General features: G+C 73.9%; 45 protein-coding genes, 1 other RNA gene and 1 riboswitch (2 of these 47 only partly in view). Of the genes, 21 read left to right on the top strand and 25 right to left on the bottom strand.

All coding sequences use genetic code 11. From position 1 onward, the window contains the following. Positions 1-1,702 carry the 3' portion of an MFS transporter gene (locus AB0C76_RS07965; RefSeq protein WP_359961363.1) on the top strand. The gene continues 380 nt to the left of window position 1, outside the view, so only the last 1,702 of its 2,082 coding nucleotides appear in the window; its start codon lies off the left edge, out of view; the stop codon is at positions 1,700-1,702. Between the two features lie 7 nt (positions 1,703-1,709). On the opposite strand, the gene AB0C76_RS07970 is transcribed toward AB0C76_RS07965, so the two are convergent. After that, on the bottom strand, positions 1,710-2,186 hold the full coding sequence (locus AB0C76_RS07970) for a MarR family winged helix-turn-helix transcriptional regulator (protein ID WP_359961366.1): 477 nt from the start codon (positions 2,184-2,186) through the stop codon (positions 1,710-1,712). A gap of 161 nt (positions 2,187-2,347) precedes the next feature. Here AB0C76_RS07970 and AB0C76_RS07975 point away from each other — a divergent pair, with 161 nt between their 5' ends. Continuing rightward, positions 2,348-2,659 (top strand): cupin domain-containing protein, encoded by a 312-nt coding sequence (locus tag AB0C76_RS07975; RefSeq protein ID WP_359961369.1) that lies wholly within the window; start codon positions 2,348-2,350, stop codon positions 2,657-2,659. A gap of 43 nt (positions 2,660-2,702) precedes the next feature. Further along, complete coding sequence (locus AB0C76_RS07980; RefSeq protein WP_188303748.1) at positions 2,703-3,029, top strand: antibiotic biosynthesis monooxygenase; 327 nt, start codon at positions 2,703-2,705, stop codon at positions 3,027-3,029. A 357-nt stretch (positions 3,030-3,386) separates the two neighbouring features. On the opposite strand, the gene AB0C76_RS07985 is transcribed toward AB0C76_RS07980, so the two are convergent. From AB0C76_RS07985 to AB0C76_RS08010, 6 genes are all read right to left on the bottom strand, one after another. Beyond that, positions 3,387-4,220, bottom strand: a complete 834-nt coding sequence (locus AB0C76_RS07985; protein WP_359961372.1) for an ECF transporter S component — start codon at positions 4,218-4,220, stop codon at positions 3,387-3,389. Next, positions 4,217-5,818: an ATP-binding cassette domain-containing protein gene (locus AB0C76_RS07990; protein WP_359961375.1), complete on the bottom strand. Its 1,602-nt coding sequence runs from the start codon at positions 5,816-5,818 to the stop codon at positions 4,217-4,219. Before AB0C76_RS07990 ends, AB0C76_RS07985 begins: the two co-directional genes overlap by 4 nt. Continuing rightward, entirely contained in the window at positions 5,815-6,891 is a 1,077-nt protein-coding gene (locus AB0C76_RS07995; protein ID WP_359961378.1) for an energy-coupling factor transporter transmembrane protein EcfT, read from the bottom strand. Before AB0C76_RS07995 ends, AB0C76_RS07990 begins: the two co-directional genes overlap by 4 nt. Before the next feature lie 36 nt (positions 6,892-6,927). After that, positions 6,928-7,560 carry an SCO2322 family protein gene (locus AB0C76_RS08000; protein WP_359961667.1) on the bottom strand — a complete coding sequence of 211 codons (633 nt, stop codon included), beginning with the start codon at positions 7,558-7,560 and terminating at the stop codon, positions 6,928-6,930. A gap of 152 nt (positions 7,561-7,712) precedes the next feature. After that, complete coding sequence (locus tag AB0C76_RS08005; RefSeq protein ID WP_359961381.1) at positions 7,713-8,963, bottom strand: prenyltransferase/squalene oxidase repeat-containing protein; 1,251 nt, start codon at positions 8,961-8,963, stop codon at positions 7,713-7,715. Positions 8,964-9,068: 105 nt separating this feature from the next. Beyond that, positions 9,069-9,148, bottom strand: a riboswitch (cobalamin riboswitch). A gap of 111 nt (positions 9,149-9,259) precedes the next feature. After that, complete coding sequence (locus AB0C76_RS08010) at positions 9,260-9,880, bottom strand: TetR family transcriptional regulator (protein WP_359961384.1); 621 nt, start codon at positions 9,878-9,880, stop codon at positions 9,260-9,262. A gap of 242 nt (positions 9,881-10,122) precedes the next feature. Here AB0C76_RS08010 and AB0C76_RS08015 point away from each other — a divergent pair, with 242 nt between their 5' ends. The 3 genes from AB0C76_RS08015 (at position 10,123) to AB0C76_RS08025 (ending at position 13,331) form a co-directional block, all read left to right on the top strand. Beyond that, positions 10,123-11,433: a glycosyltransferase family 4 protein gene (locus AB0C76_RS08015; RefSeq protein WP_359961387.1), complete on the top strand. Its 1,311-nt coding sequence runs from the start codon at positions 10,123-10,125 to the stop codon at positions 11,431-11,433. A 105-nt stretch (positions 11,434-11,538) separates the two neighbouring features. Beyond that, positions 11,539-12,273 (top strand): class I SAM-dependent methyltransferase, encoded by a 735-nt coding sequence (locus AB0C76_RS08020; protein ID WP_359961390.1) that lies wholly within the window; start codon positions 11,539-11,541, stop codon positions 12,271-12,273. Next, entirely contained in the window at positions 12,270-13,331 is a 1,062-nt protein-coding gene (locus AB0C76_RS08025) for a prenyltransferase (protein ID WP_359961393.1), read from the top strand. Before AB0C76_RS08020 ends, AB0C76_RS08025 begins: the two co-directional genes overlap by 4 nt. A 72-nt stretch (positions 13,332-13,403) precedes the next feature. On the opposite strand, the gene AB0C76_RS08030 is transcribed toward AB0C76_RS08025, so the two are convergent. The 4 genes from AB0C76_RS08030 to AB0C76_RS08045 form a co-directional block, all read right to left on the bottom strand. Then, positions 13,404-14,306: a hypothetical protein gene (locus AB0C76_RS08030; protein WP_359961396.1), complete on the bottom strand. Its 903-nt coding sequence runs from the start codon at positions 14,304-14,306 to the stop codon at positions 13,404-13,406. Positions 14,307-14,475: 169 nt separating this feature from the next. Further along, a complete protein-coding gene (locus tag AB0C76_RS08035; RefSeq protein ID WP_359961398.1) occupies positions 14,476-15,474 on the bottom strand; it encodes an N-acetylmuramoyl-L-alanine amidase in 999 nt (332 codons plus the stop codon). 7 nt (positions 15,475-15,481) lie between these two features. Next, entirely contained in the window at positions 15,482-16,675 is a 1,194-nt protein-coding gene (locus AB0C76_RS08040; RefSeq protein ID WP_359961400.1) for a hypothetical protein, read from the bottom strand. A gap of 127 nt (positions 16,676-16,802) precedes the next feature. After that, positions 16,803-17,462, bottom strand: a complete 660-nt coding sequence (locus tag AB0C76_RS08045; RefSeq protein ID WP_329930973.1) for a class I SAM-dependent methyltransferase — start codon at positions 17,460-17,462, stop codon at positions 16,803-16,805. Between the two features lie 193 nt (positions 17,463-17,655). Between AB0C76_RS08045 and AB0C76_RS08050 the strand changes: the two genes are divergently transcribed. Beyond that, positions 17,656-18,744, top strand: a complete 1,089-nt coding sequence (locus AB0C76_RS08050) for an alcohol dehydrogenase catalytic domain-containing protein (protein WP_359961403.1) — start codon at positions 17,656-17,658, stop codon at positions 18,742-18,744. Positions 18,745-18,819: 75 nt separating this feature from the next. Here the strand turns inward: AB0C76_RS08050 and AB0C76_RS08055 are convergent, their stop codons facing one another. The 6 genes from AB0C76_RS08055 to lanL form a co-directional block, all read right to left on the bottom strand. After that, positions 18,820-18,996: a hypothetical protein gene (locus tag AB0C76_RS08055; RefSeq protein WP_359961406.1), complete on the bottom strand. Its 177-nt coding sequence runs from the start codon at positions 18,994-18,996 to the stop codon at positions 18,820-18,822. Between the two features lie 522 nt (positions 18,997-19,518). Continuing rightward, the gene (locus tag AB0C76_RS08060) at positions 19,519-21,171 is read right to left on the bottom strand and encodes an ABC transporter ATP-binding protein (RefSeq protein WP_359961409.1); all 1,653 of its coding nucleotides are present in this window, start codon (positions 21,169-21,171) and stop codon (positions 19,519-19,521) included. Between the two features lie 746 nt (positions 21,172-21,917). Further along, positions 21,918-23,576: an ABC transporter ATP-binding protein gene (locus tag AB0C76_RS08065; protein WP_359961412.1), complete on the bottom strand. Its 1,659-nt coding sequence runs from the start codon at positions 23,574-23,576 to the stop codon at positions 21,918-21,920. A 108-nt stretch (positions 23,577-23,684) separates the two neighbouring features. Continuing rightward, positions 23,685-23,828, bottom strand: a complete 144-nt coding sequence (locus AB0C76_RS08070; RefSeq protein ID WP_329930970.1) for a VenA family class IV lanthipeptide — start codon at positions 23,826-23,828, stop codon at positions 23,685-23,687. Positions 23,829-23,977: 149 nt separating this feature from the next. Continuing rightward, entirely contained in the window at positions 23,978-25,975 is a 1,998-nt protein-coding gene (locus tag AB0C76_RS08075) for an alpha/beta fold hydrolase (protein WP_359961415.1), read from the bottom strand. After that, a complete protein-coding gene (gene lanL / locus AB0C76_RS08080; protein WP_359961418.1) occupies positions 25,972-29,073 on the bottom strand; it encodes a class IV lanthionine synthetase LanL in 3,102 nt (1,033 codons plus the stop codon). The genes AB0C76_RS08075 and lanL overlap by 4 nt, the downstream gene beginning before the upstream one ends. Positions 29,074-29,588: 515 nt before the next feature. On the opposite strand from lanL, the gene AB0C76_RS08085 reads away from it, so the two are divergent. From AB0C76_RS08085 to AB0C76_RS08095, 3 genes are read left to right on the top strand one after another with little or no spacing between them, the layout of a single operon-like run. Then, complete coding sequence (locus AB0C76_RS08085) at positions 29,589-30,425, top strand: Nif3-like dinuclear metal center hexameric protein (protein WP_359961421.1); 837 nt, start codon at positions 29,589-29,591, stop codon at positions 30,423-30,425. Positions 30,426-30,448: 23 nt separating this feature from the next. Further along, positions 30,449-31,192 (top strand): C4-type zinc ribbon domain-containing protein, encoded by a 744-nt coding sequence (locus tag AB0C76_RS08090; RefSeq protein ID WP_359961424.1) that lies wholly within the window; start codon positions 30,449-30,451, stop codon positions 31,190-31,192. A gap of 4 nt (positions 31,193-31,196) precedes the next feature. Next, the gene (locus AB0C76_RS08095) at positions 31,197-32,336 is read left to right on the top strand and encodes a bifunctional RNase H/acid phosphatase (protein WP_359961427.1); all 1,140 of its coding nucleotides are present in this window, start codon (positions 31,197-31,199) and stop codon (positions 32,334-32,336) included. A gap of 45 nt (positions 32,337-32,381) precedes the next feature. On the opposite strand, the gene yaaA is transcribed toward AB0C76_RS08095, so the two are convergent. Then, positions 32,382-33,167 carry a peroxide stress protein YaaA gene (gene yaaA / locus AB0C76_RS08100; protein ID WP_359961430.1) on the bottom strand — a complete coding sequence of 262 codons (786 nt, stop codon included), beginning with the start codon at positions 33,165-33,167 and terminating at the stop codon, positions 32,382-32,384. Between the two features lie 241 nt (positions 33,168-33,408). Between yaaA and AB0C76_RS08105 the strand changes: the two genes are divergently transcribed. The 10 genes from AB0C76_RS08105 (at position 33,409) to AB0C76_RS08150 (ending at position 42,937) form a co-directional block, all read left to right on the top strand. Beyond that, positions 33,409-33,741: a hypothetical protein gene (locus AB0C76_RS08105; RefSeq protein WP_359961433.1), complete on the top strand. Its 333-nt coding sequence runs from the start codon at positions 33,409-33,411 to the stop codon at positions 33,739-33,741. Continuing rightward, positions 33,738-34,127, top strand: a complete 390-nt coding sequence (locus AB0C76_RS08110) for a type II toxin-antitoxin system death-on-curing family toxin (protein ID WP_359961436.1) — start codon at positions 33,738-33,740, stop codon at positions 34,125-34,127. The genes AB0C76_RS08105 and AB0C76_RS08110 overlap by 4 nt, the downstream gene beginning before the upstream one ends. Before the next feature lie 96 nt (positions 34,128-34,223). Further along, complete coding sequence (locus AB0C76_RS08115) at positions 34,224-35,711, top strand: RNB domain-containing ribonuclease (protein ID WP_359961439.1); 1,488 nt, start codon at positions 34,224-34,226, stop codon at positions 35,709-35,711. Between the two features lie 37 nt (positions 35,712-35,748). Further along, positions 35,749-37,236 (top strand): MFS transporter, encoded by a 1,488-nt coding sequence (locus AB0C76_RS08120; protein WP_359961442.1) that lies wholly within the window; start codon positions 35,749-35,751, stop codon positions 37,234-37,236. Positions 37,237-37,249: 13 nt separating this feature from the next. Continuing rightward, positions 37,250-37,645: RNase P RNA component class A (rnpB, locus tag AB0C76_RS08125), an RNA gene on the top strand. Between the two features lie 543 nt (positions 37,646-38,188). Then, positions 38,189-38,689 (top strand): VOC family protein, encoded by a 501-nt coding sequence (locus tag AB0C76_RS08130; RefSeq protein WP_359961445.1) that lies wholly within the window; start codon positions 38,189-38,191, stop codon positions 38,687-38,689. After that, positions 38,686-39,657, top strand: coding sequence for a hypothetical protein (locus AB0C76_RS08135; protein WP_359961448.1), 972 nt, complete (start codon positions 38,686-38,688; stop codon positions 39,655-39,657). The genes AB0C76_RS08130 and AB0C76_RS08135 overlap by 4 nt, the downstream gene beginning before the upstream one ends. Then, positions 39,654-41,459, top strand: a complete 1,806-nt coding sequence (locus tag AB0C76_RS08140; protein WP_359961451.1) for a gamma-glutamyltransferase family protein — start codon at positions 39,654-39,656, stop codon at positions 41,457-41,459. The genes AB0C76_RS08135 and AB0C76_RS08140 overlap by 4 nt, the downstream gene beginning before the upstream one ends. A gap of 26 nt (positions 41,460-41,485) precedes the next feature. Continuing rightward, the gene (locus tag AB0C76_RS08145) at positions 41,486-42,187 is read left to right on the top strand and encodes an FMN-binding negative transcriptional regulator (RefSeq protein WP_359961454.1); all 702 of its coding nucleotides are present in this window, start codon (positions 41,486-41,488) and stop codon (positions 42,185-42,187) included. A 63-nt stretch (positions 42,188-42,250) separates the two neighbouring features. Next, positions 42,251-42,937 carry a hypothetical protein gene (locus AB0C76_RS08150; protein ID WP_359961457.1) on the top strand — a complete coding sequence of 229 codons (687 nt, stop codon included), beginning with the start codon at positions 42,251-42,253 and terminating at the stop codon, positions 42,935-42,937. Here AB0C76_RS08150 and AB0C76_RS08155 read toward each other — a convergent pair. The 4 genes from AB0C76_RS08155 to AB0C76_RS08170 form a co-directional block, all read right to left on the bottom strand. Continuing rightward, positions 42,922-46,740, bottom strand: a complete 3,819-nt coding sequence (locus AB0C76_RS08155) for a condensation domain-containing protein (RefSeq protein ID WP_359961460.1) — start codon at positions 46,738-46,740, stop codon at positions 42,922-42,924. The two genes, AB0C76_RS08150 and AB0C76_RS08155, sit on opposite strands and share 16 nt — an antisense overlap. A 4-nt stretch (positions 46,741-46,744) precedes the next feature. Further along, a complete protein-coding gene (locus AB0C76_RS08160; RefSeq protein ID WP_359961463.1) occupies positions 46,745-51,682 on the bottom strand; it encodes an amino acid adenylation domain-containing protein in 4,938 nt (1,645 codons plus the stop codon). A 405-nt stretch (positions 51,683-52,087) separates the two neighbouring features. Continuing rightward, positions 52,088-53,911, bottom strand: a complete 1,824-nt coding sequence (locus tag AB0C76_RS08165; RefSeq protein WP_359961466.1) for a CocE/NonD family hydrolase — start codon at positions 53,909-53,911, stop codon at positions 52,088-52,090. A gap of 83 nt (positions 53,912-53,994) precedes the next feature. Further along, the gene (locus AB0C76_RS08170; protein WP_359961469.1) at positions 53,995-54,414 is read right to left on the bottom strand and encodes an MmcQ/YjbR family DNA-binding protein; all 420 of its coding nucleotides are present in this window, start codon (positions 54,412-54,414) and stop codon (positions 53,995-53,997) included. Between the two features lie 175 nt (positions 54,415-54,589). On the opposite strand from AB0C76_RS08170, the gene AB0C76_RS08175 reads away from it, so the two are divergent. After that, complete coding sequence (locus tag AB0C76_RS08175; protein ID WP_359961472.1) at positions 54,590-54,952, top strand: VOC family protein; 363 nt, start codon at positions 54,590-54,592, stop codon at positions 54,950-54,952. An 81-nt stretch (positions 54,953-55,033) separates the two neighbouring features. Here AB0C76_RS08175 and AB0C76_RS08180 read toward each other — a convergent pair whose 3' ends face one another. The 3 genes in view from AB0C76_RS08180 to AB0C76_RS08190 are tightly spaced (at most 46 nt apart) and all read right to left on the bottom strand, a layout consistent with a single transcriptional unit that may run on beyond the window. Further along, positions 55,034-56,836 carry a PA domain-containing protein gene (locus AB0C76_RS08180; protein WP_359961475.1) on the bottom strand — a complete coding sequence of 601 codons (1,803 nt, stop codon included), beginning with the start codon at positions 56,834-56,836 and terminating at the stop codon, positions 55,034-55,036. Between the two features lie 46 nt (positions 56,837-56,882). Beyond that, on the bottom strand, positions 56,883-57,290 hold the full coding sequence (locus tag AB0C76_RS08185; RefSeq protein ID WP_359961478.1) for a nuclear transport factor 2 family protein: 408 nt from the start codon (positions 57,288-57,290) through the stop codon (positions 56,883-56,885). 34 nt (positions 57,291-57,324) lie between these two features. Next, positions 57,325-57,671, bottom strand: the 3' portion of a protein-coding gene (locus tag AB0C76_RS08190) for a response regulator transcription factor (protein ID WP_359961481.1). The gene runs 295 nt beyond the window's last position; the window shows 347 of its 642 coding nt (coding positions 296-642); its start codon lies off the right edge, out of view; the stop codon is at positions 57,325-57,327.

Raw genomic sequence — 57,671 nt, forward strand, 5'->3', positions numbered from 1 at the left:
CCAGGGCCTCGGCGGCGGCGGGTTGATGGTGCTCTCGCAGGCGATCGTCGGCGACCTCGTCTCGCCCCGCGACCGCGGCAAGTACCAGGGCCTGTTCGGCGCCGTGTTCGGCGTGACGAGCGTGCTCGGGCCGCTGCTGGGCGGCCTGTTCGTCGACAACCTCAGCTGGCGCTGGGTCTTCTACATCAACCTGCCGATCGGCGTGGTCGCCCTGGTCGTCATCGCGGCGGTGCTGCACGGCCTCGAGGTCAAGCGCGAGCACCGGATCGACTACCTCGGCACCGTGCTGATCGCCGCCGTCGCGACCTGCCTGGTGCTGATGACCTCGCTCGGCGGCACCACGTGGGCGTGGAGCTCCTGGCAGATCGTCGGGCTCGGCGTGCTGGGGCTCGTCCTGCTCGTCGCCTTCGTGCAGGTCGAGCGCACGGCGGAGGAACCCGTCCTGCCGCTGCGGCTGTTCCGCTCGCGGACCTTCAGTCTGGTCGCGGTGATCTCCTTCGTCGTCGGCTTCGCGATGTTCGGCGCGCTCACCTACCTGCCGACCTTCCTCCAGGTCGTCATGCAGGTCTCGCCGACCATGTCCGGCATCCACATGCTGCCGATGGTGCTCGGCATGCTGGCCACCTCGATCGGCTCCGGCCAGATCGTCGCCCGCACCGGGCACTACCGGATCTTCCCGATCGCCGGGACGGCCGTCACCACCGTCGGCCTGCTGCTCCTCTCCCGGCTCGACGAGAACACCGGCACGGGGGAGATGAGCCTCTACTTCCTCGTCTTCGGCCTCGGGCTGGGTCTGGTGATGCAGGTGCTGGTGCTGATCGTGCAGAACTCGGTCGGCTACCAGGACCTCGGCGTCGCCACCGCGGGCGCGACCTTCTTCCGTTCCATCGGTGCCTCGTTCGGCGTCTCCGTCTTCGGGACGATCTTCGCGAGCGGCCTGCGGTCCCGGCTCGCGGACGCGCTGCAAGGCGTGCCGCTGCCGCCCGGCTTCCGACCCGACGCGATCAGCTCCGACCCGCGCGTCGTCAGCAGCCTGCCGGCCGCCGTCCAGACGGCCGTCCACCACGCGTACGCCGAGTCGATCACGCGCGTGTTCCTGTACGCGGTGCCCGTCACGGTGGTCGCCTTCGTGCTGTCGCTGTTCCTGCGCGAGCAGACGCTGCGCACCACCGTGACGGCGCCGGACCTGAGCGAGTCCATCGGCCTCAACCCGGTGGAACGCTCCTCGCTGGACGAAATCGCCCGCGCCCTCTCGGTGCTGAGCACCCGCGAGGCCCGGCACGACCTGTTCCGGCGGATCACCGCCACCGCCGGCCTGGACCTGCTGCCCGCCTCCAGCTGGCTGCTCCTCCAGATGCACCAGCACGGCTCCGCCGAGCCGGCCGAGCTGGCCGAACGGCGGGTCGTGCCGATCGCCGTCATCGAGGAGGCGGCCCGCGAGGTCGAGGACCGCGGGCTGGCGGCACGCCACGGCGGGCTGCCGCTGCGGCTCACCGAGCAGGGGGAGCAGGTCGCGCTGAAACTCGTCGCGGCCCGGCGCACCCAGCTGTCCGAGCTGCTGGGCGACTGGGACGAGAAGCAGTACGCCGACCTCGCCGACCTGCTCACCCGGCTCAGTTCCGGTCTCTGCGCCGACCCGCGTGACCGCCCCGACCCGGTGGGCCACGAGCCGCCGCACCGCGGCGAGGGGCGGTCGCTCTGACGCTCTTCTACGGCGCGCCGAACCAGCGCGGCGTGTCGAGCCGGAACGGGTCGCCGGGCGCGAGCAGCCGGAGGCTTCGCTCCAGTTGCCGGAGGTGCTCCTCGCCGAGGGTGGCGGACCACTGGGTGCGCAGCTCGTCGAAGATCCGGGCCGAGCGGGCGAGGCAGTCGACCCCGCGCGGGGTGAGGCGGACGACCTTGCGGCGCGCGTCGGCCGGATCACTGCCGCGCTCGACGTAGCCGAGCTGCTCCAGGCCCTCGACGGTCTTCCCGGCGGCCTGCTTGGACACGCCGAGGCGTCGGCCGAGCTCGACGGCGGTGGTGCCGTGCGGCCCGATCGCCTGGAACACGAAGCCGTGCATCGGCCGCAGGTCGGGGTGTCCCTCGTCCGCCAGGCGCTCGTGCAGCTCGTCGATGATCGTCCGGAAGGCGAGCAGGAGGCGTAGCGGCAGCTCGAAGCCGGGCGGGGCGGGTTCGCTTGACACGATAGACAACCTCATTGACCATATAGACAACTTCGTTGTCCATTCTAGGGGGTTCCTTCGCCATGCCTGTGATCCGTCGCGCCGACGCACGCCGCACCGAGACACCGAACGCCGTCATGACCACCTGTGCCTCGCCGACGCAGGGGTCAACTTCCCTTGCGATGTGGCACGTTGACATGGGCGCCGGGAAGCAGGGCCCGCTGCACGCCATGGACGTCGAGCAGGTCTGGACGCTCCTGAGCGGCTCGGCGTCCGTGGCTCTGGCGGGCGAGGAGCTTGCTGTCTCCGCCGGCGACACCGTCGTCCTCCCGGCTGATGTGGCCCGCCAGATCTCGACCGCGAACGGCTTCACCGCCATCGTGGCGGGTTTGTCGCCCGCTCACGCCTACAACCCCGACGCCGTCACCCCGGAGGGCGCCTGCGGCATGGCGCCGAAGGACGACGAGCGGGTGCTCCCGCCGTGGATCGCGTGAGGTGTAGGAGACTGCTCGGAGCACCCGAGAGAGAAGGAGCGGCATGTCCGTCGTCAAGATCAACGTCCTGACCGTCCCCGCCGAGCAGCGGGAGGTGCTGGAGCAGCGCTTCGCCTCCCGCGCCGGCGCGGTGGAGAACTCCGACGGCTTCGAGTGGTTCGAGCTCCTGCGGCCGGTCGAGGGCACCGACCAGTACCTGGTCTACACCCGCTGGCGCAGCGAGGAGGACTTCAAGGCCTGGATGGAGGGCCCCATGCAGGCCGCCCACCGCGGCGGCGGAGAGGGCGGCGAGGCCCCGAAGCGCCCGGCGGCGTCCGGCTCCACCCTGTGGTCCTTCGAGGTCGTCCAGTCGGCCGGCCCGAAGGCCTGAGTGGTCGTTGAACGAACGGCGCGCCCCGAGCTCTCGGGGCGCGCCGTTCGTGGTTCGGGGTCCTGTTGTCGGTCGTCGGGCCATTCGATGCCGTCGGGGCCGGGCGACAGGCCGGCCTTGACCGGGTTGCCGACTCAGGCGTTGATGGGGGCGGACTCGCCGTTGCCGGCCGTGGCCGGCGTGGTGAGCAGGAGCGGCCCGAGAGCTGCCAGTGCGGCGGATGCGAGCACCCTGCCGATCATCCGGGTCATGCTGGTTCCCCTTCCCCCGCAGGACGGCCGGTTCGTGACGCAAGGCTGCCCGATCCTGTCCGCCAGTGTGCAATGTGATTGCGGGGAAAGGCAATTGAGTAGGCAGTCACTCGGCCGGCGGGTGGAAGGCGACGGGCGCCGCGAAGGCCGCGCGGCGGGTGGTGCGGCGCAGGGCGCGCAGGACGGGGGCGCCGAGGGTGAGGCACAGGACGACGGTGAGGGCGGCGCGGGGGAGGTCCCAGCCGAGGGACGTCGTCAGGCAGTAGGCGGCGAAGCGGACCAGGTTGGCGGGGAGCGGGTCGCCCGGGACGAAGGAGATGGAGCTGGAGAGGCCGCCGATGTACGGCCAGCCCTGCAAGTTCATGATCGTGCCGTAGAGGACGGCGGAGAGCGCACCGTAGGCCGCGAGCAGGACGAGTTCACGCCGGCCGCGCAGGCTCGCGGTGCCCGGGAGGAGGCCGGCGCCCAGGCAGACCCAGCCCATCGCGAGCATCTGGAACGGCAGCCACGGGCCGACGCCGCCGGTCAGCAGGGCGGAGGCGAACATCGACAGCGAGCCGAGGACGAAGCCGAAGCCCGGGCCGAGGACGCGGCCGGAGAGCACCATCAGGAAGAACATCGGCTCCAGGCCGGCCGTGCCCGCACCGAGCGGGCGCAGCGCGGCGCCCGCCGCGGCGAGGACGCCCAGCAGAGCGACGGATTTCGCGTCCAGGCCCGGAGCGCCGCCGCCCGCCGACCGGCCCTCGCTGATCTGCGCGATGACGACGGCGAGGAGGAGGGGGAGGAGGAGGGCGAACAGCCAAGGGGCGTCGACGGAGTGGCCGACCAGGGCGGACTCGGTCGAGGCGAGCAGCGGCCAGCCGAAGGCCGTCACCCCGACGAGGGACGTCAGGGAGAGAGCCGTGACGGAGCGGCAACCGAGGGGGACGGGGCGGGTCATGCTTCCAGCGCCTCCGCCACCTGGTGGACGGTGAGCCACGGGCCCGGGGCCAGCACCTTGGCGACCTGCGGGGCGAACGCGGGGGAGGAGACCACGACCTCGGCCGTCGGGCCGTCCGCGACGATCTCGCCCTCGGCCAGGATGGCCGTGCGGTGGGCGAGTTCGGCGGCCAGCTCGACGTCGTGGGTGGCCAGCAGCACGGCGTGGCCCTCGGCGGCGAGGCCGCGCAGGATCTCCACCAGCCGGGTCTTGGCCGCGTAGTCGAGGCCGCGGGTGGGCTCGTCGAGCAGGAGCAGCGGGGGCCGGGCGGTGAGGACGACGGCCAGGGCGAGCGTGAGCCGCTGGCCCTCGGACAGGTCGCGCGGGTGGGCGGTGTCGGCGATGCCGGGCAGCAGGCGTTCGACCAGCGCGCGGCACGTGCCCGGAGGAGCGCCCGCGTCGGTGTCGGCCGCCGCGCACTCGGCGGTGACGCTCTCGCCGTAGAGCAGGTCGCGCGGGTCCTGCGGGACGAGGCCGACCCGGCGGATCAGGTCGGCGGGCCGGGTGCGGTGCGGGGTGCGGTCGCCCACCCGGACGGTGCCGGAGGCGGGGGCGTGCAGGCCGACGAGGCTGCCCAGCAGTGTCGACTTGCCCGCGCCGTTGCGGCCCATCAGCGCGGTGATCTCACCGGGGCGGAGGGCGAGGTCCACGCCGCGCAGGGCGTGGACGGGTCCGCGTCGGACGGCGAGGCGGTCGGCGACCGCCAGAGGGGAGCCGGCGGGGGAGGGCGCGGTGGCCGGGTGTCGGCCGTCGAGGCGCTCGCGCAGTCCGGCGGCCTTGCGGCGGGCGTCGCGCACGGACAGCGGCAGCGGCCGCCAGCCCGCGAGGCGACCGAGGCCGACCACCGGCGGGTGCACCGGCGAGTGCGCCATCACCTCGGCCGGTTCGCCGAGGGCGGGTGCGGCGCCCGGGGTGAGCAGCAGTACCTGGTCGGCGTACTGGACGACGCGCTCCAGTCGGTGCTCGGCCATCAGGACGGTGGTGCCGAGGTCGTGCACGAGCCGCTGCAGCACGGCCAGCACCTCCTCGGCCGCGCCCGGGTCGAGCGCCGAGGTCGGCTCGTCCAGGACCAGCACGCGCGGGTGGACGGCGAGCACCGAGCCGATCGCGACGCGCTGCTGCTGGCCGCCGGAGAGCGAGCCGAGGGCGCGGTCGCGCAGGTCGGCGAGGCCGAGCAGGTCGAGCGTCTCCTCGACGCGGCGGCGCATGACGTCGGCCGGCAGGCCCAGGGACTCCATGCCGTAGGCGAGTTCGTCCTCGACGGTGTCGGTGACGAAGTGCGCGACCGGGTCCTGACCCACCGTGCCCACCAGGTCCGCCAGGTCGCGCGGGCGGTGGGTGCGGGTGTCCCGGCCGCCGACGGTGACCCGGCCGTGCAGGGTGCCGCCGGTGAAGTGCGGGACGAGCCCGCTGACGGTGCCCAGGAGGGTGGACTTGCCGGAGCCCGACGGGCCCACCAGCAGGCAGAGTTCACCCTCGGGGACGGTCAGGTCGAGGCCGTTCAACACCGGCGTGGGAGCGTCCGCGTACTGGACGGAGACCTGCTCGAAGGTGATCACGAAGCCCTCCGGGGCGGGGTCGGGGTGGCGAACGCCGGTACCAGGCCCAGCAGTGCGGCGAGGACGGCGGCCGCCGGCAGCACGGGGACGCTCGGCGGCACGACGGTGGGCGCGAAGGCGGCGGGATCGCGGGTGGAGAGGTAGACGGTGAGTGCGGCGACGGCGGCGCCCGAACCGGCGGTGAGCCACTCGGGAAGCGCCCAGGGGTCCGGCCGGTAGCGCGTCCTGACGGACCGCCGGTTGCCGAGGAGCAGTCCGGCGAACGCGGCGGCCAGGCCGATCAGCAGGACGGGCGGCGCCCAGCCGGCGCCCCCGGCGGTCAGCAGGCCGTACGCGGCCAGGCAGATGCCCAGCAGGCCGGCCAGGGTGAGCGCGGCAGTCGCCCGTGCGAGGCGCCGCGGGACGTCGGCGGTGCGGCCGAAGCCGCGGGTGTCCATCGCGGCGGCCAGCGCCACCGAACGCTCCAGCGCGCCCTCCAGGACGGGCAGTCCGACGCTCAGTACGGCGGCGATGCCCTTGTCCGTCCGGCCGCGCAGGCGGCGGGCGGCGCGCAGCCGCCGGACGTCGGCGACCAGGTTCGGCGCGAACGTCATCGCCACGACGACGGCCACCCCGGCCTCGTACAGCGCGCCGGGCAGGGCGCGCAGGAGGCGGGCCGGGCTGGCGAGCGCGTTCGCGGCGCCGACGCACACCAGGAGCGTGGCCAGGCGCAGCCCGTCGTAGAGCGCGGCCAGCAGGCCTTCGAGGGTCACCCGGCCGCCGATCCGCACTCCCTGTGCCCAGGCGGGCAGGGGCACTTCGGGCAGCGTGAACAGCACGTGCGTCCCGGGGACCGGCGAGCCCAGCAGCACGGCGAACAGCAGCCGGATGCCGAGGACGAACAGTGCGAGCCGCAGGAACGCGCCGTACGACCGCGACCAGGGCGCGTCACCGCGCCGGGCCGCGACGACGTAGCCGGCGACGGCGGCGAGCAGCAGCAGGATCGCCGGGTTGGTGGTGCGGGTGGCCGCGGCGCCCAGGCCGAGCGCCCACAACCACCAGGCGCCGGGGTGCAGTTGACGGGATACGCGCATGGCGGGCGCTTTCATCGGTGGCGGCTCATCGGTGGCTCATCGGGGACGGCGGCGGCGCGACTGCCAGACGGCACCGGCCGCGAGGGCGGCGACGAGGACGCCGCCGGCGATCAGGCCGAGGTCCGGGCCGCTGCCGTCGTCCTTGGCCGTTGTGCCGTCGGCCGCGGTCCCGCCGGTCGCTGTGCCGCTGCCCGCCTTGCCGCCGGCGCCGACCTGGTCGGCGCAACCGGCCTTCGGGTAGCCGGCGATCGCGCAGAGCAGGCCGTTGGTGTCGTACCGCAGCGGCGGCGCGACGGCGGCGAGCACCTCGGCGGACGTGGCGTTCGCGGGGACGGCGGCGCAGGCGGTGCGCTGCTCGGGCGGCTGTTCGGCGGAGGCGCCGTCGTCGGCCGTACCGAAGTCGAGGACGACGCCCACGCGCTTGCGGCCCTGCTGCGGGGGCGTGCTCGCGCAGAGGGCGGCGAAGTCGGTGCCGGCGCGGGGCTGCGCGGCGTTCTGCCCGCCGTCCGGGCTGACGGCGAACCGCCACCCGTCGACGCTCCCGTCCGCCGGCAGGTGGACCGACGGGCCCTGCTGCTGGTAGGCCCAGCCGCCGTCGGCTCCCTTCCAGAACGACCAGTACCGGTACCCGGCCGCCTCGGCGGGCACGGCGGAACCGGCGACGAGCAGTACGGCGAGGAGGCCGGTGAGGAGCGCGGTGAGCCGCCCGGCGGGGACGGTACGGCCTTCGGTGGTGGGGGCGTTGGCGGGCCCGGCAGAGCGGCCGGGCCCGCCCGCCGCCCGGAGCCCCGGGCTCCCGGCGGCGTGGCGGGGGGTGGACGTCACAGCTTCGGGGCGCGCTTGCGCTGGAGGCTCAGGACGAGGCCGCCGCCGATGCCGATGAGCAGGCCGACGCCGATCAGCCAGTACTGGGAGATGCCGCCGTCCTTCTTCTTCTCGGCGGCGGGAGCGGCGGAAGCGGCCGCGGCGGCCGGAGCCGTGGCCTTCGGCGCCGGGCCGAGCGCGGTGAGCTGCTGCACCAGCGCGGCCGTGTCCCGCTGGGCGGCCTGGGTGACCAGGAGCAGCGTCGCGGCGGCGCCCGCGTCGGTGCCGCCCTTCGTCCAGGCGGCGCCGTTCTGGGTCAGCCAGTCCACCGCGCCGGCGGCCTGCTGCGGGTGGCCGCTCTGGGTGAGGCCGAGGGCGGCCCAGGCGGTGGCGGTGTAGTCGGGGGTGGGCGTGGCGCCCGGCATGGTGAGGGTGAGGTGGTTGCCGCCCGCGCCGAGCTGCGCGGTGAGGTACGCCCCCGCGGCCTCCGCCGAGTCGGCGTGCGCGACGGGGGTGGCGGCGGCGCCGTCCTGGCAGGTCAGCGGCTTGGGCGCGGCGTCGGAGCGGACGCCGGCGGTGACCGGGAGCCGGCCGCCGGCCGCGGCGAGCGAGGCCTGGGCGGCGGCGAGCGCGTTGGGCGCGAGGGCGCCGGAGGCGGCGTCGGGCTGGAAGGCGAAGGCGCCGCGCTGGTCGGCGGGGGCTGCGCAGCCGAGCTGGAAGCGGGCGAGCCCGTCGAAGGCGTTCTTGCCGTCCTTGGCGACGCCCGCCGGGTCGGTCTTCGCGGCGAACAGGGCGTTGACGGCGAGGCCGGTGGAGTTGGCGTCGCCCGGGTTGCCGGGGTTGTAGGCCCAGCTGCCGTCGGCGTTCTGGACGGTCCTGAGCCACTGGACGCCCTTGTCGACGGCGTCCTGGTGCCCGCCGAGTGCGACGAGGGCCTGGACGGCGACGGCAGTGGCGTTGCTGTCCTCGGTCTTGGCGTCGCAGGCCGCGCCGGCGGCCCGGTAGGACGGCCAGCCGCCGTCCTCGCACTGCTGTCCGGTGAGCCAGGCGACCGCCTGGTCGGCCGGGGTCACCTTGGCCGCCGCGAGCGCGGTGAGCGCGAGGGACTGGCGCCACACCCCGTCGTACGTCGGGTCGCCCTTGCCGTACAGGCCCTCGGGGGCAGCGGCGGCCGACGGGGAGGGGGTGTCGGCGAGGGCCGGCGCGGCGGCGCCGGTGAGCAGTGCGGCGGACAGTGCGGCGGCGCCCAGACGGGCGGCGGTGAGCATGGTGGAGGTGTGCCTTTCGGTGAGCGGTGCGGGCCCGGCGGGGCCCTGCCGTAGTCCTCGACGGTGCCGGACGGGTGCGTCCGGACTGGCCGCTCGCCCCTCCCCGGGCGCTCCGACTCGGCCGGCCCGTCACAGGGCCGTCCACACGGTTGCGGGGTCAGCGCCGGACTCGCACCGGCTTCCCCCGGGAGAAGGACGGGATGAAGTTCTGCTGCCCGTCGACTCTAGCCGCCGATGCCGGGCACCGGGCCGCCCGGATCAGGAACACGTTCCAGTAAGAGGGGCCCGCGGAGGCCTCACGGCAGTGTGAGCAGCCGCGCCGCCGTGTGGAGGTCGGCCCGGACCTCGGCGATCGAGGAGCGGCCGGAGAGCCAGGAGACCAGTGCCGAGTGCCAGGTGTGCTCGATCACCCGGACGGCCGCGCGCTGGCTCTCGCTCGGTGGCCCGGACTGGCCGATCGCGTCCAGGATGAGCTGTCCGGTCGCGGAGCTCACCTGGTCCACCTCGGCCCCGACCGAACGGTCCGCGAAGGACAGCGCCCGCACCATGGCCTCCGCCAGGAGCGGTTCACGCTGGAGCGCGTGGAACGCCCTGGTGAGCGTGTCGGCCACCCGCAGCGCCGGTTCGTCGTCGGTCGGCGGGTGGCGCCGGATGTGCTCCTGGAGGCCCTGCAACTGTTCGAGCATGACCGCGACCAGCAGGTGGACCTTGGACGGGAAGTACCGGTAGAGCGTGCCGAGGGCGACCTGGGCGCTCTCCGCGACCTCCCGCATCTGCACCGCCTCGTACCCGCCGCGCGCGGCCAGGGCGGTGGCGGCCCGCAGGATCCGCCGCCGGCGCTCGGCCTGGCGGGCGGTCAGCGGCGGCTCGCCGGCCGGTGGGGCGGCGGGGCTCGCGGACGTGCTCGGCGACGACAAGGGGTGCTCCCGGGGGCGCGTGGGTGGCGGTGCGCCGCACGGGGGCGGCGCACCGTCGACCCGGCGTCGGCCGGGTCGGCGTGGCGGGAATCACCAGCCCTGGCTCCAGAGGGAAAGCTACGGGCCGGTATCTTCGAGGTCTCTCATTGTTCACATGGCCGATGACGAGTTCCACAGCCACTGAAACCTGATCTACTTTAGCGACCGGCAGCACAGATAGCAGCTAGAGAAGAGGGCCCAGGATGACCGCGCAGCCGCTGCGGATTGCCCTGCTGTCGTACCGCGGCGACCCGTTCTGCGGTGGCCAGGGCGTCTACGTGCGTCACCTGTCCCGTGAGCTGGCCAGGCTCGGCCACCACGTGGACGTGATCGGCGCCCAGCCGTACGCCGTCCTGGACGAGGTCGAGGGGCCGGGTTCGGTGCGCCTCGTCGAGCTGCCCAGCCTGGACCTGTACCGCGCGGACGACCCGTTCCGCACGCCCGGGCGCGGCGAGTTCCGCGGGCCGGTGGACGTGCTGGAGTTCGCCACGATGCGCACCGGCGGCTTCCCCGAGCCGCTGACGTTCTCGCTGCGCGCCCGGCAGTACCTGGCCCGGCACAAGGGCCGCTACGACGTCGTGCACGACAACCAGACCCTCGGCTACGGCCTGCTCGGGCTGGCCCGGCACGGCTTCCCGCTGGTCACCACGATCCACCACCCGATCACCGTCGACCGGCGGCTGGAGCTGGACGCGGCCACCACCTGGATGCGCCGGCTGTCGCTGCGCCGCTGGTACGCCTTCACCCGGATGCAGCGCCGCGTCGCCACCCGGCTGGAGCACGTGATCACCGTCTCCGGCAGCTCGAAGCGGGAGATCACCGAGCACCTGGGCGCCGCGCCCGGCGCCGTCTCGGTGGTGCCGATCGGCGCCGACACCCGGCTGTGGTCCCCGTCGGCGGAGGTCGCGCGGGTGCCCGGGCGGATCGTCACGACCTCCAGCGCGGACGTCCCGCTCAAGGGCCTGGTGTACCTGGTCGAGGCGCTGGCCAAGGTCCGCACCGAGCGGCCCGCGCACCTGGTCGTGGTCGGCAAGCCGCAGAAGGAGGACGGCCCGGTCGCCGAGGCGGTCCGCCGCTTCGGGCTGGAGGAGCACATCGAGTTCCGCAGCGGGCTGACCGACCCGGAGCTGGTCGACCTGTACCGCTCGGCCGAGGTGGCCTGCGTGCCGTCGCTGTACGAGGGCTTCTCGCTGCCCGCCGCCGAGGCGATGGCCACCGGCACGCCACTGGTGGCGACCACCGGCGGCGCGATCCCCGAGGTGGCCGGGCCGGACGGGGAGACCTGCCTCGCCGTGCCGCCGGGGGACGCGGGCGCGCTGGCCGCGGCGCTCGGCCGGCTGCTGGACGACCCGGCGCTGCGCGAGCGGCTCGGGGCCGCCGGCCGCGAGCGGGTGCTGGCCCGGTTCACCTGGGAGCGGGCCGCCGAACTGACCGCCGACGCCTACCGCGCGGCGATCGCCACCGGGGTCGGCGCGCGGGCCCGCTCCGGGCCGGGCTGGCGGTACGTGCCCTGAGTCCGGGCCGGTCCGCGGCGCCGACCGGCGTGCGTGAGATCTGATGAAGCGTCAAACGCGCTTGATGGCAAGACGCTTGGTAGCAAAAGGAATGGGAGCCCTGCAGTGCTGACCGTCGATTTCTCGCGCTTCCCGCTCGCCCCCGGCGACCGGGTGCTCGACCTGGGCTGTGGCGGGGGCCGGCACGCGTTCGAGTGCTACCGCCGCGGCGCCAACGTGATCGCCCTCGACCAGAACGCCGAGGAGATCGCCGAGGTCAAGAAGTGGTTCGCCGCGATGGAGCAGGCCGGCGAGGCCCCCGAGGGCGCGTCGGCGACCGCGATGGAGGGCAACGCGCTGGCGCTGCCGTTCGAGGACGAGTACTTCGACAAGATCATCATCTCCGAGGTGATGGAGCACATACCCGATGACAAGGGCGTGCTCAACGAGATGTTCCGGGTCCTCAAGCCCGGCGGCCTGCTCGCCGTCACCGTGCCGCGCTGGCTGCCCGAGAAGATCTGCTGGGCGCTGTCCGACGAGTACCACGAGGTCGAGGGCGGCCACATCCGCATCTACCGCGGCGACGAACTGCTCGGCAAGCTCAAGGACGTCGGCCTGGAGCCCTACGGCACCCACCACGCGCACGCGCTGCACTCGCCGTACTGGTGGATCAAGTGCGCCGTGGGCGTGGACAACGACAAGGCGCTGCCCGTCAAGGCCTACCACCAGCTGCTGGTCTGGGACATCGTCGGCACCCCGGTGATCAGCACGCTCACCAAGGCCGCCGAGAAGGCCCTCAACCCGGTCATCGGTAAGAGCTTCGTCGCCTACGCCTCCAAGCCGCGGCGGGCCGGCGCATGACGGCCGCCGTCCCCGAGGTGCTGTTGCTCGACGGGGTGCTCGACGCCGAGCAGGCCGCCGGCACCGTCCGCAGCATCCTCGCCGAGCAGCGCGCCGACGGCGCCATACCGTGGTTCACCGGCCACCACCTCGACCCGTGGGACCACACCGAGGCCGCGATGGCCCTCGACACCGCGGGGGAGCACGCCGCCGCCGAGGCCGCCTACCGCTGGCTCGCCGCCCACCAGAACCCGGACGGCTCCTGGTACGCGGCCTACACGGACGGCGAGGTCTCCAACCGGGCCAAGGAGACCAACTTCTGCGCCTACATCGCCGTCGGGGTCTGGCACCACCACCTCAGCACCGGCGACGACGCGTTCCTGGAGTGGATCTGGCCGGTGGTCCGCCGTGCCCTGGACTTCATCGTCCGGCTGCGGCTGCCCGGCGGCCCGATCTCCTGGCGCCTCGACGAGGACGGCACCGCGACCGACGAGGCGCTGCTCACCGGCTCCTCCAGCATCCTGCACGCGCTGCGCTGCGGCCTGGCCGTCGCCGAGTACCTGGAGGAGCCGCAGCCCGACTGGGAGCTCGCGGCAGGCCGGCTGCGGCACGCCGTCGCCCACCACCCCGAGCGGTTCCTCGACAAGGACCGCTTCTCGATGGACTGGTACTACCCGGTGCTCGGCACCGCGCTGCGCGGCGAGGCGGCACTGGCCAGGATCGAGCGCGACTGGGACCGCTTCGTCGTCCCCGGCCTCGGCGTGCGCTGCGTCAGCGACCGTCCGTGGGTGACCGGCGGCGAGAGCGCCGAACTCGCGCTCGCGCTCTGGGCGATCGGCGAGTCCGACCGTGCCGTGGACATCCTGCGCTGGATCCAGAAGCACCTGCGGCACGAGGACGGCTCCTACTGGACCGGGTACGTGTTCGAGGACGACGCCGTCTGGCCCGAGGAGCGCACCACCTGGACGGCCGGCGCGCTGCTGCTCGCCGTCGCCGCGCTCGGCGGCGACCCGGCGACGGTCGCGGTGTTCGGCGGGGACGACCTGCCGGAGGGACTGGTGGTCCAGGACTGCTGCTGAGGCGGCCGGGTCGCGACACGCGGAAGGGGCGGGACCACGAGGTGGTCCCGCCCCTTCCCGCTGCGTGGCCGTTCAGCCGCGCTGGATGCCCGAGGTGTCGGCCAGCACGCCCTGGGTGCCGTCCTGGAGCTGGGCGACCAGCGCGGTGCCGCGCTGCTCGACCGCCAGGTACCAGGTACCGGGGACCAGCTCGCCGATCGGCGCGCCGACCGGGTTGTCCTTCGGCGCCAGCGTCCGCGGGGCCGGCACGGCGAACCAGAACGGCGCGAAGTCGGCCGCCGGGGCCGGGGCCGGCTGTGCGGCGACCGGAGCCGGGGTGATGTCCTGCGGGCCGGGCTGACCGGCCGGGCCGGGCGCACCCGGGGCCGGGTAGCCGTAGCCGCCGGGCTGGGCGCCGTACGCCGGGGCCTGGTTCGGGTCCTGGCCCTGCACCGGGTAGCCGTACTGGCCCGGCTGGGGCTGACCGGGCTGGCCCGGCGTCGGGTAGCCCCCCTGGTACGGGACGGCCGGACGGTCGGTCACCAGCGGCGCCTTCAGCGCGGGCACCAGCGGACCGGCCGCGGCGGCGCCGGCGAGCACGATCAGCGAGATGAAGCCGAGCCAGGCGCCGAAGCCGTGGCTGACGCTCGGACCGGTGCTGCCGCCGCCCAGCGCCCAGATGGACGTCCACAGCGCGGTCACCGCGAACGCGGTGCCCCACTGGTCCAGCCGCAGACCCAGGACCTGGCGGTTGGCCGCGGCCGGGCCCTGGAACCGCTGCACCAGGATCAGCGCGGCGGCGGCGATGCCCAGCAGGTAGATGGAGGGCAGGATGGGGAACAGCGCGGTGCTCCAGGCGTTCTGCGACGTGTCGATGTTCGCGCAGTACGCCCCGGAGCAGCTCAAGGTCCAGTAGGGCAGGAAGGAGGCGATGAAGAGCAGGACGGCCGCGCCTGCGACGGCGGCGTCTCCCCTGGTGAGAGCGCGCAGATTCACTTACGTTCCCCTCGTTGACGGTTCGTGGACGGCGGTCCGCCCGGTCGCGCCGACCGGCCGGGAACCCCCGAACGGACCAGAAGCCTAGGGCCAACCGCCCCACCGGCGCACAGCGGGGACCGGGAACGGGGCGAATTCGTTGCAAACGGCGCAGCGAGCGCCACCGGAGTCAGCCCCGCGAGGTCAGATACGCCGTCAGCGCGTCGGCGATCCCCTCGGCCGCCTTCTGCCGCCACTGAGGGTCCGTCATCCGCTTCGCGTCCGCCGGGTTGCGCATGTTACCGCACTCGATGAACACCTTGGGGACCGTCGAGAGGTTGAGGCCGCCCAGGTCGGAACGGGTGTCCAGGCCGTTCTCGGCGATGTAGTCGGCGAACGGCTCGCCGGTCGCGGCGTGGAACCGCTCGCGCAGCAGCAGGCCGAGCCGGTGCGACGGTTCGACGATCGCCGAGTTGTCCGCCTTCCCGGCGACCACCTTGGCGGGCATGATCACGTGGAACCCGCTGCCGCTCGCCGGACCGCCGTCCCCGTGCACGGAGAGGGCCACGTCGGCGTGGGCGTCGGCGGCGGCCCTGGCGCGCTCGTCGATGCACGGGCCCCACGGGCGGTCGCCGTCCTGGGTGAACACCACGGTGGCGCCGCGGGCGGTGAGGATCGCGCGGGCGCGGCGGGAGACGTCCAGGGTGTAGTCGGCCTCGGTGTAGCCGGCGTCGGTCTCGGTGCCGGTGGTGTCGCACTCCTTGCGGGCGTTGCCGATGTCGACCTGACGGTTGATCTCGGTGGTGTGCGAGGAGTTGCCGGGGTTGTGGCCGGGGTCGAGCAGGATCGTGCGGCCGGTGAGGGCGGTCGAGGCGGTGGCCCCGGCGGTGGGCGTGGTGGTGCTTCCGGCGCCGGGCGTGGCGGTGGGGGCGGCCGACGGCGTGGCGGGTGGCGTGGCGGTCGGGGTGCCCTCGGGCGTCGCAGCGGTGGCCGTCGACGGCGGTGCCGCCCCGGGCGCGGCGCTCGCGACGGCCGTGCCGGCGGCGGTCGTCGCGCCGGCGGGCGCGTCGTGGCTGACGGCCTGCCAGCCGAACCAGCCCGCGAGGCAGAGCGGTACGGCCGCGCCGACCACCGTCGTGGTGCGCAGCAGGGCGGAACGGCGGGGAGGGCGGTTCGTCGGGCCGGTCACGAGCGGTTCAGATCCTGTCCTGGGTCCGTGCGGTGAGGCCGAACGCGTCGGCGATCGGCTTCCACTTGCCGACGAAGTCCTTCTTCGCCTGCGTCGCCTGGGGGTTGAGCTCGTCGGCGTGCTTCTTGTCGGCGGTGGTCGGGGCGGTGCCGGAGCAGCCCTGGTTGGCCACCGAGCGAGCCCAGGCCGCGTACGCCCGGTCGATGTCGGCCGACAGCTGCCAGGCCGACTTCAGCGACTGGATGGCGTCCGCGCCGCCCGGGACGTCCGAGGCGCTCAAGGCGCCCAGCTTGCGCAGCAGTTCGTCGCGCTGCTTGGCGCCGTTGTCGAACACCTGCGCCGCGTCGGCGATGTCGGCCTTGGCCGGGCAGCTGCTGACCTTCGCCACCGCGCTGCCGATCGGGGCCTTCGCGCTCTCGCCCTGGGTGAGCAGGTCGTCCAGCGCGCCCGCCTGGGCCTTGGCGTTCGGCCCGGCGGTGGTAGCGGACGGGCTGGGCGTCGCACCCGCCGAGGCCGGGTCGGTCGCGGTGGCGTTCGGGTCGCCGGCCGAACCGCTGGGCGCCGGGGCCGGCTGCGGGGGGCCGGACGGTCCCGGGTCGGTGGCCGTGGCGGCCGGGGCGGGCGCGGCCCGGTCCTTCGTGTCGTCGTCCTTGACCGCCATCAGCAGGCCGCCGCCGACCGCCAGCACCAGGAGCAGCGCGAAGCCGATCAGCAGGGGCGCCTTGCGGTTGGTGGGGCGCTCCTCGTCGTCGTCCAGGTCCTCGTAGCCGGCCGGGTGGTCCGGCTGGGCCGGGTAGCCGGGCCGCGGCGGGTACTGGTAGCCGGGGCCGGGGTACGGGCCGGGGGCCTGGGCGCTCGCGTGGGCCGGGAACGGCGACGCGGGCGGGACGGGCGGGGGCGGCGGCGCGGCGGACGGGTAGGCGGGCGCGGTCGGCGCGTCGTAGCCCGGGGCCGTCGCCAGGTAGGGGCGGGCGCCCAGCGGCGGGCCCTGGTCGCCGACCCCGCCCGGGCCGGGCGGCGGGGCAACCGGGCGCGCGGGAGGCGCCGGGGGCGCGGCGTCGGCGGGCTGCTGCGGCTGGTCCGGCCGGGGCCGGCCGGACTGCTGGGGGTTGGGCTGCTGGGGGCCGCGGACCCAGCCGCCGGCGCCGCCGCGGGCGGTGGGGTCCCAGACCGCCGGAGCGGTGTTGTTCTGGTCCGTCATGTGCCGCTAGCCCCCACCGTCCGCCGTCGCTCTGTCTGGTGCCGCCGTGTCCCGTTGCCGCTCGCTGCCTGGTGTGGCGCGGCCACCGTACCCTCCGGACCCCCCGCCCGGCGGCTCCGGCACGACGTTAGAGCATCGGTGCACGCCTGCGCAGCACGCGCAGCGAACCGGTGACGGAGACCTCCTCGAAGCCCTCCGCGAGCGCCCGCAGGTACACCCGGTAGGGCGCCTGGCCGCCGTCCGCCGGGTCCGGGAAGACGTCGTGCACCACCAGCAGGCCCTCCGGGGCGAGGTGTGGCACCCAGCCCTCGTAGTCGCCGGTCGCGTGCTCGTCGGTGTGCCCGCCGTCGATGAACACCAGGCCGACCGGACGGCCCCACAGCGCCGCGATCCGCGGCGACCGGCCGACCAGCGCCACCACGTGCTCCTCCAGTCCGGCCGCGTGCAGCGTCCGGCGGAACGTCGGCAGCGTGTCCATCAGCCCGACCTCGGGGTCCACGAGCGTCGGGTCGTGGTACTCCCAGCCCGGCTGCTGCTCCTCCGACCCCCGGTGGTGGTCCACCGTCAGCGCGACCGTCCCGGTCTCCCGGGCCGCCGCGGCCAGCAGGACCGCCGAGCGCCCGCAGTACGTCCCGATCTCCAGGACCGGCAGCCCGGTGCGCCGCGCCGCCGTGACCGCGGCCGCGTACAGCGCGAGGCCCTCGTCGACCGGCATGAACCCGGTGGCCGCCTCGAACGCCGCCACCACCTCGTCCGCCGGACGGACGCTCTCCAGCAGGTCGGACATGGGGCGGCTCCTTGTGATGGGTGGGTACGGGGGTGGGTGCGGACGCCGGTGCGGCGATCCGTTTTCGGACCCTACTCGACGGTACGTCGGCACCTCCTCCCGGGACCGCCGCTGGAACGTGTTCTAGTCGCCGCCCCGCGCCCGTGCCAGAATCGGCGCGACCGTGGATCCGAGGCACACCGGGAGCAGCCCCATGCGCGCAGCCGTTCTGCACAAGACCGGGCAGGACACGCTCGACGTCCGCGACGACGTGACGGCGGTCGGGTTCGGGCCCGGCACGGTCAGGGTCCGGATGCGCGCGGCCAGCCTGTGCCACTCCGACCTCTCCGCGATGAACGGCGTGCTGCCCCAGCCGGCGCCGTTCGTGCCCGGCCACGAGGGCGCGGGCGACGTCGTCGAGGTCGGCGAGGGCGTGCGGTCGGTCGTGCCCGGCGACCGCGTCGTCCTGTGCTGGATGGCCCCCTGCGGGCGCTGTGCGCACTGCGAGCGCGGCCGCGGCCACCTCTGCGTCGCGAGCCTGCGGCGCCTCGGCGCGCCCGGCTTCCGCTTCGATGAGGGCGGCGCGGCGGTCGACGCGTCCGGGTTCTACGGCACCGGCTCGTTCGCCGAGGAGGTCGTCGTCGCCGAGGACGCCGTGATCAAGGTCCCCGCCGACCTCCCGTACGAGGCCGCCGCGCTCATCGGCTGCGGGGTGACCACCGGCGTCGGCGCCGCCGTCAACACCGCGCGTGTCGAGCCCGGCGCCTCGGTGGCCGTGATCGGGGCGGGCGGCGTCGGCGTGGCGACCGTCCAGGGTGCCCGGGTCTGCGGTGCGGGCCGGATCACCGTCGTCGACCCCGTGGTCTCGCGGCGCGAACGGGCGCTGGCCTTCGGCGCCACCGACGCCGTCGCCCCGGAGGGCCTCAAGGCGACCGCCAAGGGCCTGCCCGGGGGCGGCTACGACTACGTCTTCGAGGCGGTCGGCCGCTCGGCCACCGTCCGCGCCGCGTACGACGCCACCCGGCGCGGCGGCGCGGTCGTGGTGATCGGTGCGGGGGCACAGGACGACCTCGCGCAGTTCACCATGGGCGAGCTGTTCTTCAACGAGAAGCGCCTGCTGCCCTCGCTCTACGGCGGGGCACCCGTGCCGTCCACCATCGCGCTGGTCGTCGACCTGTGGCGGGCCGGGCGGATCGACCTCGACGGCATGGTCACGCACCGGGTCGCGCTCGCCGACGTCAACGACGCGATCGCCCAGATGCGCAGCGGCGAGGCCCTGCGGACGGTCGTCACCCTGGACTGAGCGCACGCCCGGTACGCGCGAGGGCCCGCCGGGAGTCTTCTCGGCGGGCCCTTCGGTGCGGTGGCCGACCCTTTGTCAGCCCTGGCCGGCGGCCCGGTGGCGGCCGTGCGCACCGGCCCCGGGGCTGTCGTCGGCGGAGGACGGGCCGCGGTGGCGGCCGTGCGACGCGCTGTCCTCGGCCGTGATCCCGTCGGCGTCGGTCCCGTTGATCGTGATCGCGGGTCCGGTGGTGTCGGTGAGGGTGTCGGACATCAAAATCGTCTTTTCCGTGCGGAGCTTGCAGATGCATCGGCGCCCGCCCGGCACTGTGAATGCGCGGTCGGGCCCCCGTTTCGGGCGCAGGAACCGCGCCACAGCCGGTGATCGCGGCCCGTGCCCCGGCCACCATAACGGCCGCGGCGCCCGAGATCCTATCGAGATCCTGACACCCCCTCCCCGGCGGTACCTGCCCCGCGCAGCGCCCTCCCCGCCCGCCCGTCGCCGGGGCGCGCCGAGATCCCGACCACCTCTGGCCCGGCAGCGCCGGCTTCGCACGGCGCCCTCCGTCCCCGGCCGCTGACCGTCCCCGCCTCGGCCCAGCCAGCCGAGATCCGGACCCCACGGCCCGGCGGCTCCTGCCCCGTGCAGCGCCGTCCGCCTGCGGCCGCTGACGGCCCCTCCTCCCGGTCTGCTCCCAGGGCGCCTGCACGAGAAGTCGATGTCGCCGACTTCTCGTGTCGCATCTCACGGATCCGCCAGCCGGAGCAGGGGTGTCGGCCTTCGCCGGTGGCTTCGTCATGACGCGTGTCCGGCTTGCGGTGTGCTGTTGCTGCGCGGTGCGGAGCCCAGCCAGTGGCCGACCAGTTCCCGGTAGAGCGGCGACAGGACCTGGAGGTCCCCGTGTCTGGCGAGCGTGCCGCGGCCGCCGTCCAGGAGGAGGACGCGGTCCGCGCGCAGGGCGGAGCTGATCCGGTGCGCCACGACGACGAGCGTTCCCGGTCGGGCGGCGAAGGCCCGTTCGGCCTGCTCCTCGGCCGTGGCGTCCAGGTGGCAGGTCGCCTCGTCGAGCACGATGACGGGGGCGGGGGAGAGGTACGTCCGGACGAGCGCGAGCAACTGGCGCTCGCCGGCGGAGAGTGCGGCGGGGTCGGTGAGGACGGCGTCCGCTCCGCCCAGCCGCGTGACGAGTTCACCGGCACCCACGACGTCGATGGCACGGGCGAGTCGGGCGTCGGTGGCCTCCGGCGCGAGCCACGTCAGGTTCTCGCGCAGCGGGCCGGGGAAGACGTAAGCCTCCTGCGGAAGCAGCGCGACCAGCCGGGTGCGGTCGCCCGGTGGGAGGTGTTCCCCGCCGATGGTGAGGTCGCCGGAGGTGGGCGTGAGCAGGCCGGCGAGCAACCCGGCCAGCGTGGACTTGCCGGCTCCGCTCGGGCCCACGACGGCGACGTGCTCCCCGGCTCCGACCGTCACGTCGAGCCCGTCGAGGACCGGTTCGGCGGTGGGGGCGTGCGCGTAGCGAAGGGCGGTGAGGCGCAGGCTCGTGTCACGGGCGGTCGAGCCTCCCGCCGTCGACCGGGCGGCCGTGGCGTCGTCGGCGGAAGCCGTGGCCAGGCGGTCCAGCACGACCGCGAGGCCGAGCAGCCAGCCGCCGACCGTACCGGCCAACGTCCGCACCGCCGGATCGAGTTGCTGGAGCAGGTACGTGGCGACGCCGAGCAGTTCGCCGGCCGTGAGCACGTCGTGCGCGAGCAGCCACGGCGCCGCCGCGAGCACGGCCAGCACCGGCAACCGGCCGCCGAACGCGACCACGAGCACGCGCAGGGCGGACGCCCGGCCCAGCGCGCGGGCGGCGGCGGCGCTCGTCCCGGCCGCCTCGGCCAGTGCGGCGGCCACCTGCGGCTGCGTACCGGTGGCCTGGACGTCGCGCAGGCCGTGCAGGGCGCGGCCCGCCTCGGCGGCGAATCGTTCCTCCGCCAGTACGACCGCCCGGCGGCGTTCCACCAGCGGCCGCAGCAGGCGGGCGAAGAACAGCCCGGCGGCCAGGAGCGGCAGCAGGACGAGCGGCAGGACGGCGGGTGCGAGCAGCGTCAGGCCGATCAGGGCGGCGGCCAGGGTGATCCCGACGCCGCGCAGGGTGCGCAGCAGGGTGGCGGTCAACTGCCGTGCGGACTCGACTTGTTCGGTGAGCCGCGCGACCTCGGCGGTGTCGGCGAAGGGCCGGGCGAGCGCGCCACGGACCACCCGTGTGACGAGCGCGTCCCGCAACGGCTCGACGACCGCCGCGAGGTGCGGGAACCCGGCCCGCGCCGCGAACGCCCTCAGGACGGTGGCCGCGCCGAACCCGGCCAGCCAGGCCACCCCGACCCCGGGCCGCCCGGCGAGGAAGCCGCGGTCCACGGCGGCCGACACGAGCAGCCCGGAGAGCAACGGCGGCAGTGCCTCGGCCACGGACCAGGCGAGCAACCGCAGCAGCGGCCGGCGCGTGGTGGCGAGCTGCCGAAGGAGGAGCGCCCACCCGGGAGAGGCGGGGGGAGCGGAAAGCCGGCGCCGCCGACTTCCTGCGCGGTGATGGTGGGCGGCCGCGGGCATCGGGGGCGGCGGTGGCACGAGAAGTCGGCGGGCCCGACTTCTCGCGCGGGGCGCCTTGGTGCGCGGGGACCGCCGGTGAGCTCGGTGCCCTGAGTTGGCGGAGGCACGAGCCACCTGCGCGGAAAGTCGGCCGAGCCGACTTCCTGCGTCGCCGGGTTGCGCGACGGCGCCCGAGGCGGCGGAGGCGGCTGGTGCCGAGCCGTGCGGGAGAGGTCGGTCTGCTCGACTTTCGGCGTCCAAGGCGTCCAAGGCGTCCGAGGCGTCCGAGGCGTCCGGCCCCCGGCCCGGCGCGAGAAGTCGATCGGGCCGACGTACCACGCGGGCGTCGGGGAGTTGGTGGCCTCCGGACGGCCCGGCGTGCTGCCCAAGAAGTCGGCCGGCCCGACCTTCCGCGTCTGTGGCGTCCGCTCCCAGGTCTGGCACGAGGAGTCGGTCTGTTCGACTTCCTGCGTCTGTGGTGTTCGGCTTCAGGTCGTGCGTGAGAAGTCGGCCCGGCTGACTTTCTATGCTGGCGTTGGGTGCTCGATGGGGGGCGGAGGGCGCAGGAGGCTGCGCGGGAAGTCGGCCGACCCGACTTTCCGCGCGCGGAATGCGGTGGCGGGCCATCAGGCGGCTGCCTGTAGGGCGGTGTCGGACAGGGCGGCGCGGTAGTCGTGATGTGCGAGGAGAGCGGTGTGCGGGGCCAGGGCGCGGAGGCGACCGTCTTCCAGCCAGGCCACCAGATCCGCGCGGGCGGCGACGGTGGCGCGGTGGGCGGTCACGATGCGGGTGCGGCCGAGGGTGGCGCGGTCGAGCGCTTCGGTGACCTGGTACTCGGTGGCGAGGTCGAGCCCCGAGGTCGCGTCGTCCAGCACCACCACCCGCGTCGGCCGTGCCAGCAGTCGGGCCAGTCCGAGGCGTTGCAACTGGCCTCCTGAGAGCCGCAGTTCGTCGAGCGGCGTATCCCACCCCCGGGGCAGTCGGCGCAGGAAGCCGTCCGCGCGGGCGGCCTCGGCCTCCGCCTCGCCCGCGCCGGCGAGTGCGTCGCGCACGGTGTCGCCGACCAGGGCGGGCCGCTCGAAGGCGTAGCCGACGGCGTTCCGGAGTTCGTCGGGGGCCAGCTCGTCGACCGGGACGCCGTCGATGAGCACCATGCCTTCGTCCGGGTCGCGCAGTCGTCCGGCGAGGGCGGCCAGCAGGGACTTGCCGGAGCCTGAGCGCCCGACCAGTGCGAGCGTGTGTCCGCCGGGGACGGTGAGGTCGAGCGGTCCGAGCAGCACGTGGTCGCCGTCGCGCACCACCACGCCGCGGAAGGCGAGTTCGCCGGTGCCGTCGGCCGGAAGCGTCGCCGCTCCCACGGGTGCCGGCGGGAGCGCGAGCAGGTCGTCGACCCTGGCCCGTCCGGCGCGGGCGTGGGCGACCCCGACCAGCGATTCGACCTGCTCGAAGAGGCCGGCCCCGAGCGCCGCCCACCCGGCGGCCGCGGTGAGGTCTCCCGGCGCCAGGGCGCCGTCGGCGAGCAGCACGCCCGCCGTCGTCAGGACCGCGATCTCGACCGCCGCGATCAGCAGCGTCGCCTGCCACGCCGTGCGGCGCTGCGCCGCCCACAGCGCGTGTCCGGCCGTGGACAGGTCGGGCAGCGGCGCCAACACCCTCGCGGCCTCGCGCTCTTCGGCGCCGGCCGCGTGGATGCTGCGCAGCCCGGTGAGTGCGCCCGTGAGGCGCACGGCGAGCTCCGCCTGCACCTCCTGGTAGCGGGCGAACGCCGATCCGGCGTCGCGCAGGAACAGCCGGATCAGTACCACGCCGGGCACCACCCCGGCGAAGAACGCCAGCGCCAGCCACGGCGACAGCACCCCGAGGCCGACGATCGCGCCCACCGACGTGAACAGCGCGCCCACCGCGCCGAGCCCGGCGGGCAGCCGCCCGCCCGCGTCGCCGGCCGAGCCCACCAGGCGGGCGGTCAGGTCGCCGGGCGCCGGGCCGCCGCGCAGCCGGCCGCCCGGCCCGAGGTCGAGCAGGTGCCGGACGAGGCGCCCGCGCAGGGCGGCGGTGGCGTCGGCCGCGCCGGCCGGTCCGGCGGCAGCGGCGGTGGCGCCGGCGGCGGCTGCCGTGCCCACGGTGAGGGCGAGCAGCGCGAGCGCGCCGGTCGCGGACCGGTCCGCGCCGCCGAGGACGGCGTCGACGGCCCCGGCCAGGACGGCGGGCAGCGCGAGCGTGGTGGCGGCCTCGACGGGCGGCGCGAGGCCCAGGGCGAGGGTCGGTCCGTCGGGTCGGCGGGGCAAGTGGGCGCTCCTGCAACGAGGTCGGTGACGAAGGACGGCGCCGTCCCGCCTGTCCGGACAGGCGGGACGGCGCCCGTGGGTCATCGGAGGACCCTGGCGCTGCCGTGATCAGTTGATGGTGAAGATCAGGCAGGTCAGGACGAGGCAGGTGTACTGGCAGCCGGCGCCGTGGCCGGTCAGCTCGACGGACTCGCTCTCCGGCAGCTCCTGGAGCGCCGCGAGGTCGGTCTCGAAGTCCACCATGTTCTCCATGATCTGTTCCTCCCCTTGAGTGCGCGCCCGCCGCGATCTGCCTGCGGGCGCCGGGTATCGCCCCCGGGCGGCTCCGTCCGCCGCGCCGGGGTGGTGCCCCGGGCCGTCTGGCCCGGGAGTCCGTGGGGTGTCGTGCCGTGCGGGGCCGGTCAGCCCGGCCGGCCGGTGCGCAGGAAGGCGGCGAGCAGCTCGTGCAGCACGGCCGCGCCCTCCTCGGCCAGCACCTCGTGCCCGGACCCGGCCGCCTCGACGTAGCGGAAGTCCGCGCCCTCGACCCGGCCGATCCGCAGCAACTCGTGCCGCAGCGAACGGGACTGGCTCACCGGGACGACGTCGTCCCGGTTGCCGTGCACCACGAGCAGCGGGGCGCTCAGCCGGTGCGCGAGCTGGAGCACGTCGCGCGGCCCGCGGGCGTCCGCGATCTGCTCGCCGCCGCCCAGCCGGGTGGTCAACGCCCTTACCGGGGGCGCCGCTTCGGCCAGCAGCCGGGCGCCGGACAGGAACGGCGCGACCACCGCGCAGCGCGCCACGTGTTCGGCCGGGGCGTGCGCCGCCGCCAGCAGCGCGAGGAACGCGCCGTAGCTGACGCCGAACAGGGACGGCGGCTCCAGGCCGAGCGCCGCGCGCTGCCCCGCGAGCCCGTCGAGCAGGTACAGGACGTCGTCCAGGTCGGGCCCGCCCCACGCGCCGCGGATCGCCATCGCGTGCGGCACGCCGTACCCGGTGGAGCCGCGCTGGTTCGGCGCGACCACGGCCAGGCCGTCCGCGGCCATCCGCTGCAGGGCCGGGTCGAACTCCAGCCGCCAGGCGTCCGCCGGGCCGCCGTGCAGCGCCAGGACGAGGTGCGGGCTGCTCAGCCACGCGTCGCCGCCGTACACGACGGCCTCCAACGGTCCGGCCGGGCCGGCGAGTTCGATGCTCTGGGCCGGGTGCCAGCGACCGCCGTCGCCGGGTGCCGTGCTGCCGTCCAACCGCCAACCGGGCGGCTGCGTACGGGGGATGCGTGCGCCGCCGGGCTGCCACGGCAGCACCGTGTCCCGCCAGGGGTCGGGCAACCCCGAGCCCAGCGGGGCAAGTTGGAGGGGCAGCGGCATCGGTCCGGACGCCGGGGACGCCGGGCCGTGCGCCAGCAGCGCGTCCACGTCCAGCGCTGCGAGCGCCGCCGGGTGGTCCGGCGCCGAGTACGGCATCCGCAGCCCCGCCTCTCCCCAGTGGCCGACCGCGCCGAGCCGGCCCGGCGGCACCGGGAGCAGGTCCAGCCGTCCCGCCGCGGGCCGCCACAGCGCCAGCGCCGAACCCGCGCCGTGGTCGATCTGCACCGCCACCCGCGGCCCGTCCGCCTCCTGCCGCAGCGCCACCGGCCGCAGGAACATCCCCGCCACGTGCAGCCGCTCCGGGAACCGCAGAGGCTCGCCGCCGCCCAGCACGCCCCAGCCCAGCCGGTCGGTGCCCGGCGCGTCGCTGCGCACCATCGCGAAGCGGCTGTCGGGGTCGAACAGCACCAGGCGGTCGTTGCTGCGCTCGCCGATCTCCAGCAGTGGGGTGACGGCGCCGCTGCGCACGTCCAGCACGACGGTGCGGACGATCCCCGCGCTCACCCGGTCCAGGGCGACCAGCGCCCCGGTGTGGTCCAGCCAGACCCCGCCGCCGTGCAACCCCGGTACCTCGGCGACCTGTTCGGGCTCGCTGCCGTCCGTCCGCACCAGCCAGACGATGGTCGCCGGACGGGTGTCGGCGCCGAGCGCGAGCGCCACGGGGGCGGAGGGGGAGGCGGGGGCGGTGCGGGCGGCGGGCAGCGGCAGGAGGCGCAGGCCGGGCATCCGGAGCGTCGCCAGCTGCGTTTCCGTGCACGTGCCTTCGTGGGACGACAGGTGGACGAGGTCGTGCCGCTCGCCGTCGTTCCGGCAGACCAGGACCGACCCGTCCGGCAGCGAGACCAGCTGCGAGCGCAGGCTCTCCGAACGGTTGCCGGACAGTGGCAGCGCGGTCGGGGCCGCCGGTCCGCCGTCCGCCGGGAGGTGCCAGCTCTCCGCGTACCAGCCGCCGTCGGCGGCCGAGGCGAGGCATGCGGCGTGGCTGCCGTCGGGCGCGAAGGTGAAGCTCAGGCGGCGCAGCGCGTTGGTGCGGGTCGGCGTGGCGACGTTCACGGTCGGCCCACCCCGTCCGTGGCGCGGGTCGGCCGGCGCGTGGCGGGCGGTACCGGGTCCACCCAGAGGCGGGGGCCGCCGTGCCGCAGGCGCAGCAGGAAGGCGAGCACGCCCGCGGTGCCGGTGCCGTAGCCGGGCGCGCACCCGGTGCCCGTCTCGTCGGGGAGCACCGCGAGGCCGTCGCGGAGGGCGGAGCGGGCGGTGATCAGGTGCGCCAACTCCTCTGCGCCGGCATGGAGTTCGGGCTCGCCGGTGGCTTCGGCGAGGTCCAGCAGGTACTCGCCGTCGCCGGCCAGACCGTGGCAGGCGCTCACTCCGCCGTGCCAGCGGCCGGCCAGCACGGCCCGCCCGGCGGCGAGCGCCAGCTCGTGGGCGGTGGCGTCCCCGGTGACCTGCCAGAGCCGGAGGAGGAACGTGCCGACGCCGGAGGAACCGCTGCACCAGTGCGGGAGCCGGACGTGCGGGGCGTCGTCCGCGCTCTGCGGCCACCACGCGGGGCCGGTACCGGTGCCGCCGTCGCGGCGGGCGGTCGCGGCGAGCGTGCGGCCCGCCTCGACGGCACCGGCCAGGAGCGCGGGATCGCCGGTGGCCTCGGCGGCGGCCAGCAGGAAGGCGCCGACCCCGGCGACACCGTGCGCGAACCCGAGGTGGGTGATCCCGGCGAGCGCCGAGTCGAAGTCCTTCGGCACCGGCCAGACCAGCCCGTACGGCTCCCGCCGGGCGGCCGCGAGGAGAGCACGGCCGCCGCGCGCGGCGCGGGCGAGGAAGGCGGACGCCGCGGTGCCGTCGGCGTCGGCGGCGAACCGCAGCTGGGCGAGGCCCGCCCCCGCGGCGCCGTGGCAGACATCGGGGTTGGGCCACTCGGCGTCGACCCGCAGTGCCATCGCCGAGGCCCGCTCCGCGAGTTCGCGGTCGTCGAGCACCCGGGCGGCGTCCAGGAGCGCCCACGCCGTGCCCGACCGCCCGAAGTGCAGCCCCGGCAGGACGACCGGCTCGGCCGCACAGCGGCGCTCGATCCAGTCCGCCGCCACCCGGAGCGTTCCGTCGTCCTTCGGAAGCCCGCCCACGAGCGCCGCACGGGCGAGAACGGCGAGCACCCCGGCGGCCCCGTGCTGCACGTTGCACGGATCGGTCCGCTCCCCGGCCGCCACGACGGGCCACAGGCGGTCCCGCCGCCCGGGCGCGGCGGTGACGGCGAGGTGCCGCAGGCCGTCCGCCAGTACCCGGTCGAGGTCGATGGCCGGCGCAGCGTCGTGCCAGGGGAGGCCGGCGAGGTCGGGGAGGCGGAGCGCGCCGCGGGACTGCGCGGTGGCCCCGGGGCTTCCCGCCGTGGCCGCACGCTGTCCGCCGGCCGCGCCCGTGAGCTCGCCGCCCGGAACCGGCGGCCGAGTGCTGAGCCCGACGGCCGCCCGGGCGGTGCCCGTCTCGGACGCCGCGTCGCGCCCGCCGACCGCCGTCGGCGCCGCACGTGGTGCCGCGCGCAGAGCCAGAGCCTCGCCGTCCTGGTCCTCGGCCGTCGGGCTCGCACTCGACGGCGTGCCCTCCCCGTCCCCGCCGAAGACCGCCGCGCGGACGTCCGCCACCCCCCATCGTTGCGCCGGGGTGTCCGCCCGGAGGCCCAGGATGGCCGGTGCCAGACGGCGGGCGGTGGTGCCGGTGCGGGCGGCGAGGGTGAGCCAGCGGGTCAGGCGTTCGGTGACCGGGCGGGCGTGGGGGAGGTCCTCCGGGAGGAGGGGGTCGTGGCCGGTGGCGAGGAGGAAGAGGAGGCCGCCGAGGGCGTACAGGTCGACGGCGGGGTCGGCGACGCAGGTGCCGTCCGTGACGAGGCCGAGCCGGCCCGGGCCCTGTTCGGGGGCGCGGTAGCCGGGGGTGCCGGCCGCGCCGGCGTGCCGGCCGGTCTCGGCGGCGAGTTCGAGGTCGACGAGCCGCAGGCTGCCGTCGGGCCGCACCATGACGTTGCCGGGGGAGAGGTCGCGCAGGACGAGTCCCTCCGCGTGCACCTGCTCGACGAGGTCGAGCAGGGCCCGGGTCATCGGTGCGGCCTCGGCCCAGTCGACGTCGGGGCTGCCGTCGCGCCGCAGGCGGGTGGTGACCCAGGTGCCAAGCGGCTGCCCGGCGATTCGTTCCTGCACCAGGAAGACCGAGTCGTCCTGCTCGATGAGTTCGATCGCGGCCGGTGCCAGGCCGCGCCCGGCCAGCCCGGTCAGCAGGGCGGCCTCGTGCCGCAGTGCGTCGCGGGCGTCCGTTCCGGCGCGGTCGACCTCGATGTGGGCGCGGGCCTGCTTGACCACGACCTCGGTGCCGCTCGCCGCCTCCCGCCCCAGGAACACGCCGCCCTTGGTGCTGTGCCGCACGGCGGAGGTGATCGCGTACCGCCCCGCGAGCAGCACGCCGCCGGCCCGCTTCCTCGACGGGGCTGGTGTCTTGGGGCCCGAGGGCGGGGCGAACGGATCCCGCACCCATCCCGGCGCCCGGTACGAGGCCCCGCGGACGTCCACCGCGCGCTCCCCGTCCGGCCCGCGCAGCACCGACCGGTACTCCCCGTCGTTGCCGAGTTCGGCGCGTGCCGCGAACGCGCCGTAGCGGTAGTGCACCCGGCTGCCGGGCCGGTACGGCCGGTCGGAGAGCACGACGGGTCCGGGCAGCCCGTCCGTCGCGCGGTCGAGCGCGGCGGCGAGGCGCCGGAACTGGTCGTCGTCCGCCGGGTAGACGGTGATGAACTTGCCCGCAGAACCGCGGTCGCCGTTGCGTGAGTTGAGCTCCCGCAGGCGCTGCTCCCCGGCCGCGAACTTGAAGGTGCACGGGTCGTCGGCGAGCACCCGCACGACGGCCGCGAGCACCGCTTCGCCCACCGCCGAGGCCGCGCTGACGTGCAGCTTCCAGCCCTGCCCGGGTAAGGGTGACGACCCGGACGGCCTGGCCGTGCACCAGAAGCCCCCGGCGGTGACCTCCCAGTCCCCGCCGCCCTCCCGGCTTCCGGCGCCGGCCAGCGCCGCCCGCGTCGCCTCCGGCCACGGACCGGCCGCATCCGGCCCGCCGGTCACCGAGCCCGAGCCCCCGGCCGTACGCAGCGATGTGCCCGCCCCCGTCATCCGCATTCACATCCCTTCGTCTCGGCCGCCGCCCGCGGGTGCGCACTGCTCGTTGCAGCCCTTCGCCACAACCCCTCGTTGCAATCCCTCATGAGGGGCGATGAGCCCAACCCCTGGTGCGGCGGGCTCCGGCCCGCGTCGACGGAGCGCGATCCCGACCTCGGGCCGGGGCAACTGCCGTTCGCAGAACTGAAGTTACTTTCGAGGCGGGAGAGGCTCAACGCACAACCGGTCACTTCACTCATAAGGGTGATCCGGCGCGGGTTTCGAATTCGTGCGAAGGGCACGCTGTGAGCAACGCGCGCCCGGCGCACCGGCGTGCGCGGCCCGCGCACCGGGCGCCCGGGGGTGCGAGCGGCGGATCGAGGCGGGTTGACGAGCATCCGTGCGCGGGTGGCACCCGCGTACGCCGGCCGCACCCGGCAGCACGGGCCCGGGACACCCCCCGACCGCCCCCCGACCGCCCCCGCGACCGGGCGGCCGGGGCCCGACCGCCCCCGCGCGCACGGTAGTCTCGACAGGTGCCGAAACTGTCCGACGTCATCACCGCACTCGAAGAGGTCTACCCGCCGCAGTGGGCGGAGTCCTGGGACGCCGTCGGCCTGGTCTGCGGCGACCCCGAGGCCGAGGTCGGCCGCGTCCTGTTCGCCGTCGACCCCGTGCAGGCCGTCGTCGACGAGGCCGTGGAGTGGGGCGCCGACCTCGTCGTCACCCACCACCCCCTCTACCTGCGCGGCACCACCAGCGTCGCCGCCACCACCTTCAAGGGCCGGGTGGTGCACACGCTGATCCGCAACGGCATCGCCCTGCACGTCGCGCACACCAACGCCGACCACGCCGACCCCGGGGTCTCGGACGCCCTCGCCGAGGCCGTCGGCCTGACCGTCACCGGTCCGCTGGTGCCGGACCCGACCGACCCGCTCGGCCGCCGCGGCGCCGGGCGGATCGGCCTGCTGGAGCCCCCGCTGACCCTCGCCGCCTTCGCCGAGCAGGTCGCCAAGGGCCTGCCCGCCACCGCCGCCGGTGTCCGCGTCTGCGGCGACCCGAACCGGCTGATCGGCCGGGTCGCGGTGTGCGGCGGCTCCGGGGACGGCTTCCTCGCCGAGGTCCGGGCGGCCGGCGTGGACGCCTACGTCACCGCCGACCTGCGCCACCACCCGGCCTCCGAGGCCGCCGAGGCGGCCCCGGTCGCGCTGGTCGACGCCGCGCACTGGGCCACCGAGTGGCCCTGGCTCACCCTGGCCGAGCGGGCCCTGCGGGCCGCCGCCGACCAGCGCGGCTGGGCCGTGGAGACCAAGGTCTCCCACCGGGTCACCGACCCGTGGACCGCGCACGCCCCCATGTCCTTCCCCGCCTGACCCGATTCACAGGAGCTCTCCGCTTGAACGCCGCGCCCGCCGACCAGATCCGCCTGCTCGACCTCCAGGCCATCGACTCCAAGCTCGACCAGCTGGCCCACCGGCGTCGCAGCCTGCCCGAGCACGCCGAGATCGAGAAGGCCACCGCCGACCACACCGCGCTCAAGGACCTGGTCGTCGCCGCCCAGGCCCAGCAGGGCGACACCGCCCGCGAGCTGACCAAGGCCGAGCAGGACGTCGAGCAGGTCCGCGCCCGCTCCGCCCGCAACCAGCAGCGCCTCGACTCCGGCGCGATCACCTCGCCGAAGGACCTGGAGAACCTCCAGCACGAGATCGGCTCGCTCGCCAAGCGCCAGGGCGACCTGGAGGAGGTCGTGCTCGACGTCATGGAGCGCCTGGAGAGCGCCCAGACCCGCGTCACCGAGCTCACCGCCCGCCTGGAGCACTCCACCGTCGTCCTCACCGAGGCCGAGGGCCGCCGGGACGCCGCCTTCGCCGAGATCGACGCCGAGGCCGACAAGGTCAAGCGCGACCGCGAGACCGTCGCCGCCGTCGTCCCGGCCGACCTCATGAAGCTCTACGCCAAGCTGCGCGAGACGCAGGGCGGCGTCGGCGCGGCCCGCCTCTACCAGCGCCGCTGCGAGGGCTGCCGCACCGAGTTCTCCATCACCGAGCTCAACGCCATCAAGGCCGAGCCGGCCGACAAGGTGGTCCGTTGCGAGAACTGCTCGCGGATCCTGGTCCGCACCGCCGACTCGGGCGTCTGATCCGGTGGCGGCGCGCTTCATCGTCGAGGCGGACGGCGGGTCCCGGGGCAACCCGGGGCCGGCCGGCTACGGCGCGGTCGTCCGCGACGGCGACACCGGGCAGATCGTCGCCGAGGCCGCCGAGTTCATCGGGCACGCCACCAACAACGTGGCCGAGTACAAGGGCCTGATCGCCGGGCTCCGGGCGGCGCGCGAGCTCGACCCGGACGCCACGGTGGACGTCCGGATGGACTCCAAGCTCGTCGTCGAGCAGATGTCCGGGCGCTGGAAGATCAAGCACCCCGACATGCAGCCGCTCGCCGCCGAGGCGAAGACCGTCCTGCCGCGGGGCCGCGTCACCTACACCTGGATTCCGCGCGAGCGGAACAAGGACGCCGACCGGCTCGCCAACGAGGCCATGGACGCCGGCAAGGCGGGCCGGCCGTGGGAGCCCAGGAAGCCCGCCGCGGTGGCGGCCGTCGCCGAACCGCCGCTGGAGACCGCGGCCCCCAAGGCCGGCTGGGCCGCCCCGGCCGACCTCGGCACCCCCACCACCTTCGTGCTGCTGCGCCACGGCGAGACCGCGCTCACCCCGGAGAAGCGCTTCTCCGGCAGCGGCGGCAGCGACCCGGAGCTCTCCGAGAAGGGCCGCTGGCAGGCCGAACGGGCCGCCGAGGCGCTCGCCGCGCGCGGCAGCGTCCAGGCGGTCGTCGCCTCCCCGATGCAGCGCACCCGGCAGACCGCCGAGACCGTCGCGGCCAGGCTGGGCCTGGAGGTGCGGTACGAGGACGGGCTGCGCGAGGTCGACTTCGGCGCGTGGGAGGGCCTGACCTTCGCCGAGGTCCGCGAGCGCTACCCGGACGACCTCACGGCGTGGCTCGGCTCGGCCAAGGCCAAGCCGACCGGCAGCACCGAGAGCTTCACCACGCTCACCCACCGGGCCGCCGTCGCCCGCGACAAGATCATCGCCCGCCACCCCGGCCGGACGGTCCTCGTCGTCTCGCACGTCAGCCCGATCAAGACGCTGGTCCGGCTGGCCCTCGGCGCCCCGCCGGACTCGCTGTACCGGATGGAGCTGTCCGCGGCCTCGCTGTGCGCCGTCCAGTACTACGCGGACGGCAACGCGTCGGTGCGGCTGCTCAACGACACGTCGCACCTGCGCTGACGGCGGGGCGGGCTCCCGCGCGAGCCCGCCACCGCCGTCAGGGCGTCAGTGCACCTCGGTGACGACGACGTCCAGCTGCCACGGCTTGCGGGCCGTGCCCTCCGCGGCGAGCTCCACCCGGTGGCCCAGCTCCAGCAGGGCGTCCATCAGCTCGGCGGGGGTCTTCGGCTCGGCCCCGGCCACCAGGAGGTCCCGGACGAGCCGGCCCTTCGTCGCCTTGTTGAAGTGGCTGACGACGGTGCGCCTGCCGTTCCGCTCCTGGAGCACCCGGACGGTCGCCGTGCGCGACGCCACCTCACCGGCCGGCTTCCACGCGGCCGCGTACGCGGAACTGCGCAGGTCCAGCACGAGCCCGTCCGCGATCTCCGGGAGCACGGAGGCCATCGCGCTCCGCCAGTACGCCCCGAGCGCCCCCAGGCCGGGGAGTTTCACGCCCATCGAGCAGCGGTACGGCGGGATCCGGTCGGCGATCCGCACGGCGCCCCACAGCCCGGAGAACACCAGCAGCGAACGCTCGGCACGGCCGTACGAGGCCTCGTCCAGGGTGGCCAGGCCCAGGTTGTCGAACAGCACCCCGGTGTACACCTCGCCCGCGGGCCGCACCCCGGCCGACAGCAGCCCGGCGTTCCGCGCGATCTCCCCGCGCAGCCCCGGACTGAGCCCGAGCACCTCGGCGGCGGTGTCCTCGTCCCCCCGGCACAGTGCGACCAGCGCCTCCAGCACCTCACCCCGCGCCGCCGTCAGCCCCGCCAACGACAGCCGGTCGAGCACCACCGGCCCCCCGTCCCCGGACGCGGCCTTCCCCTCCGAGGGCGGCAACAGCACCAGCACAGCGGACTCCTCAACACTTTGTGGCAACCGAACCCCGCCACCCTACGCAAAACCGGCCCCACTCCGCCGAGCGGTCCCCGGAGCGGTCGTTCGGCCGGATGCGCGTGGAGGCCGGCTCCCGGGCTACGGCAATGCGCGGAGTTGCTCGCCGGGGTGGGCCGCCCTGCCCCTGCCCAGGGGGAATTCGGTGGGGGATGGGTCCACCGGCGGTTACGGTGGGTGGCGAAGGAGAGTGAGTGAGATGTCCCTGCGACCCCTGGACCTGGTGCCCGGCGAGGACGACGACGCCGTGGAGGAGTCCCTGTCCGTGCGGCTGCCCGCCGATCTGCCGGTGGAGACGCGGCAGGCGCTGGAGTTCGCGCTGCGTGCCGCCGCGCAGGCCGTGATGGCCGGGCGGGTGCGGGTCACCGAGGGGGAGGGCGGGGGCGACACCGCCGAGCTGGCGTTCGAGGTGCGGCAGTCCGACGTGCCGGAGGGCCTGACGCGGGCCGGCCGGGCCGAGCGCCGGGCGGCCATGGTGGCCCGCATCCGCGCGGCCAACGCCGAGACGCTGGAGAGGCTGAAGGACCTGTGACCCGGCCCACCAGGCCTACGGAGTTCCTGGACCTCGACGACGTCACCTACCTCGCCGGCGGCCCGGAGAACATCCGCGACCTCGGCGCACTGCTGTCCGCGCTCGGCCGCCCGCAGGCGAGCCTGTTCGGCGCCGACGCCTACCCGGATCTCTGGACCAAGGCCGCCGCGCTCGGCCAGAGCCTCGCCCGCAACCACCCACTGGTCGACCGGAACAAGCGCACCGCGTTCGAGGCGATGCTGCTGTTCCTGGACTACAACGGCGAGTCCTACACCGACCCGCACCCGGACGACGCCGTCGCCTTCGTGCTGCGCCTGGCCACCGGCGGCTACGACGACTCCGTCGCCCTCGCCGCCGCCGACCTCAGGAAGCTCCTGGGCCGCTGAGGCCGTCGAGACCACCGGAACCCCGGAGGCCGGCGAGACCGCCGAAGCCGCCGAGCCTCCGTCCGGAATCACCCGATTCGCCCTACGCTGACGTGCATGCCACGCCGAAAACTGCGCGTCAAGGCCGCCGACTCCGCCCGGATCAATGCGGAACTGGCCGATCTCAGGACCCGACTGGAGATCCACGCCGAGTGGCCGGAGGCGGTGCTGGCCGAGGCGGAGGAGGCGGCCGAGCGGCCCCGGATGCCCGAGTACGACGCCACCGACCTGCCGCTCTTCACGGTCGACCCGCCCGGCTCCCGGGACCTCGACCAGGCCATGCACCTCACCCGCCGCCCGGGCGGCGGCTACCGGGTGTACTACGCGATCGCCGACGTCGCCGCCTTCGTCCGCCCGGGCGGGGCGATCGACGCCGAGGCCCGCCGCCGGGTCGAAACCCTGTACTTCCCTGACCACCGCATCCCGCTGCACCCCACCCGGATCTCCGAGGACGCCGCCAGCCTCCTGCCCGGCGAGCCCCGCCCGGCACTGCTGTGGCAGCTGGACCTGGACGAGGCCGGCGCGGTCGTCCTCGCGGACGCACGCCGCGCCGTGGTCCGTTCGCACCGCCGCCTGGACTACGCGGCCGTCCAGCGCGCCGTCGACCTGGGCGGGGCCGACGAGCAGCTGGCCCTGCTCGCGACGGTCGGCGGGCTGCGCGAGGAGCAGGAGCGGGTGCGCGGCGGGATCAGCCTGCCGGTGCCCGAGCAGGAGGTGGAGGAGACCCTGCACGGGTACGTCCTCGGCTACCGCGCGCCCGGCCCGGCCGACGGCTGGAACGCCCAGGTCTCGCTGCTCACCGGCATGGCCGCCGCGGAGATGATGCTGGACGCCGGCGTCGGCCTGCTGCGCACGCTGCCGGCCGCGCCCGCCTCCGCGTACGCGCGGCTGCGGCGGATCGCCGCCGCCCTGGACGTGGCCTGGCCGGAGGGCCTCCCGTACCAGGAGCTGATCCGCTCGCTGGACCCGGACGTGCCGCTCAACGCCGCCTTCCTCAACGAGTGCACCGGGCTGCTGCGAGGCGCCGGCTACCACGCGTTCGACGAGTCCCGAGGCTTGCCCGCCCCCGCCGCTCCGGGCCACGCGGCGCTGGCGGCGCCCTACGCGCACTGCACGGCGCCGCTGCGCCGGCTCGGTGACCGGTTCGCCCAGGAGGTGTGCGCGGCGGTGGCCGCGGGGGAGGACGTGCCGGACTGGACGCGTGAGGCGTTGCCCGCCGTTCCGGCACTGATGGCGAGCGGGGACCGCCGTTCGGCCGAGGTCGAGCGGGCCTGCGTGGACCTGGTGGAGGCGGAGCTGCTGGTGGGCCGGGAGGGCGAGGACTTCACGGCGGTGGTGATCGACGTGGACGAGAAGCGGCCGGCCTCGGGCACGGTCCAGCTGCGCGAGCCGGCCGTCCGGGCCCGCTGCGACCGGGCGGCCGGCGCCGGGGCCGGTGCGGGCGCGGCTGCGGCCCCGGCTCCGCTGCCGCTCGGCGGGCTGATCCGGGTGCGGCTGGCGGCGGCCGATCCGGCCACCCGGACGGTCCGCTTCGCGGCGCTCTGAGCCGCACCGGGGCGGGCGGGGGTGGGAGGATCGTGCCGTGTCCGAACCCACCGCCCCCGCCGCCCCCGATCGACGCCGGCGCCTGCTCGTGCTGGCGATCTGCTGCCTGAGCCTGTTCATCGTCGGCCTCGACAACACCGTGGTGAACATCGCGCTGCCCGCGATCCAGCACGACCTCGACGCCCCGGCCTCCGGCCTGCAGTGGATCATCGACGCGTACACCCTCGTGCTGGCCTCGCTGCTGATGCTGTTCGGCTCGGTGGCCGACCGGTTCGGCCGTCGCCGGGTGTTCCGGATCGGCCTGCTGTGCTTCGCGCTCGGCTCGCTGCTGTGCAGTCTGGCACCGAGCCTGGAGTGGCTGGTGGCGTTCCGGGCGCTCCAGGCGGTCGGCGGGTCGATGCTCAACCCGGTCGCGATGTCGATCATCACCAACACGTTCACCGACCCGGCCGAGCGGGCCCGGGCGATCGGCGTGTGGGGCGGGGTGGTCGGCATCTCGATGGCGATGGGGCCGCTGCTCGGCGGGTTCCTGGTGGACGGCGCCGGATGGCCGTCGATCTTCCTGATCAACGTTCCGGTCGCGCTGGTCGCCGCGGCGCTGACCGTCCGCTACGTCCCCGAGTCACGCGCCCCGAGGCCGCGCCGGCTGGACCCGGTCGGGCAGCTGCTGATGGTCCTGCTGCTGGGCTGCGGCACCGCCGCCATCATCGAGGGCCCCGGCAACGGCTGGACGTCCCCGCTGATCCTGGCCCTGGCCGGGGTCGCGGTGGCCGCGCTGGTCGCCTTCCCGCTGTGGGAGCGGCGGGTCGCCGAGCCGCTGGTCGACCCGCGTTTCTTCGCCAGCCCGCCGTTCACCGGCGCCACCGTCACGGCGGTGTGCGCGTTCGCCGGGCTCGGCGGCTTCCTCTTCCTCAACACCCTCTACCTGCAGGACGTCCGGCACTACAGCCCGGTCGAGGCGGGTCTGTGGACGCTGCCGATGGCCGGGATGATGCTGGTCTGCGCGCCGCTGTCCGGACGGATCGTCGGCGGCCGCGGCCCGCGCCTGCCGCTGGTCGCGGCCGGGCTGGGCCTGGCCGCGAGCGGCCTGCTGCTCACCCGGCTGACCGCGGATTCCCCGGCGGTGCTGCTGCTCGTCGCGTACGCGCTGTTCGGTTTCGGCTTCGGCATGGTCAACGCGCCGATCACCAACGCGGCCGTCTCCGGCATGCCGCGGGCCCAGGCGGGTGTGGCGGCGGCCGTCGCGTCGACGAGTCGGCAGGTCGGCCAGTCGCTCGGGGTCGCGGTGATCGGGACGGTGGTGACCTCGGCGGTGGTCGGCCCGGTGGCCACGGGTTTCGCGCCGGCCAGCCACGCCGGCTGGTGGATCCTGGTGGGTCTCGGCGGTGTGATCCTCGCGCTCGGCCTGGCCACCACCTCGGCCCGGGCGACGTCGGCCGCGGCCCGGGTCGCCGCCCGGCTCGGCGGGGATGCGCCCGCGGTCCGGACCGGAGTACGGGCGGCGCCGCCCGAGCGGCTACGATGACCATTACGGCGGAAGAGCCGGCCGGGCGGTCGCGACGGGTCCCAGACCCGCCGAGGAACGTCCGGGCTCCACAGAGCAGGGTGGTGGGTAACGCCCACCCGGGGTGACCCGCGGGACAGTGCCACAGAAAACAGACCGCCCGCCGTTCTGCGGCGGGTAAGGGTGAAACGGTGGTGTAAGAGACCACCAGCGACCGGGGTGACCCGGCCGGCTCGGTAAACCCCACCTGGAGCAAGGTCAAGATCGGTGCCTCCGGGCGCCGTGCGCGAGTGTTCGAGGGCTGCTCGCCCGAGCTCGCGGGTAGACCGCACGAGGCTGTCGGCAACGGCAGCCCTAGATGGATGGCCGTCTCCCCGGGCCGCGCAAGCGACCCGGGTGACAGAACCCGGCGTACAGGCCGACTCCATCCGCCGTACCAGGGGCTTTGCCCCCGGAAGGGCCTCTGACCTGCGTCGGAGGCCCTTTCCGATCTTTCAGGGGGTTGCCGGGTTACGCGGCCGAACCTCCCTCGAACGTCCCTCGGACGGTGCTGGAAGTCCCTGAAGAGCCCCACGGATTGATCTTGGTTGGCAGCTGGCGACCAGGGCTTGGATCACCGGAGCCGGTCGTTTGAGGACCCGAGGTCGAGGCAGGCCGAGCTACCAGGGATGGCCACCGAAGGGGTCGCACGAAGTGGGCCATCCCCGAAGGGTGCGGACCGCTGGTTGCCAGGCCAGAGTCCTGGAGCACCTCGTCTGCGGTCGACGCATCACGCGGACCGGACCCGGCGGCAGCATCAGCCCTGTACGCCACCAGCACGTCCGATCGTCATCACGTTACGTGAACGACTGGCTGTAGTGCCGGTGTCCCATAAAGCGGGGAACTCCCCGAACCGCAATGGGGGGGCGACCATGACATGGCGACAGTAGTGCCCGCGTCCGGGCGCGACTTCTCCCCGCTGGAGTGATGAGACATGAGAGAGACGCCATCGGATGTCACCCTGGCGACCCAAGTCCGATTCCCCAGGCTGCGGTTTCATCATGTCGGAGTGCAGACGACTGACCTTGAGAACAGCGTCCGCTGGTACGGGGACTTTCTCGGGTGTCAGCGGGCGTGGTCGCTTGACCGGTTCTCCGAACTGACCCGCAGCCGCCTGCCCGGGATTCGCGAGTTGACGGAGATGGTTCTCGGCGACGTCCGCTTTCACCTCTTCAGCCGGCCCGGCCGCAAGTCCGAGCCGGCCGAGAGCGCCGTGCAGTTCCAGCACTTCTGCTTCAGCGTGAGCACCGCCGAGGACCTGAAATGGTTTCGGCGGCGCTGGATCGAGCTCTACGAGTCCGGCCGCTACGCGTTCGCGATAGATGAGCAGCCGACCGACATCGTGATCGACGAAGACGGCGTGCAGAGCTTCTACACGTACGACGTCAACGGGCTGGAGTTCGAATTCACCTTCGTGCCGGACGGGCTGTCATGAAGCCAGCTGCCAGTGGTGCGCTGTGCGACGCGCCGGCCGTTGGGCGATGGGACTTCGGCGGGTTCCCGTACGGTCTCGAACCGCTGATCCTGCCGGCGGTGGGAGATCCCGACGGCCCGGCGGACGTGGTTCCTGCCTGGGACTACGCCGAGAGCTGCCGACGTCTGGCCGATCTCGGCGAACGCGGCCTGCTGACGCCCGAGGTGGAGCCGTGCGAATCGCCGGACGAGCTGTTCTGGTTCCGGTGGCTCACTGGGCACCAGGTGTGCTTCGTCGTATGGCGGCTGATCGCTCAGCTCGTGGACGACCTCGACCAGGGCCGCCGGTCGGCCGACGAGGTGCTGCCGCAGATCAGCCGCTACGTGGACGGCTACTCCGCGATGCTGCTCTACACCGGCTCGTGCCCGCCCGACGTCTACAACGTCCTGATCCGGCCGAGCATGCGGTTGCGGCACCGCGCGTTCAGCGGCGCCTGGGCGCCGGACTACTGGCCGATCCGGGATCTCTTCCGCCGCCGTCGCCTGCCCGGGATCTCCGACACGGACGCCAGTGAGCTGCTGGACGCCATCACCCTGCTGCACCTCGTCCACGACGGGGTCGCCGCGCGCCTGGTCACCAACGGTCGGTCGCTGCTGCGCGAGGCCGCCGTCCGCAGTCCTGGCCACCGGGCCGCAGGGCTGATCTACGACTCCTATTTCACGACGCTGCGGGCACCGGTCCCCCGGCACGAGGTCGTGGCCCAGCTGCTGCGCCGACTCGTGGCGATCGCCCAGGACGTCACCGCGAACGGGCTGTACGCGGCAGGTGACGCCGACGAACGGCCGACCGAGCTGCAGAAGCCCGAAGTGGTCAAGTGCGAGAACAGCCTCGTCGACATCCTGCTGGGCGTCGCGCAACACGCATGCGGCCTTCCGTCCCGGCCGCTGCCCACCTTCCGTATGAAGCCTGGCCGAGGAGTAAGTCCATGACCGTCCTGCGACCGGCGCTGACCGGCACCCTCGGCGGCGTGGCCGCGACGCACTGGCTCGCGTCCGCCGTCGGTATGGGCATCCTGGAGCGCGGCGGCAACGCCTTCGATGCGGCGGTGGCCGCCGGGTTCGCCCTGCAGATCGTCGAGCCGCATTCGAACGGGCCGGGGGGCGACGTCGTGATCGCCGTCTACTCGCGCTCGACCGGCGCGGTCCGCATCATCTGCGGCCAGGGCCCGATGCCGCAGGCGGCGAGCATCGACGCGTTCGGTGCGCTCGGCATCAAGCAGATACCGGCGGGCGGCCTGCTGCCGGCGACCGTGCCGGGAGCCTTCGGGGCCTGGATGCGGCTGCTCGGCGAGTTCGGCACCATGCCGCTGGAGTCCGTCCTCGAACCGGCGATCGGATACGCCTCCAGCGGCTACCCGCTGCTGCCCGCCGCCGCGTCGACGATCGGGGCCATGGCCGACCTGTTCCGGACGGAGTGGACCGATTCGGCCCGCACCTACCTGCCGGGCGGCGCGGTTCCGGCGGCCGGGTCCCGGATGCGCAACGAGGCACTGGCCGACACCTATCGACGGCTGATCCGCGAGGCGCGGGCGAAGTCGTCGAACCGGGAAGCCCAGATCGAGGCGGCTCACACCGCCTTCTACCAGGGCTTCGTCGCCGACGCGATCGACCGCTTCGCGCGGACCAGCGACGTGTTCGACTCGACCGGCCGGCGCCATCGTGGCCTGCTGACCGGCGACGACCTGGCAACCTGGCGGCCGGGCGTCGAGGCCGCGTGCTCGCTGCCGTACGGCGAGTTCACCGTCCACAAGGCGGGACCCTGGTCCCAGGGCCCGGTGTTCCTGCAGCAGTTGGCCCTCCTGCAGGGGTGCGACCTGCGTGCCATGGGGCTGGGCAGCGGCGAGTACATCCACACCGTCGCCGAGGCGGCCAAGCTCGCGATGGCCGACCGGGAGGCGTGGTACGGCGACCCGGACCACACGCCGGTGCCGCTGGCCGAGCTCCTGGCGGCCGAGTACTCCGCCGAGCGGCGCTCGCTCATCGGCGAGCAGGCGAACCTCGATCCGCAGCCGGGACGGCCGGGCGGCGCCGAGGGCTGGATCCCGCAGGCGGCGCCGGAGGAGCCGGGCGCGGAGGAGCCGGAGTGGATGACCCATCTGCGCAGCGGCCTGCCCACCGTCACCCCGGTCGGTCCGCGGGCCGGCGCCGGGAACACCTGCACGGTGGCCGTCGCCGACGCGTGGGGGAACCTGGTCGTCGCCGTGCCCAGCGGTGGCTGGCTCAAGAGCTCGCCGGTGATCCCGGAACTCGGTTTCGCACTCGGCACCCGGGGCCAGACGGCGTGGCTCACCGAGGGACACCCCAACTCGCTCGCGCCCGGACGGCGTCCCCGCACCACGCTGAGCCCCAGCATCGTGCTGCGCGGCGGCGAGCCGTTCCTGGCCTTCGGAACGCCGGGCGGTGACCAGCAGGACCAGTGGACGCTCCACGCGTTCCTCGCAGTTGCCGAGTTCGGATGCGAACTGCAGGCGGCGGCCGAGCTGCCCGCCTGGCACATCGACCACTTCCAGCAGTCGTTCGCACCGCGCACCTCGCGGCCGGGCGTGGTGGTCGTGGAGCGCTCGTTCGACCCTGCCGTGCTCGCCCTGCTGGAGAAGAAGGGCCACCGGCTCGACGTGGTGCCGGAGGGCACGCTCGGCAAGGTCTGCTCCGCCGGTGTCGACCCGGTCACCGGCTTCCTGCGGGCCGCAGCCGGTCCGCGCGGCCGCCAGGCGTACGCGGTGTGCCGTTAAATTTCCGATCATGTGAGGCGGTAGCCATGTTCGTGCCCAGCCACTACCAGATCCAGGACGAGGACTGGCACCGCCGGATCATCGACGGCCACCCGCTGGCGACGCTCACCACCAACGGTGCGGCCGTGCCGTGGGCGTCGCGCCTGCCGGCCCTCGTCGCTCCGGGCCAGCCCCAGTCCGGCCCGCTCACCGGCACGGAGCTCTTCGGCCATCTCAACCGCGCCAACCCGCACTGGAAGGCGCTGGCCGACGGCACGTACGCCCGGCTGATGTTCGACGGCCCGGGCGGATTCGTCACCCCGGCCGTCTACCCCGGTGACCCGTCCGCCCCGACATGGAACTTCGCGGCCGTGCACGTCTGCGGGCGGATCCAGCTGATCCACGAGCCCGAGGAGACGCTCGAGGTCGTCCGGTGGACGGCCGAGCGCCTGGAGCAGCGCTTCGGCGCCGGCTGGGACCAGACCGCGTCGGTCGACTACTTCCGCCGGATCCTGCCCGGCGTCGGTGCCTTCCGGCTCCGGATCGACGCGGTGGAGGGGCTGTTCAAGTTCAGCCAGGAGAAGCCGGCGGACGTCCAGGAGTCGGTGATCCGGCGCTACGAGGCCGATGACAGCGGCACCGGTCGGCCGATCGCCCGGCTGATGCGCGAGGCCGGGATGGGGCAGCCGGCCGGGGCCGGGCTGCCCGGTCTGACGCCGGACGCCGCCGCCGGGGTCTGCCCGTTCTGACCGGTCCCGGACCGCGGAACGACCGGTCGACCACAGCGTGGGGCACGCCGTAACGTCCGAGGCATGGCACTCATCGCTCACACCGCCCAGGCGCTCTCCACCGAGACGCTGAACCAGTTGCGTTCGGCCGTCGCGACGGCAACTCGGCCCGAACGCCTGGGCGGCCGCAGCCCCTATCACTACACGTTCTGGTACCCGCTGGGGACGCCGCCGCGCAATCTGGTCGAGGCGGCCGTCCGGGACCATCTCGTGCACCACATCCCCGCCGAGGTGCGGGCGGCCGCCGTCGGCGTCGAGTGGTGGCTCGGTCGGCTGTCTCCGCCGTACGCCCCGAACTTCGAATTCGGTCTGCACCGTGACATCGGCGAGGATCCGGAGACCGGTGCGCTGGAGTCCCCGATGCTGTCCAGCGTCCTCTACCTGAACGGCGTCGACGACGGCCCGCTGGTGGTCTTCGGCGGTGAGCCGTCGCCGGAGGCGCAGGACCGGGAGTTCGTCTTCCCGGCCGAGAACCTCTACGTCACGTTCCCGGGCCATCTGTGGCACTCCGTCGGCAGCCGACGCGACGTGCACCAGGAACCGTCAGCCGTTCCCGAGCATCGGGAACGGCTGACGGTTCTGGTGAACTGGTGGCCCTACCAGCCGGGTGACATCGCCGCGGAGCCGATGAAGCAGGTCGCCGCGCCGTACGACGGGTCGATGTACCCCGAGCTGCGGGCGGCGGCCGCCGGCTCTCAGATCTCCTCGTAACCCATCCGCCGGGTGATGGCGCCCTTCATCGCCGTGGCCAGCTGGTCCACGTTCTCGAGGTCGAACAGGCTCAGGTGGCTGCCCTTGACCTCGGTGCTCTCCAGTTCGGCGACGAAGGCGCCCCACCCGCGGTCGTCGTCCATGTAACCCGCGGGGAACCCCGGCGCGTCGGCGGGCAGCGGGTCGCTGGCGCGCAGCAGTTCCACCTCGGCCGGGTAGAACTCCGGCCAGTAGTCGAGGAACGCGGCGCGGTTGCGCTCGACCATCCCGGTCAGCTCGGCCAGCGCCATGGCGGCGCCGGGCTCGGCGCCCTCCAGGCGCAGCACGTCGAGCGCCAGGCACGCGTCCCGCACCTCGGCGGCCTCCTCCGCCGAGGACATGAACGAGGGCGGCGCCCAGGTGTCGAGCAGCAGCGTCGCGGCGACCCGCTCGCCGCGCAGCAGCCAGTTCCGGGCCATCTCGACCGCCACACAGCCGCCCATCGACCAGCCGGCGAGCACGACGGGGGCGACGCCGCGCACCGCGTCGACGGCGGCCGCGTACCGGGCGGCGATCTCCTCGATCGTCGCCGGCGCGTCGTCCGGCAGCGACTGCAGGGCGTACACCGAGAACTCCCCGCCGAGCCGCTGGGCCACCTCGTAGAAGGGCAGCGCCGAACCACTCGCCGCGTGCACGAACACCACCAGCGGCGCGCCGGGGTTCTCGACCAGGTTGATCAGGTGGCCCTCGGGCGCCGGAGCGGCTTGCGCCGCACCCAGCGTGGCCGCCAGTTCGCGCACCCTCGGGCCGGTGAAGACGTCCTGGACGGACGGCCGCAGGCCGAGCCGGCTCGCGCATTCCTCGATCAGTTTGAACACCAGCAGCGAATGGCCACCCAGCTCGAAGAAGCTGTCGGTGACACTGACCGCGTCCCGGCGCAGGAGCCGGGCGTAGATCGCGGCCAGGCGGGCCTCCAGCTCGGTCTCCGGAGCGACGAACCCCTCGTCCTCGACGCGTGCGTCGTCGCTGCGCAGGTCGAGCAGCGCGGCGACGTCGATCCGGCCGTCGTCGGTGCGGAGGATCCGGTCCACCACGGTGACGCTGCCCGGCACGAGATAGCCGGGCAGCTGCCGGGCGGCGCCGTCGGCGAGCTCCGTCGCCGACGGAGTCCGGCCGCCGGCCGGCACCACGAAGGCGGCGAGGCCGCCCTCCGGCGCCGCGGTGACCGCGCACAGGGCCACCCCGCCCTGGCCGGTGAAGGCCGCCTCGACGGCGGCCCGATCGATGCGCATGCCGTGGACCGTGATCTGCCGGTCGACCGGGCCCAGGTGTTCCAGCGCACCGTCCTCGCGGCGTCGGCAGAGTTCGCCGGTGCGCACCATGCGTGCGCCGGGCACGCCGAAGGGGTCGGCCACGAACTGCTCCGCGGTCGGCGCGGACAGCCCGTGGTAACCGCGGGCCGCGCCGGCCCCGCCGACGTACAGCTCGCCGACGACGCCGACCGGCGCCGGCTCCAGCGTCTCGTCCAGCACGTACAGGGCGCGGTGGGCCGGTTGCCGGCCCTTCTCGGTGACCCGGCCGGTGTCCGGCCATCCCTGCCACGTGATGACCTCGCCCGGGAAGCCGGCGACGGTCACCGGTTCCCCGCCGCAGAAGATCCGGCGCAGCGACCCGCCACCAGCGCCGTCCAGCGGCACCGACGGCCTCGTCCACAGGGTGGTGACGCGGTACGTGTCGAGGTGCTCCAGCAGGGTCCGCGGGTCCTGGTGCACCTCGGGCCGGCAGAGGGTGACCGTGCCGCCGTACGACAGCGGCCAGAACGCGCCGTCGGGAGTCTCCGGGAGCACCACCTCGCCGGCGGCAAGGGGATGGCTGCGCTGCAGTTCCGCCACCTCGGCCAGCTCCCCGGCGACGGACCGGGCGACGGCCCCCGGCCGGCCGGGGGCGCGGACCAGGCGGAGCAGGTCGTACCCGGCTTCCGGGGCCGGCGGGTCGTCGGTGGACGCCTCGGCCCACCGTTCGGCGTCCGCGAACGAGACCACCCGCCAGGATCCGGCCGGGACCTGGGCCGCGGTCGCCCGATCGGTGATCACCATCTCCGGAGCGGCGTCGGCCAGGTGCTCCGGCGCGATCGCCGTGTACGGCGCGCCGAGCTTGGCCGCGGCGTACCGGGCGACGATCTGGTCGGCGCCGTGGGCGAGGCACAGCGCCAGGACCGTGCCGGGCCGTACTCCGGCGTCGCGCAGGACCCACGCCAGCCGGTTGGCCCGGGTGTTGAGCTCCGCGTAGCTCACCGCGCCTTCGCCGGTGTGGACCGCCACCGCGGCCGGGGTGCGGCGGGCCTGCTCCTCGAAGGGCTGTGCCATCGTCCGGTACCGGATGTCCGGCTGCTCGGATCCGGCCGCCTCGCGCAGGCTGCGCTCCCGTTCGGCCGGTGCGAGCAGCGGCAGCTCGAACGCCCGTGTGTCGGGCTGCCCGGCACCCTCGGCCAGCAGGCTCTCCAGGATGTCGGCGAAACGCAGTACGGTCGATTTCTCGAACAGGCCGGCGTCGTAGATCAGGACGCCGCTCATCCCGTCCTGGTCGGTGAACAGGCTCACGGCCAGGTCCCACATCGCGGCGTTCGTGTCCAGCTCGGAGCCCAGGTCGGCGGTGCCGCCCGCGCCGGTCGACTGCACGTTGACCATGGTCTGGAACACCGCCTGCACCCCGTCCAGCCGGGGCAGGGCCAGTTCTGCCACCACCTGGTCGAAGGGCACCGCCTGGTGGTCGTGGGCCTCCAGGACGGTCTGGTGCACCCGGCGGACGACCTCGCGGAACGTGGGGTGGCCGCTCAGGTCGGTGCGCAGCGGCGCCGACTTCACGAAACAGCCGATGATCGTCTCGGCGACCTCGTGGTCCCGGCCGGCCAGCGGGGCGCCGACGATGATGTCCCGCTGCCCGGTCATCCGGGCCAGGAACAGCTTGTACGCGGCCATGAGGACGACGAACAGGGTGACCCCCTCGTCCGCCGCCAACTGCTGCAGGCGGGCCAGCACCGGGCCGGGGATCGTGAGTGGCACGGTGCCCCCGGACCGCCTCGACTGGGCCGGCCGTGGATGGTCCCTCGGCAGGTCCAGCACCGGCAGGTCGCCGGCCAGCTTTCCGGTCCAGTAGGACAGGTCGCGCAGGACCGCAGTCTCGTCGGCGTTCTCCTGCTCCCAGGCCACGTAGTCGAGGAAGCCGACCGGCGGGGCCGGATCGAGCGGGCGGCCGGCCAGCAGGGCGTCGAGCTCGGCGACGACCATCATCCGGGACAGCCCGTCGATGACGATGTGGTGGAAGTTGACCGCCAGCATGGTCCGGTCGCCGGGCAGGGCGAACCCGATGATCTGGAAGAAGCACGGCCCGTCGAGCGGGAACGGGCGCTGGGCGGCCTCGTTGCCGCTCTCGGTCGCCCGTGCCTCCGCCTCCTCGGCCGACAGGTGCCGCAGGTCGTGCCAGGTCACCGGCGGCTCGATCGGGCCGTCGTCCTGCTGCACCGGCACACCGTCGAGCTCGAACATCCGGACCCGCAGGACGTCATGGCGGGCCATCAGCTCCACTGTGACCGCGCGCAGCGTCGGGAGGTCGAGCGCCCGCTCCAGGGTCCGCAGCTCCGGCAGGCTGTACTCGCTGGTGTCCGGGTACTGGCGGCAGGAGAACCAGATCCTCGCCTGCGGCGGGTTGAGCGGCACCGGGGTGCCCTGCGGTACCGGTGTGATGTGCGGGCCCCGCGTCGCGGTGCTCCGCTCGCGCAGCAGCTTCATGAGCATCTGCTGCTTGTCCACGTTCAGTGCGGTCATCGGATCAGCCCTCCTGGCTGTCGCGTTGCGCGGCGTCGTCGTCGGACAGCGCGGCCAACTCGGCGATCAGCGCCTTCTCCAGGTGTTCGGCCACACCCGCGATCGTCGGCGCGCTGAAGAACTGTCGTACGGTGACCGCCACTCCGAACCGGGTCTTGACCCGGTGCAGCATCTGCAGGGCCGACAGCGAGCTGCCGCCTGCCTCGAAGAAGTTCTGCAGCCGGCCGATCTCCTCGATGTTCAGCAGGTCGCACCACACTTCGGCGAGCTGCGACTCGATCAGCGAGGCGGCCTCGGAGACCCCGGCGCGTGCCCCGCGATCCTGCGCGGTCGGTGCCGGCAGCGCCTGCCGGTCGACCTTGCCGGACGGGGTGAGCGGCAGCGCGGCCAGCTTCACGTACACCGCCGGCAGGAGGTACCGGGAGAGGTAGCCGGTCGCGTACTGCGCCACCTCGGGGACGGTGGCGTCGGGTCCCACCAGGTAGGCGACGATCTCCTTGGTGCCGGGTTCGTCCTCCCGGATCCGCACGGCCGCCTGTTCGACCGACGGGTGGCGGCGCAGCACCTCCTCGATCTCGCCGGGCTCCACCCGTACGCCCCGGACCTTGGCCTGGCCGTCGGACCGCCCGGCGTAGTGCAGCAGGCCGTCGTCGTCCCGGACGGCCAGGTCGCCGGTGCGGTACAGCCGCTCTCCCGGCGTCACGGGCCAGGGGTGCGGCAGGAACCGTTCCGCGGTGAGGTCCGGTCGGCCGAGGTAGCCGCGGGCCAGGCCGTCCACGCCGGCGACGTAGAGCTCGCCCACCACGCCCGGGGCCACGGGCTGCAGAGCCTCGTCGAGCACGAACAACCGGTAGCCGTTCACCGCCCGGCCCATCGGGACGCTGCCGCCGCCCGGCCAGTCGCGGCCGCTCCACAGCGCGACCTCCGAGGTCTCCGTCTGGCCGTACGCGTTGTCCAGCTGGACATCGAAGTGGGTGGCGAACCGCCGCAGCAACGCGGCCGGGACCGCCTCGCCGGAGGTCTGCACGCGATCGAGGCCCGGGTACCGGGTGGCGTCGACCGTGGCCAGATACATGTCCAGCATCGACGGGACGAAGTGGGCGAGCACGGTGTCCGGTGTGGCGAGCGACTCGGCCAGGTACGGCACGTCCGTCTCGGTGCCGGCTTCGGCCAGCAGTACCGTCGCGCCGGCCCCGAGCGTCGCGAAGATCTCCCAGATCGCGACGTCGAAGATCAGCGGGGTCTTGTGCACCACCCGGAGGCCCGGGCCCAGCTCGTAGCGCCGGGCGATCCACTCCACCCGCGAGGCCGCGCAGCCGTGATCGATGATCACGCCCTTGGGCCGGCCGGTCGACCCGGACGTGTAGTAGACGAACGCCGTGTTGCGGGGGTGGATCCCGACGGCCGGTCCGCCCTCCGGGGCGTCCGCAGCCGGGTCGACGACCGGCACGTGCTCCAGCCCGGCCGGCACCGTGGACGCGACCACCGCGGCCATCGCGCAGTCGGCGGCGATCCACCGCAGCCGCTCGGCCGGGTATCCGGCGTCCAGCGGCACGAACCCGGCACCGGCGCGAAGCACCCCGAGCACCGCGGCGATCGAGGCGACCGAGCGTTCGACGCAGACCCCGACCAGCGCCTCCGGACCGATGCCGGTGGCGGCCAGCGCGGCCGCGATCGCCTCTGCCCGGGCGTCGAGCTCGGCATAGCTGACCGTGCTCGTCCCGGCCTGCACGGCGACCGCGGACGGGTCGCGGGCCAGCGCCGTGCGGAAGCCGTCGTGCAACAGCGTGTCGGCGGCGATGCGGTCCCGGTGGTCGGCATTGATCGCGGCCAGCTGGGCGGTGGCCGCGTCGGGCGGCAGCAGCGGCAACTCGGCCAGCCGCGCCGACGGGTCCGCGAGCGCTGATTCGAGGAGCGTCACCAGGGCGTCCTGCCAGCGGTCGGCGGACGGGCGGTCGAAGCGGCGGCCCGAGTACTCCACCTCGCCGGTGATCCCGTCGGCGTCCAGCCGCAGCGTGCAGGTCAGCGCCATTTTGGCGGTGCCCGAGTGGATCGGCTGTTCGGTGATCTCGAGGCCGTCGATCGCACCGTCCCCCTCCACCGGGGTGGACTGAAGGACGAACATGGTCTGGAAGAGCGGGTTCTCGGCGGCGTCCGCGCCCTGGGAGACGCCGCCCGCCATCTCCGAGAACGGCAGGTCCTGCCGGGACAGTGCCTCGGCCAGCGCCGCGTCGGTGCGCGCCACCAGCTGCCGGAAACTCATCCGGGGGGTGAACCGCATGCGCAGCGGCACGGTGTTCACCAGGTACCCGATCAGCTCCTCGGTGCCTACCCGTCCACGGCCGGCCATCGGCACACCGACCACGAGGTCGTCGGCGTTCTCGGTCATCCGGTGCAGCGTGGCGAAGAAGCCGGCGAGCAGTACGCCGAACGGGGTCGACCCGCAGGCTCGGGCCACGTCCTCGACCTGGGCCGGGCCGAGCTTGTCGAACCCGAGCGGTATCGAGAACCCGGATCGCCCCGGCGCCCCGGTCGGCCGGCCCGGCTCGACCACCGGTGCGTCGCCGGACAGCCGGTCCGTCCAGTAGCGCCGCTGCCCGGCCGCTTCCTCCGAGGCCAGCCAGCGCTCCTGCCAGGCGACGTAGTCGGCGTAGCGCACGGCGGGCTCGGGCAGCGGGCGGCCCTGGTACAGCGCGGCGAATTCGCGCCGGAACACCCCGAGCGACCAGGCGTCGAAGGCGCTGTGGTGCACGTCGAGCAGCCAGAGGTGGTTCTCGTCGTCGACCCGGTAGCAGAAGGAACGCAGCAAAGGGCCGGTGGACAGGTCGAACGGCCGGGCCGCATCCGCCTCGGCCCGGCGTGTCGCGGCGGCGCGGTCGGCCACCGCCGTCACCCGGGTGCGGACCGGCGCCGGCGGCCGGAGGCGGGCCCGAACCCGGCCGTCGCGCTCCGCGAGGGTGGTGCGCAGTGCCTCGTGCCGGGCCAGCAGTTCGGTGAGCGCGGCGTCCATCCGGTCGACGTCGAGCGGGCCGGAGATCCAGTACCCGAAGGGCACGGCGTACGTCGCCGCGCCGCCGTGCAGCTTGTCCAGGTACCAGAGGGCGGCCTGGCCACGGGACACCGGCCGCCACTCCTCGCGCTCGCCGGTCGGCGTGACGGCCCCCAGGCCGGGTTCGTACCGCGGCGCGCGGTCCACCAGTGCGGTGATGCCGGCCACGGTCGGGTCCGAGCGCAACTGCTCGAAGGTCAGCGCCGCCCCGGTGACCTGGGCTATGCGGCTGAGCAACTGCAGTCCGCGCAAGGAGTCACCACCCGCCGCGAAGAAGTCCTCGTCGGCGCCCGGCACCCGGCCCAGCACGTCCGCGACGAGGCCCGCGACGGTCTGCTCCGGGGTGGACGGCGCGACCGGGCCGGGCCGGTCGGCGACGGCCGGCGGCGGCGGCAACTGGGACGGGACGACCTTGCCGCTCAGCGAGGACCGCGGGATCCGGTCCAGCCGCACGATGGTCCCCGGGACCATGACGGCGGGCAGTCGGCCGGCCAGCTCGGTCCGGAGAGCGGCCTCCGCATCCGGTGCCGCGTCCGCCTCGACGTACGCGACCAGGCGCGCGCCGGAGACCGGGTCCTCGGTCGCGACCACGACGGCGTCGCGGACGCCGGCGCAGGCCCGTACGGCGTTCTCCACCTGGCCGGGCTCGATCCGGAACCCACGGATCTTCACCTGGCGATCCGAGCGGCCGAGGAACTGCAGGTTCCCGTCCGGCAGCCGCGCGGCCCGGTCACCGGTCTTGTACATCCGCGTGCCGGGCGGCCCGAACGGGTCCGGGCAGAACCGGTCGGCGGTGGCCGCGGGCGCGCCCAGGTAGCCGCGGGCCAGCCCGAAGCCGGCGATCCACACGTCCCCCGGTTCACCGCCGGCCACCGGCGTCAGGTCGTCGTCGAGCAGGTGCACGGTCACCCCGGGCAGCGGCCGGCCGATCGGCACGAGTCCGGTGTCGGGCAGGTTCGCCGGGCCCGGACGGTACGTGGTGCAGCTGATCGTGGTCTCGGTGGGCCCGTAGTCGGCGACGAAGTCCACCGGTCGCGAGCCGACGACCTCCGTCCAGGTGGCGAGCTTGTCCATGCGGATCTTGTCGCCGCCGATGAAGACCGTGCGCAACGTCCCGGGAAGCGCCACCACCCCGGCCCGGAGGTCGTCCGTCCACTGGTGCCAGTACGCGCTCGGCAGGCTCACCACGGTCACGCCGCGCGCCGTGATCAGCTCGGTCAGCTCGACGCTCGTCGGGCGCGGCGCGTCCGGCAGCACGACCGTCCCGCCGGCGAGCCAGACCGGCAGCGTCTCCTCCAGCGAGGCGTCGATGGCCATCGAGGTGAACTGGAGGAACCGGTCGGTCGGCTTCAGGTCCAACTCGGCCCGGATCGCGGCGGCGTGGCCGGCCAGCGAGGCGTGCGAGATCCCGACGGGCTTCGGCCGGCCCGTGGAGCCGGAGGTGAACATGCAGTAGGCCAGGTTGTCCGGCGACATCGCCGGCGTCGCGCCGTCGGCCGGGGCCGTGCCGGTCAGGGCGGCCAGCTCCACGACCGAGAAGCCGGAACCGGTCGGCACCGGACCGGATCCGGCGTGCAGCAGCAGTTCCACCCCGGCGTCGGCCAGCATCGAGGCGGCCGGTTCGGCGGGGAGCGCGGCGTCGAGCGGGACGTAGACGCCGCCGGCCTTCCAGATGGCGAGCAGCGTTATGAGCCAGCGCGCCGACTGCTCGACGGCCAGCCCGACCCGGACCTCGGGGCGCACACCCCGCTCGACGAGCAGGCCGGCCAGTTGCCCGGCCTGTTCGTCGAGTCGGGCGTAGCTCAGGACTCCGTCACAGGAGATGACCGCGGGCGCGGTCGGCGTCCGTGCCGCCTGCGCCTCGATCAGATGGTGTACGCAGAGAGTGGACATGAATAGCCTGCCTCCGTATCCGAAAGGGCGTGAATCGCGCACGGGGAACGGGGATCTGCCACCGTGTCCAACTGTGTGAGATGCGCGGTCAGACAATGCCTAGAGCAGTACCCAAGCAGGCTAGACCGGGAGTTCGCAGGTGGGGAATCGCTCCGTCATCGATGCGCGGTCGGTGATCCTGAAGCACGTTCAAGATGTGTGAAGCATCGCCGGCGCCTTGGCGGGGTGGACCCACACCAAGGCGCCGGCGGCGGACCGTGGTCCGCCGCCGTGGCGAGCAGCCGCTGGGCGCCGGTCGGATGGTGTGCGACAACCTCCTCAAGGAATCGGAGAGTTGTGGCCGTCGACGGCCCTCGTGGCCGGGGCGGTCGCAGCGGCCTCGACCTGCGGCGCCGTGGTCCTCGGCTACGGCAGCCTGGAACCGCCCACCACGGGCAGGGTCAGGTGGCTGCCGCGCAGGTCCAGTCGCACGGTGGCGCCGGTCGTGGTCGGCGTCGTGTAGTCGGGGTCGCTCTGCTGCAGGACCAGCCCCAGCACGTGTCCGGCCGGGACGGTCTGGTCCGTGGCCTGCATCGGCACCGTGATCGAGTACCACCGGCCGGGCTGCAGCGGAACCCGGAAGCGCAGCGAGATCCGGTGGGCGGCGTCCTGCCAGCCCCGGGTCAGGATGCCGCGGTCGCCGGTCACCACGTCCTCGACGGAGTCGCGGTAGCACGCGCTGTCGGCCGTGGTCGACGCGCCCCAGCAGGACTTGGTGTCCAGCGTGCGGACGCCCTCGTTGGGATAGACGGTGTCGACCCGCGAGGTGGTGCCGTAGTCGACGAGCCGGGCGCTGAGTTCGGTGGTCGGCCGGTCCACCTGGACGCGCAGCTGTACGGCCGGATTTCCGGAGATCCGTACGTCGCGTGTCAGCGGCCCGGAGAGGAAGGCGACCCGGCCGGCGACGGCGTCGTTCGGGTTGGCCGTGGCGGCGTCCTCGACCAGATCGGGGTTGTCCACCCAGGTCCTCTCACCGGTGCCGGAGCCGCTGCCCAGGGTGCCGGTGGTGCCGTTGCCGTCACCCAGACCGACCTGCACCTGCCGCGCGCCCGGGGCCGGCCAGGCCGGCTGGTCGATCCACGTCCCGGGCGTGGTCTCCAGGGTCACCGGCGCTTCCCGGTCGATGCCGTTGTGCAGGCCCTGCAGGTAGAAGTCGAACCAGCGGTGCAGCGTGTCGACCCACTCGGCGCGCCGGTAGTCGAACGGGTCGAGGTGGCCCGTCTGGGAGAGCCACATCTTGCGAGGGACCTTCAGGCCCTCCCACCACGTGGTGGCATGGTCCGTCATCACGTTGCCGTCGTTGAGGCCGTGCACCAGGAAGACCGAGGCCCGTACCTTCGACGCGTCCGGCCGGACGTCGCGCTCCGCCCAGTAGGCGTTGTAGTCGCCGGTCGCGTCGTCGCTGCCGGTGTCGAGTTCCTTCAGCGTCTGGGCGCAGGCTTCCGCCGGGCGGCTGGTGACCAGGTTGAACAGGTACCCGTTGGCCTTCGGGGAGACCACCACGCCGTTGTGGCGCGCGTAGTCGTATCCGCTGGAGGTGGCCGCGATCGCCACGACGGTCTTCAGCCCGTCGACGCCGGTGGCCGCCACCTCGTTGGCGACCGTCCCGTCCGCCGACTTGCCGACCATGCCGACCCGGCCGTTGGTCCAGCCGGTCGCGACGGCCGGTGACCCGTCGGCGTACGCGGCCTTCGCCCGTCCGTTGAGCCAGTCGACGACGGCCTTCGTGCCCAGCGTGTCCTCGCGCCCGTCGGTGTCCGTGCAACCGGTGGAGCGGCCGGTGCCGGCCATGTCCACGGAGACGACGGCGTACCCGCGCGGCACGAAGTAGTTGTCGTAGAAGAGGGGCATCTTGGAGATCGTGCCCGCCGCGTCGTACGCCTTGAACTCCTTCTCGAGGCCGCGGCCCACGCGGGCGTTGTAGGGCGACGCCGTCATGATGGCCGGCACCCGGACGTTGCCGGCCCGGGGCCGTACGATGTCCACCGCCACCTTGTCGGGCACCCCGTCGTGGTCGTTGTCCAACGGGGTCTGGACCCAGACGCTCTCACGGATCGCGTCGGCATACGAGTACGCGGGCACCGTGCTGCTTCCGCGGATGTGGGGAGCGGCGGTCGAGGCACTGGCCGGCGCGGCGGCGGCGCCTATGACCGCGACCAGAACTGTGCAATACACGAAGAAGCGACGCATGGTCAGAGTTTGATGGAGACCTTGCCGGAGACGAAGTTTCGCGGTGCCGCATAATTCGGGGACGACGACGGGGCCCCCACCGGTCAACCGGCCGGTGGCGGGAGGTCGACCCGGGCGGCGAGAAACCTCGGGGCCAGTTGGCAATAGCTGTCGGTGATCAGTTCGGAAATCTCGGTCCAGTCGGTGTGGTCACCGAGAACGGCGGCGACGACGTTGTGGCCCCAGTCGGCACGGAGGAACGGGAAGCCGCCGGAGGTCAGGCCGATCAGGTCGTCGACGGGTACCCGAAACGTCATGACGACCAGTTCCTGACCTGCGGTCACATATGGTGCGTAGAACGGGATGCGATCCGCGTTCGGCGCGTAGACGTGGGCGAAGGTCCGCGTGCGGATCCGCCAGCGCACGCCGATCCAGGCCGGTTCCTCGTACGAGTCGGGCAACTGCCGGCAGATCGGCCGCAGCCGGTTCAGGATCTCCGGTGGCACGTCTCCGATGTTGGACATGGGCCGACTCTAGCGGCCGTCGGCGAACTCCGCGCCGGACGCGGGCGGGCCGGGCCGCTCGCGCGATTCCCCAAAACAGGGGGCATCGCGGAACCCGCTGTTCGCCGGCTGAAGAAGCCAGAATGATTCTGCTCGACGCGATGTGATGTGACTTCAGACGGAGAGGGTGTGGCTCATGGATTTCAGGCGCCGGACGATTGTCTTCGAGGCGGCGGATCTCGATGGGGAAAGCGCGTTCTGGGCGGGGCTGCTGGACGGTACGGTCGAGGCGAAGGACACGTGGCACAACGTCTGGGTCGAAGGGGACTGGCACCTGGCCGTCCAGCTCGCGCCCGACCACGTCCCGCCCGTGTGGCCGGACGGGGCTTCGCAGCAGGTTCATCTCGACTTCTACGTCGATGACCTCGAAGCCGCGCACGACAAGGTGATCAAGCTGGGTGGACAGCTGGTGAAGTCGTCCGACGATCCCGCCGCGCGCACCGGGTTCCGGGTCTACACCGATCCGGCCGGTCACCCCTTCTGCATCGCCTGGCCGTAGGACCGCACGATCTCCGCGCAGAACACGACGCTGGTGGCGGGCCTTCTCGAAGACCCGCCACCAGCGTCGTGTTCGTGCCGGTCAGACGTCGAAGACGTAGAGACCGTAGTTGCGGTCGGTGACCAGGGCGTAGTTCTTCCCGCCGATCCTGTGGACCACGACGCCGACGAAGTCGTTGCCGGGTTCGCAGTAGGCGCCGACCTCCCTCAGGCCCTCCGGGCCGTAGCTCAGGACGCGGAGCCCGCCCGAGTAGAAGGTGGCGTACACCAGCTGGCGGTCCGGATCGATCGCGACGTGGGACGCCGAGAGGTCGCCGAAGCCGATCGCGTACTTCGGGTCCTGCGACTCGGGGATGGCGTACGTGTCGACCTGTTCGATGGAGCCGCTGCCGACGGCCGGGACGACTGTCCTGAACAGCCGGAGGTAGCCCCATCCGTTGAACACCGACCTGAGGTCGATCGAGGGTATGTCCGGCGCGGCCGGTGTCGGGGTCGAGCCGGCCGTTTCCTCGGTCACACCGGTCACCCCGAGCAGCCGCAGACCGGTCAGGCGGTTGACGAAGATCAGCGGAATCGGTCCCTTGGCCGACGTGGGGTACTGGTGGAGCGCATCCGGCCCCTGCCGGTTGAAGACGATGCCGGCCGAGTAACCGGCCGCGGCGACGGCGTTGAGCTTCTCCTGGAACGAGCACCCCGGGTTCGACCCGGCGGTGAGCAGCGAAGCGTCGCGTTCCATGAGCGCGATCCCGCGGCCGGGCCGCACCGTGCCCGGGCATCCGTTGCCGACGAAGGTCGGTGTGCCGGAGAGGCCGTCGTCGTCGATCGGTGCCGTGTCCGGGCTCCAGGCCGCGGTGAACTCCAGACCGGCGTCGGGCCCCGACGTGATGGTGCCGAGCAGGCGCACTGCCTCGTAGTTCTCGTCGGCGCCCACCAGGAACTGCGCGTCGGGCGAGAGCGCGCAGTGTTCGGCGTTGCCCTCCGGCGGGACCTGGTGCCCGCGCTTCGCACGTTCCTCGTCCAGTTCGGCGTAGAAGGACTGAGCGATCATCGAGACGTTGCCCGGCGTCGGGTCGGTCACGTCGAGCAGCACGTATCCGCCGTCCCAGTACGTCGCGCTCATGACGTAGCGGTCGCCGGTCCGCTTCACGTCGACGGCGTGCCCGAACAGCGAGTTGAGGCCCGCGGGAGATTCCTGGGCGACGCCGAACGGTGGCACCCGCAGGTCCAGGGAGTTGACCATCGTGGGGTTGCGCGGGTCGGTGACGTCCATGATGCAGATGTCGGTGGTGATCTTCACCGTGACCATGGCGACGTAGGTGCGGCCCGTGGAGCTGTTGGTCCACGGGAACACGTAGTAGACCTCGACGGCCTGGTCCAGCGGTGAGCCGCCCACGTCCGTGTAGTCGCCGGCGTGGGCGGCCAGGAGCCGGGCGTGCTCCGGGTCGGTGATGTCCCAGATGTTGATGCCGCCCCGCTGGCGCGGCCCGGTCGGGTCGGGTGCGTGGGCCTGGGCGTAGATCTCGTTCCCGTGAATGAACAGCACACCGCTGAAGTACTCGTTGTCGACCTCGATGACGCCCGGACCCTCGCCGACGTAGTTGCCCGTCGTCGTCTCCATGAACGCGCTCTCGACCTCGAACGGCGCCCGCGGGTCGCTGATGTCGATGACGTAGGCGCCGGTTCGCTCACACGTCGGCTCACGATAGGCCGTGAGGAACGCGTGATTCCCGTACGCGGCCAGGTCGCAGATGTGCCGTTCGAGGCCGGCCCCCGACGGGTTGGTGACCTGCGTCCTGCCCACGCACCGCACCCCGTACGTGACGGTCGGCAGGTGCCCTCTCTCGAGCGCGTTCTGGTCGTCGTGGGCCATGCCGGTGCCGGTCATGCATACCTCCTGGCTGTGCCCGCCTTCGACAACGCGAAGGAGGACGTCATTTCTGCTCGGGGAACGGGGTCATCTGGAAGCTGATGAACCGCCAGCCATCACGTTCGTGGCGGCGCAGGACCTGCGTCGCCACGCCTGCGAGCGTGCGTTCGCCGCCGTCCGGCGTACGCAGCAGGTTGGTGAGCCGGCCGGTGACGACCGCGACGTCGCCGACGAGCCGGATGAGCAGCTCGCCCCGGGTGATGCCGAGATAGGGGCGCCGACCGGCGGTGTGTTCGAGAAGTTGCGTCTTGGTGTGGGTGATGCCGTGTGCGTGGGTGTGCACGAGAGTGTCGTCGAAGATCTCGTCCAGGACATCCAGGTCGGCGTCGACGAGTGCCCGCTGCCGACGGAGCTCGATGGCATGCAGTTCGCTGGTGACCTGCTGATCGGGTGGTCGAACGGTGAGGTGCATGTGGTCTCCACGGTGCCTCGGCGAAGGACTTCGGTCAGGCGGCGGACGTCGCCAGCCGGTTGAGCAGCGCGACCCGGGTGAGCTCGGCCTTGTTGCCGACGCCGAGCTTGGCGCGGATGCGCTTGACGTATGTGTCCACGGTGTGCGGGCTGATGCCGAGCCGCGTGGCGATCTGTCCGTGGGTCAGTCCTTTGGAGATCTGGCTGAGCACCTGTTCCTCGCGCGTGGAGAGGTTCAACGTGAGCAGGTCGTGGCGTTCCACCGGGGGCTTCGTGGCATGGCCCTCGGGCAGCACCCGGGTACCGGCCGTCACGTTTCGCAGCGCCGCGACCAGACTTTCACTCGGCTGGTGCTTGTGGATCACACCGACAGCCCCCGCCT

This window comes from Kitasatospora sp. NPDC048722 (genome assembly GCF_040650235.1).
GTDB lineage: Bacteria > Actinomycetota > Actinomycetes > Streptomycetales > Streptomycetaceae > Kitasatospora.

Excerpts from the sequence above, each read along its gene's own strand:
- AB0C76_RS08045 (WP_329930973.1), bottom strand. The coding sequence starts at position 17,462 with ATGTCCGACCTGCTGGAGAGCGTCCGTCCGGCGGACGAGGTGGTGGCG.
- AB0C76_RS08180 (WP_359961475.1), bottom strand. The coding sequence starts at position 56,836 with ATGACCGGCACCGGCATGGCCCACGACGACCAGAACGCGCTCGAGAGA.
- AB0C76_RS08135 (WP_359961448.1), top strand. The coding sequence starts at position 38,686 with ATGAAGCCAGCTGCCAGTGGTGCGCTGTGCGACGCGCCGGCCGTTGGG.
- AB0C76_RS08055 (WP_359961406.1), bottom strand. The coding sequence starts at position 18,996 with ATGTCCGACACCCTCACCGACACCACCGGACCCGCGATCACGATCAAC.
- lanL (WP_359961418.1), bottom strand. The coding sequence starts at position 29,073 with ATGCGGATGACGGGGGCGGGCACATCGCTGCGTACGGCCGGGGGCTCG.
- AB0C76_RS08185 (WP_359961478.1), bottom strand. The coding sequence starts at position 57,290 with ATGCACCTCACCGTTCGACCACCCGATCAGCAGGTCACCAGCGAACTG.
- AB0C76_RS07980 (WP_188303748.1), top strand. The coding sequence starts at position 2,703 with ATGTCCGTCGTCAAGATCAACGTCCTGACCGTCCCCGCCGAGCAGCGG.
- AB0C76_RS08155 (WP_359961460.1), bottom strand. The coding sequence starts at position 46,740 with ATGACCGCACTGAACGTGGACAAGCAGCAGATGCTCATGAAGCTGCTG.
- AB0C76_RS08160 (WP_359961463.1), bottom strand. The coding sequence starts at position 51,682 with ATGTCCACTCTCTGCGTACACCATCTGATCGAGGCGCAGGCGGCACGG.
- AB0C76_RS08170 (WP_359961469.1), bottom strand. The coding sequence starts at position 54,414 with ATGTCCAACATCGGAGACGTGCCACCGGAGATCCTGAACCGGCTGCGG.
- AB0C76_RS08165 (WP_359961466.1), bottom strand. The coding sequence starts at position 53,911 with ATGCGTCGCTTCTTCGTGTATTGCACAGTTCTGGTCGCGGTCATAGGC.
- AB0C76_RS08005 (WP_359961381.1), bottom strand. The coding sequence starts at position 8,963 with ATGCTCACCGCCGCCCGTCTGGGCGCCGCCGCACTGTCCGCCGCACTG.
- AB0C76_RS08105 (WP_359961433.1), top strand. The coding sequence starts at position 33,409 with ATGTCCCTGCGACCCCTGGACCTGGTGCCCGGCGAGGACGACGACGCC.
- AB0C76_RS08040 (WP_359961400.1), bottom strand. The coding sequence starts at position 16,675 with ATGACGGACCAGAACAACACCGCTCCGGCGGTCTGGGACCCCACCGCC.
- AB0C76_RS08070 (WP_329930970.1), bottom strand. The coding sequence starts at position 23,828 with ATGGAGAACATGGTGGACTTCGAGACCGACCTCGCGGCGCTCCAGGAG.
- AB0C76_RS08015 (WP_359961387.1), top strand. The coding sequence starts at position 10,123 with ATGACCGCGCAGCCGCTGCGGATTGCCCTGCTGTCGTACCGCGGCGAC.
- AB0C76_RS08150 (WP_359961457.1), top strand. The coding sequence starts at position 42,251 with ATGGCACTCATCGCTCACACCGCCCAGGCGCTCTCCACCGAGACGCTG.
- AB0C76_RS08115 (WP_359961439.1), top strand. The coding sequence starts at position 34,224 with ATGCCACGCCGAAAACTGCGCGTCAAGGCCGCCGACTCCGCCCGGATC.
- AB0C76_RS08140 (WP_359961451.1), top strand. The coding sequence starts at position 39,654 with ATGACCGTCCTGCGACCGGCGCTGACCGGCACCCTCGGCGGCGTGGCC.
- AB0C76_RS08130 (WP_359961445.1), top strand. The coding sequence starts at position 38,189 with ATGAGAGAGACGCCATCGGATGTCACCCTGGCGACCCAAGTCCGATTC.
- AB0C76_RS07975 (WP_359961369.1), top strand. The coding sequence starts at position 2,348 with ATGTGGCACGTTGACATGGGCGCCGGGAAGCAGGGCCCGCTGCACGCC.
- AB0C76_RS07995 (WP_359961378.1), bottom strand. The coding sequence starts at position 6,891 with ATGCGCGTATCCCGTCAACTGCACCCCGGCGCCTGGTGGTTGTGGGCG.
- AB0C76_RS08145 (WP_359961454.1), top strand. The coding sequence starts at position 41,486 with ATGTTCGTGCCCAGCCACTACCAGATCCAGGACGAGGACTGGCACCGC.
- AB0C76_RS08025 (WP_359961393.1), top strand. The coding sequence starts at position 12,270 with ATGACGGCCGCCGTCCCCGAGGTGCTGTTGCTCGACGGGGTGCTCGAC.
- AB0C76_RS07985 (WP_359961372.1), bottom strand. The coding sequence starts at position 4,220 with ATGACCCGCCCCGTCCCCCTCGGTTGCCGCTCCGTCACGGCTCTCTCC.
- AB0C76_RS08050 (WP_359961403.1), top strand. The coding sequence starts at position 17,656 with ATGCGCGCAGCCGTTCTGCACAAGACCGGGCAGGACACGCTCGACGTC.
- AB0C76_RS08175 (WP_359961472.1), top strand. The coding sequence starts at position 54,590 with ATGGATTTCAGGCGCCGGACGATTGTCTTCGAGGCGGCGGATCTCGAT.